At 55.3% G+C, this 50,697-nt stretch carries 47 protein-coding genes (1 of these 47 running past the window's edge); 24 read left to right on the top strand and 23 right to left on the bottom strand.

Annotated features, from left to right (window positions below; translation table 11 throughout):
* Positions 1-210 precede the first annotated feature (210 nt).
* The 5 genes from amtB to ABOC97_RS13490 form a co-directional block, all read right to left on the bottom strand.
* Entirely contained in the window at positions 211-1,497 is a 1,287-nt protein-coding gene (gene amtB / locus ABOC97_RS13510) for an ammonium transporter AmtB (RefSeq protein ID WP_234506982.1), read from the bottom strand.
* Positions 1,498-1,530: 33 nt separating this feature from the next.
* Complete coding sequence (glnK, locus tag ABOC97_RS13505) at positions 1,531-1,869, bottom strand: P-II family nitrogen regulator (protein WP_004858743.1); 339 nt, start codon at positions 1,867-1,869, stop codon at positions 1,531-1,533.
* A gap of 208 nt (positions 1,870-2,077) precedes the next feature.
* Entirely contained in the window at positions 2,078-3,856 is a 1,779-nt protein-coding gene (locus ABOC97_RS13500; RefSeq protein WP_349598430.1) for a SmdB family multidrug efflux ABC transporter permease/ATP-binding protein, read from the bottom strand.
* The gene (locus tag ABOC97_RS13495) at positions 3,849-5,624 is read right to left on the bottom strand and encodes a SmdA family multidrug ABC transporter permease/ATP-binding protein (RefSeq protein WP_349598427.1); all 1,776 of its coding nucleotides are present in this window, start codon (positions 5,622-5,624) and stop codon (positions 3,849-3,851) included. The genes ABOC97_RS13500 and ABOC97_RS13495 overlap by 8 nt, the downstream gene beginning before the upstream one ends.
* 25 nt (positions 5,625-5,649) lie before the next feature.
* Positions 5,650-6,108 carry an Lrp/AsnC family transcriptional regulator gene (locus ABOC97_RS13490; RefSeq protein WP_052283849.1) on the bottom strand — a complete coding sequence of 153 codons (459 nt, stop codon included), beginning with the start codon at positions 6,106-6,108 and terminating at the stop codon, positions 5,650-5,652.
* A gap of 115 nt (positions 6,109-6,223) precedes the next feature.
* On the opposite strand from ABOC97_RS13490, the gene ABOC97_RS13485 reads away from it, so the two are divergent.
* Complete coding sequence (locus ABOC97_RS13485) at positions 6,224-7,273, top strand: PLP-dependent cysteine synthase family protein (RefSeq protein ID WP_349598423.1); 1,050 nt, start codon at positions 6,224-6,226, stop codon at positions 7,271-7,273.
* Positions 7,274-7,317: 44 nt separating this feature from the next.
* On the opposite strand, the gene cof is transcribed toward ABOC97_RS13485, so the two are convergent.
* Positions 7,318-8,136 carry an HMP-PP phosphatase gene (gene cof, locus ABOC97_RS13480; protein ID WP_349598420.1) on the bottom strand — a complete coding sequence of 273 codons (819 nt, stop codon included), beginning with the start codon at positions 8,134-8,136 and terminating at the stop codon, positions 7,318-7,320.
* Between the two features lie 99 nt (positions 8,137-8,235).
* Here cof and ABOC97_RS13475 point away from each other — a divergent pair, with 99 nt between their 5' ends.
* Both ABOC97_RS13475 and queC read left to right on the top strand, forming a co-directional pair.
* Positions 8,236-9,936 carry an SgrR family transcriptional regulator gene (locus tag ABOC97_RS13475; RefSeq protein ID WP_349598417.1) on the top strand — a complete coding sequence of 567 codons (1,701 nt, stop codon included), beginning with the start codon at positions 8,236-8,238 and terminating at the stop codon, positions 9,934-9,936.
* Positions 9,937-10,003: 67 nt separating this feature from the next.
* Positions 10,004-10,699, top strand: a complete 696-nt coding sequence (queC, locus tag ABOC97_RS13470; RefSeq protein WP_349598414.1) for a 7-cyano-7-deazaguanine synthase QueC — start codon at positions 10,004-10,006, stop codon at positions 10,697-10,699.
* Between the two features lie 104 nt (positions 10,700-10,803).
* Here the strand turns inward: queC and ABOC97_RS13465 are convergent, their stop codons facing one another.
* The 9 genes from ABOC97_RS13465 to bolA form a co-directional block, all read right to left on the bottom strand.
* The gene (locus tag ABOC97_RS13465) at positions 10,804-11,202 is read right to left on the bottom strand and encodes a YbgC/FadM family acyl-CoA thioesterase (RefSeq protein ID WP_061282103.1); all 399 of its coding nucleotides are present in this window, start codon (positions 11,200-11,202) and stop codon (positions 10,804-10,806) included.
* Between the two features lie 235 nt (positions 11,203-11,437).
* Entirely contained in the window at positions 11,438-11,815 is a 378-nt protein-coding gene (locus tag ABOC97_RS13460; RefSeq protein ID WP_349598411.1) for a helix-hairpin-helix domain-containing protein, read from the bottom strand.
* A gap of 148 nt (positions 11,816-11,963) precedes the next feature.
* Positions 11,964-13,838 (bottom strand): peptidylprolyl isomerase, encoded by a 1,875-nt coding sequence (gene ppiD / locus ABOC97_RS13455; protein ID WP_349598408.1) that lies wholly within the window; start codon positions 13,836-13,838, stop codon positions 11,964-11,966.
* Between the two features lie 212 nt (positions 13,839-14,050).
* Complete coding sequence (gene hupB, locus ABOC97_RS13450) at positions 14,051-14,323, bottom strand: nucleoid-associated protein HU-beta (RefSeq protein ID WP_234506910.1); 273 nt, start codon at positions 14,321-14,323, stop codon at positions 14,051-14,053.
* 209 nt (positions 14,324-14,532) lie between these two features.
* The gene (lon, locus tag ABOC97_RS13445) at positions 14,533-16,887 is read right to left on the bottom strand and encodes an endopeptidase La (protein ID WP_234506912.1); all 2,355 of its coding nucleotides are present in this window, start codon (positions 16,885-16,887) and stop codon (positions 14,533-14,535) included.
* Between the two features lie 183 nt (positions 16,888-17,070).
* Positions 17,071-18,345 carry an ATP-dependent protease ATP-binding subunit ClpX gene (gene clpX / locus ABOC97_RS13440; RefSeq protein WP_234506914.1) on the bottom strand — a complete coding sequence of 425 codons (1,275 nt, stop codon included), beginning with the start codon at positions 18,343-18,345 and terminating at the stop codon, positions 17,071-17,073.
* Between the two features lie 134 nt (positions 18,346-18,479).
* Complete coding sequence (gene clpP / locus ABOC97_RS13435; RefSeq protein ID WP_234506916.1) at positions 18,480-19,103, bottom strand: ATP-dependent Clp endopeptidase proteolytic subunit ClpP; 624 nt, start codon at positions 19,101-19,103, stop codon at positions 18,480-18,482.
* Positions 19,104-19,345: 242 nt separating this feature from the next.
* Complete coding sequence (tig, locus tag ABOC97_RS13430; protein ID WP_052283860.1) at positions 19,346-20,644, bottom strand: trigger factor; 1,299 nt, start codon at positions 20,642-20,644, stop codon at positions 19,346-19,348.
* A 335-nt stretch (positions 20,645-20,979) separates the two neighbouring features.
* The gene (bolA, locus tag ABOC97_RS13425; protein WP_349598401.1) at positions 20,980-21,297 is read right to left on the bottom strand and encodes a transcriptional regulator BolA; all 318 of its coding nucleotides are present in this window, start codon (positions 21,295-21,297) and stop codon (positions 20,980-20,982) included.
* Between the two features lie 297 nt (positions 21,298-21,594).
* Here bolA and ABOC97_RS13420 point away from each other — a divergent pair, with 297 nt between their 5' ends.
* The 7 genes from ABOC97_RS13420 (at position 21,595) to cyoE (ending at position 28,953) form a co-directional block, all read left to right on the top strand.
* A complete protein-coding gene (locus tag ABOC97_RS13420) occupies positions 21,595-22,173 on the top strand; it encodes a lipoprotein (protein WP_234506920.1) in 579 nt (192 codons plus the stop codon).
* A gap of 45 nt (positions 22,174-22,218) precedes the next feature.
* A complete protein-coding gene (gene ampG / locus ABOC97_RS13415; RefSeq protein WP_349598397.1) occupies positions 22,219-23,694 on the top strand; it encodes a muropeptide MFS transporter AmpG in 1,476 nt (491 codons plus the stop codon).
* 471 nt (positions 23,695-24,165) lie between these two features.
* On the top strand, positions 24,166-25,113 hold the full coding sequence (gene cyoA, locus ABOC97_RS13410; protein ID WP_349598394.1) for a cytochrome o ubiquinol oxidase subunit II: 948 nt from the start codon (positions 24,166-24,168) through the stop codon (positions 25,111-25,113).
* 19 nt (positions 25,114-25,132) lie between these two features.
* Positions 25,133-27,124: a cytochrome o ubiquinol oxidase subunit I gene (cyoB, locus tag ABOC97_RS13405; protein WP_234506927.1), complete on the top strand. Its 1,992-nt coding sequence runs from the start codon at positions 25,133-25,135 to the stop codon at positions 27,122-27,124.
* The gene (locus tag ABOC97_RS13400) at positions 27,114-27,725 is read left to right on the top strand and encodes a cytochrome o ubiquinol oxidase subunit III (protein ID WP_052283865.1); all 612 of its coding nucleotides are present in this window, start codon (positions 27,114-27,116) and stop codon (positions 27,723-27,725) included. The genes cyoB and ABOC97_RS13400 overlap by 11 nt, the downstream gene beginning before the upstream one ends.
* Positions 27,725-28,054, top strand: coding sequence for a cytochrome o ubiquinol oxidase subunit IV (locus ABOC97_RS13395; RefSeq protein WP_052283866.1), 330 nt, complete (start codon positions 27,725-27,727; stop codon positions 28,052-28,054). Before ABOC97_RS13400 ends, ABOC97_RS13395 begins: the two co-directional genes overlap by 1 nt.
* Before the next feature lie 11 nt (positions 28,055-28,065).
* Entirely contained in the window at positions 28,066-28,953 is an 888-nt protein-coding gene (cyoE, locus tag ABOC97_RS13390; protein ID WP_349598390.1) for a heme o synthase, read from the top strand.
* Positions 28,954-29,005: 52 nt separating this feature from the next.
* Here cyoE and ABOC97_RS13385 read toward each other — a convergent pair whose 3' ends face one another.
* Positions 29,006-29,764, bottom strand: coding sequence for an IclR family transcriptional regulator domain-containing protein (locus tag ABOC97_RS13385; RefSeq protein WP_349598387.1), 759 nt, complete (start codon positions 29,762-29,764; stop codon positions 29,006-29,008).
* A gap of 152 nt (positions 29,765-29,916) precedes the next feature.
* Here ABOC97_RS13385 and ABOC97_RS13380 point away from each other — a divergent pair, with 152 nt between their 5' ends.
* The 8 genes from ABOC97_RS13380 to ABOC97_RS13345 all read left to right on the top strand — a co-directional run bounded on the left by ABOC97_RS13380 (position 29,917) and on the right by ABOC97_RS13345 (position 39,253).
* The gene (locus tag ABOC97_RS13380) at positions 29,917-30,738 is read left to right on the top strand and encodes a shikimate dehydrogenase family protein (protein WP_349598384.1); all 822 of its coding nucleotides are present in this window, start codon (positions 29,917-29,919) and stop codon (positions 30,736-30,738) included.
* Positions 30,735-32,429 (top strand): FAD-dependent oxidoreductase, encoded by a 1,695-nt coding sequence (locus ABOC97_RS13375; RefSeq protein WP_349598382.1) that lies wholly within the window; start codon positions 30,735-30,737, stop codon positions 32,427-32,429. The genes ABOC97_RS13380 and ABOC97_RS13375 overlap by 4 nt, the downstream gene beginning before the upstream one ends.
* Positions 32,426-32,746 (top strand): NIPSNAP family protein, encoded by a 321-nt coding sequence (locus ABOC97_RS13370; RefSeq protein WP_015965584.1) that lies wholly within the window; start codon positions 32,426-32,428, stop codon positions 32,744-32,746. Before ABOC97_RS13375 ends, ABOC97_RS13370 begins: the two co-directional genes overlap by 4 nt.
* Before the next feature lie 11 nt (positions 32,747-32,757).
* Complete coding sequence (locus tag ABOC97_RS13365; RefSeq protein ID WP_349598379.1) at positions 32,758-34,452, top strand: FAD-dependent oxidoreductase; 1,695 nt, start codon at positions 32,758-32,760, stop codon at positions 34,450-34,452.
* A gap of 79 nt (positions 34,453-34,531) precedes the next feature.
* Complete coding sequence (locus tag ABOC97_RS13360) at positions 34,532-35,335, top strand: sugar phosphate isomerase/epimerase family protein (RefSeq protein WP_349598377.1); 804 nt, start codon at positions 34,532-34,534, stop codon at positions 35,333-35,335.
* 13 nt (positions 35,336-35,348) lie between these two features.
* Positions 35,349-36,713 (top strand): MFS transporter, encoded by a 1,365-nt coding sequence (locus tag ABOC97_RS13355; RefSeq protein ID WP_349598374.1) that lies wholly within the window; start codon positions 35,349-35,351, stop codon positions 36,711-36,713.
* Positions 36,710-37,729 carry a Gfo/Idh/MocA family protein gene (locus ABOC97_RS13350; protein WP_349598372.1) on the top strand — a complete coding sequence of 340 codons (1,020 nt, stop codon included), beginning with the start codon at positions 36,710-36,712 and terminating at the stop codon, positions 37,727-37,729. Before ABOC97_RS13355 ends, ABOC97_RS13350 begins: the two co-directional genes overlap by 4 nt.
* A gap of 159 nt (positions 37,730-37,888) precedes the next feature.
* Entirely contained in the window at positions 37,889-39,253 is a 1,365-nt protein-coding gene (locus ABOC97_RS13345) for an MFS transporter (RefSeq protein ID WP_349598370.1), read from the top strand.
* Positions 39,254-39,294: 41 nt separating this feature from the next.
* Here ABOC97_RS13345 and ABOC97_RS13340 read toward each other — a convergent pair whose 3' ends face one another.
* Positions 39,295-39,786, bottom strand: coding sequence for a YajQ family cyclic di-GMP-binding protein (locus ABOC97_RS13340; protein WP_052283876.1), 492 nt, complete (start codon positions 39,784-39,786; stop codon positions 39,295-39,297).
* Between the two features lie 178 nt (positions 39,787-39,964).
* Here ABOC97_RS13340 and panE point away from each other — a divergent pair, with 178 nt between their 5' ends.
* Both panE and yajL read left to right on the top strand, forming a co-directional pair.
* Entirely contained in the window at positions 39,965-40,876 is a 912-nt protein-coding gene (panE, locus tag ABOC97_RS13335) for a 2-dehydropantoate 2-reductase (protein ID WP_349598367.1), read from the top strand.
* A complete protein-coding gene (gene yajL, locus ABOC97_RS13330) occupies positions 40,839-41,432 on the top strand; it encodes a protein deglycase YajL (RefSeq protein WP_349598364.1) in 594 nt (197 codons plus the stop codon). Before panE ends, yajL begins: the two co-directional genes overlap by 38 nt.
* Positions 41,433-41,495: 63 nt before the next feature.
* On the opposite strand, the gene thiI is transcribed toward yajL, so the two are convergent.
* Positions 41,496-42,944: a tRNA uracil 4-sulfurtransferase ThiI gene (thiI, locus tag ABOC97_RS13325; RefSeq protein WP_234506950.1), complete on the bottom strand. Its 1,449-nt coding sequence runs from the start codon at positions 42,942-42,944 to the stop codon at positions 41,496-41,498.
* Positions 42,945-43,143: 199 nt separating this feature from the next.
* On the opposite strand from thiI, the gene xseB reads away from it, so the two are divergent.
* The 4 genes from xseB (at position 43,144) to ABOC97_RS13305 (ending at position 47,206) form a co-directional block, all read left to right on the top strand.
* Entirely contained in the window at positions 43,144-43,386 is a 243-nt protein-coding gene (gene xseB, locus ABOC97_RS13320; protein ID WP_052283880.1) for an exodeoxyribonuclease VII small subunit, read from the top strand.
* Position 43,387: 1 nt separating this feature from the next.
* Positions 43,388-44,287: a (2E,6E)-farnesyl diphosphate synthase gene (gene ispA / locus ABOC97_RS13315; RefSeq protein ID WP_349598360.1), complete on the top strand. Its 900-nt coding sequence runs from the start codon at positions 43,388-43,390 to the stop codon at positions 44,285-44,287.
* Between the two features lie 18 nt (positions 44,288-44,305).
* Entirely contained in the window at positions 44,306-46,168 is a 1,863-nt protein-coding gene (gene dxs / locus ABOC97_RS13310; protein ID WP_349598357.1) for a 1-deoxy-D-xylulose-5-phosphate synthase, read from the top strand.
* 63 nt (positions 46,169-46,231) lie between these two features.
* Positions 46,232-47,206: an aldo/keto reductase gene (locus ABOC97_RS13305; protein WP_349598354.1), complete on the top strand. Its 975-nt coding sequence runs from the start codon at positions 46,232-46,234 to the stop codon at positions 47,204-47,206.
* A gap of 174 nt (positions 47,207-47,380) precedes the next feature.
* Here ABOC97_RS13305 and pgpA read toward each other — a convergent pair whose 3' ends face one another.
* The 5 genes from pgpA to ribD form a co-directional block, all read right to left on the bottom strand.
* The gene (gene pgpA, locus ABOC97_RS13300; RefSeq protein WP_459253822.1) at positions 47,381-47,914 is read right to left on the bottom strand and encodes a phosphatidylglycerophosphatase A; all 534 of its coding nucleotides are present in this window, start codon (positions 47,912-47,914) and stop codon (positions 47,381-47,383) included.
* Positions 47,865-48,836 (bottom strand): thiamine-phosphate kinase, encoded by a 972-nt coding sequence (thiL, locus tag ABOC97_RS13295; RefSeq protein WP_349598349.1) that lies wholly within the window; start codon positions 48,834-48,836, stop codon positions 47,865-47,867. The genes pgpA and thiL overlap by 50 nt, the downstream gene beginning before the upstream one ends.
* Positions 48,837-48,910: 74 nt before the next feature.
* Positions 48,911-49,330, bottom strand: coding sequence for a transcription antitermination factor NusB (gene nusB, locus ABOC97_RS13290; RefSeq protein ID WP_062773912.1), 420 nt, complete (start codon positions 49,328-49,330; stop codon positions 48,911-48,913).
* 19 nt (positions 49,331-49,349) lie between these two features.
* Positions 49,350-49,820 (bottom strand): 6,7-dimethyl-8-ribityllumazine synthase, encoded by a 471-nt coding sequence (ribH, locus tag ABOC97_RS13285; RefSeq protein WP_001021161.1) that lies wholly within the window; start codon positions 49,818-49,820, stop codon positions 49,350-49,352.
* A gap of 85 nt (positions 49,821-49,905) precedes the next feature.
* Positions 49,906-50,697, bottom strand: the 3' portion of a protein-coding gene (gene ribD, locus ABOC97_RS13280) for a bifunctional diaminohydroxyphosphoribosylaminopyrimidine deaminase/5-amino-6-(5-phosphoribosylamino)uracil reductase RibD (protein WP_349598346.1). It continues 312 nt past the right edge of the window; the window shows 792 of its 1,104 coding nt (coding positions 313-1,104); the start codon falls outside the window, past its right edge; its stop codon occupies positions 49,906-49,908.

Genomic DNA, 50,697 nt, shown 5'->3' with positions numbered 1-50,697 from the left:
AGAAGTGGCATAAGAAAACGGCTCCCTGTTATGGAAGCCGTTATAGTGCCGCAGATTAAGGATCGGTCAACCGATCCTTAACTGATCGACATTGCTCCCAATGGGAGGCTTTTTTGGCTTTGGAGATAACTTCCGGTCTTTCAGGCGAGGCGCAAACTTCGCGGTTGAAAAACCCAGGGTCGGCGTCACCGCCTTCCCCGGTTACGGATATCAAGCGTTGTAGGCGTTTTCGCCGTGGCTGTTGACGTCCAGACCTTCACGTTCCTGATCTTCTGGAACACGCAGACCGACGGTCAAATCTGCCACTTTGTAGCCGATGAAGGCCACGACGCCAGACCAGACAATGGTGATGCCGATGCTTTCCAGCTGTACCAGAACCTGATGGCCCATGGTCACGCCTTCTGCGTAGCCCACGCCGCCAAGCGCCGTTGAAGCGAAGATGCCGGTCAGGATACAGCCGATGATGCCGCACACGCCGTGTACACCGAACACATCGCAAGGGTCATCGACGCGCAGCAGACGTTTCAGTGAAGTCACGCCCCACAGCCCCGCCAAACCGACAACAACACCCAGAATCAGCGCACCGCCCACTCCGATATAACCACAGGCTGGGGTGATCCCCACCAGACCAGCAATCGCACCTGAACACGCACCCAGCAGAGATGGTTTGCCGCGCAGCGCCCACTCGCCGAACACCCAGCCGAGAATTGCGGCTGCGGTAGCAACCACGGTATTGACGAAGGCCAGACCGGCGATTTCGTTCGCGGCGCTAGCGGAACCGGCGTTGAAGCCGAACCAACCGAAATAGAGGATCGCGGTACCGATAAACACCATCGGCAGGTTATGCGGTTTGAATGCTTCTTTGCCAAAGCCCACGCGTTTACCAATCAGGTACGCACCGACCAGGCCAGCAACCGCGGCGTTGATGTGTACAACCGTACCACCAGCGAAGTCGAGCGCGCCGTGGCTGGCCAGCAGACCACCGCCCCATACCATGTGTGCAATTGGCACGTAGGAGAGCGTCAGCCAAATGACCACGAAGATCAACACCGCAGAGAAGCGGATACGCTCCGCCAGCGCACCGACAATCAGCCCCACGGTAATACAGGCGAAGGAACCCTGGAACGCCACGTGGATGTACTGATAGAAGGAGCCCATCAGGTCAGTAATCTTAATATTTTTCAGCATGATCCAGTCGAAGCTGCCGAAGAAGCTGCCGCCTGTACCAAACGCCAGCGAGTAGCCATAAACCACCCACAGTACGCACACCAGTGCGAAAGTCACCGCGACCTGCGTCAGCATGGAGAGCACGTTTTTGCCACGAATCAGGCCGCCGTAGAACAATGCAATGCCCGGAATGGTCATAAACAGCACCAGCGCGGTACACAGCATCATAAAGGCGTTATCGGCCTTATCCACGACCGCAGGAGCGGCCATCGCCAGACCCGGCAACAGCGCCAGTGCGCTCAACCCCGTTTTTACCATTGTTTTTTTCATCATCTCGATCCCTATCACTGTGCTGGCTGGGAATTACAGCGCCGCTTCGTCGGCTTCGCCGGTACGAATACGGATAACGCGCTGCAGTTCGGCGACAAAAATCTTACCGTCGCCAATTTTTCCGGTGTAAGCGGCTTTGCTGATCACATCGACGACTTCATCGAGCTGATCGTCGGCGATAGCCACATCAATTTTTACTTTCGGTAGGAAGTTGACGCTGTATTCCGCGCCGCGGTACAGCTCAGCATGACCCTTCTGACGACCGAAGCCTTTCACTTCTGTCACCGTTAAGCCCTGAATGCCAATTGAAGACAGCGCTTCGCGAACGTCTTCAAGTTTGAATGGTTTGATTACCACGGTAACCAGCTTCATAGATCCCCTCCAGTCAGAATTCGGTAATGGCTGCGAACACGAATTAGGTAAAGCAAGGGGCGTGCCAAAAATCAAAATCACCATGCGAGGCGGTAAAATCAGGGATAAAGGCGGCGTTGTGGCGGGATAAAAAAGAAAAACGCACCATGCGGGTGCATGATGCGTGTCACAAATGCATTCTGTTAGAAAAATGCCTGTCGCTGGTGCATCAGGCGGTCAATGCATCGTCCTGAGCGCTGGCGGCTAATTCCTCACCGGCCAGCTGTAGCTGATACATTTGCCAGTATCGCCCTTTTGCTTCAAGCAGTTGCTGATGAGACCCCTGCTCGACCGCCTGACCGCGATGAAGCACCATAATGGTATCCGCATCAACAATCGTCGACAGACGGTGGGCAATCACCACCAGCGTAATGTGCTGGCGAACGGCAGCCAGCGCCTGCTGAATGGCGCGTTCGGTGCCGGAGTCGATATTGGCGGTTGCCTCGTCCAGGATCAGCACCTGCGGGGTATCCACCAACACGCGAGCCAGCGCCAACAGCTGCTTTTGCCCGACGGAGAGGTTATTCCCCTGCTCGCCCAGATGGGTGTAAAGGCTGTCGCTCATGCCGCGTACCATTTCCGCCAGCTGCACCGTTTCCAGTACCTGCCAAACCTGCTCCTCACTAATCTCACGCCCCAGCGTCACGTTGGCGAAAAAGGAGTCAGCCAGCACCACCGGATCCTGTTGCACCACCGCGATGCCCTCACGTAGCACCTGGTGGCTAAGGCTTGGCAACGGACGACCGCCGAGGCGAATCTCGCCCGAGTTTGGCGGGTAGTAGCCCATCAGAAGGCTGGCAAGGGTACTTTTCCCGCTGCCGGTATGGCCGACCAGCGCCACAAAACTGCGCGCCGGGATCGACAGCGAGATGTTTTGCAGCACCATTTTGTCATCGCGGTAGGCAAACGACACATTGTCGATATCAATATCGCCGCTCGCCAGCGGGGCAATATCCTGCCCGTACTGCTGGCGTGGACGGTCCATCAGCTCAAACACGCGCTCCCCAGCGACCACCGCCTGTTGCAGCATCGACTGCTGAGTGGTCAGTTCGATCAGTGGCTCATTAAGGCGGCCAAGATAGCTAATAAATGCGTACAACACGCCGACCTCAATTGAGCCGCTCGCGCTAAAGCCAAACAGCATCAACAGACCACACAGCACCAGCGAGGAGAACAGACTGAGCAGCGGACGCAGCAAAAAGCCATCCAGCCGCAGCGTCTGCATACGCGCAAGATAGTGCGAACGGCTCACTTCACCAATCCGCTCGCCGAAGCGCACCTGCTGACGGAATTGCTGGATAACGCTCATACCGTTGATGACTTCGTTAAAACCGTCGTTGATATCCGCCAGATAAGCGCGAACGCGGCGCACAATCGGCGTGCTGTAACGCTGATAGATAATCATCACCGTCATCACCGCCGGGAAGATAGCCAGCGCCACCAGCGCCATCCGCCAATCGAGGCTGAACATCGCCACCAGCATCGCGCCGATAAGCGCGGCACTACGCAGCACCGTCGCCACTACCGTGACGTACAGGTCGCGAATCACTTCGGTATCGTTGGTCACGCGGGATATCAGCTGCCCCACCGGTTGGGTATCGAATTCGCTCAGCGGCTGACGCAGCGCGGCATCCATCACATCGATGCGCAGCTGCTGTACCACGCCGACCGCCGCCCGGTTAAACAGCAGAGACTGGCTGTAGTGCAGCCCTGCCGCCAGAAGCTGTAAGCCGACATAGGCGGCCGCAAGGCCGATGACTTTGCCCCACGGCAGCAGGTCTTTTGCCACCATATTGTCGATAAAATAGCTTATCAGCAGCGGACCGCTGACTTCTGCCGCCGCAGCAATCCACAGCATCAAAACCGCAATCGACAGCGGTTTTCGCCACGGCGAGCCGTAGGCCAGCAGGCGTTTTAAGGTTGGCCACAGTTGCCCAAAACTACGCATTGGCCACCTCCGTTTTATCTTCTTCCGGCGCGTCGTTCAGCGCCGCTTCTAGCTGTTGGTAGCGATACATATCGCTATACCAACCCGACTGCGCCGCTAGCTGTTCGTGCTGACCGCGCTGGGCGATGTGCCCGTGCTGCATCACAATAATTTCACTGGCGTCAAGCAGCGCCGACAGGCGGTGGGCGCTGATGATAAGCGTCCGCCCTTCACCCCACTGCCGCAGGTTGTGCAGAATTTGGTGTTCGGTACGGCCATCAACCGCCGATAACGCATCGTCGAGAATCAAGATTTCCGCATCCAGCAACAGCGCGCGCGCAATCGAAATACGCTGCTTTTGCCCGCCGGAGAGCATCACGCCGCGCTCGCCGACTTCAGTCTCGTAACCCTGCGGCAGGCGCAGGATATCGTCATGAACGCAGGCCAGCCGCGCCGCTTGTTCAATTTCGTCCTGGGTGGCGCTCGGGCAGCCCAACGCTATATTACTGGCGACCGTGTCAGAAAACAGGAATGGCGTCTGGCTCACTACCGCCAGACGGCTACGCCAGGCGTCTAGCTGTAGCTGGCGCAGCGGGATGTTGTGGAAGCGAATATCACCTTCATCGACGTCAAAATGACGCTGAATCAGCGACAGAATGGTCGATTTTCCCGAACCGGTTGGCCCACAGATACCAAGCATATTGCCCGGTTTTAGGGTGACGTCGACGTCGGTCAACATCGGTTTTTCCGTTTTTGGGTAGCTAAAGTGACGAATAGCCAACTCAAGCGTGCCACGCCCTTCAGGTACTGTCTGGGTGCCATCATTAACCACCGGCGCTTCCGCCAGCAGCGTGCGGATACGGCTATAGGCAGCGCTGCCGCGCTCAACGATGTTAAACATCCACGCCAGCGCCAGCATTGGCCAAATCATCAGCCCCAAATACATCATAAAGCTGGTTAACTGGCCGAGGGTTAACTCATCCTGCATCACCATCCAGCTTCCGCCGGCAATTGCCAGCAGGTTCGCCATCGCAACCGCGATGTAGATAGTCGGGTCGAAGCGGGCGTCAATGCGCGCCACACGCATGTTTTTAATCCCGGTATCCGCCGCATCGGCGGCAAACTGCGCGGACTGGCGGTCTTCAAGGCCAAACGCCTTGATCATGCGAATACTGGTCAGGCTCTCCTGAGTACGGTCGTTGAGGCTGGAGAATGCCGCCTGCGCCAGCTTGAAGCGTTCGTGCAGCAGATTGCCGTAACGATGAATGACCAGCGCCATAATTGGCATCGGCACCAGCGCCAGCAACGTAAGCTGCCAGCTGATCTGAGTGGACATCACAATCAGCACCGCGCAGCCCATCACCAGCGAGTCCACCAGCGTCAGCACCCCTTCACCGGCGGCAAACACCACGCGATCGACATCGTTTGTCGCGCGTGCCATCAGGTCGCCGGTACGGTGGCGCAGATAGAATTCGGGATGCTGGCGGCTGAGCTGGCGGTAGAAATCCTCACGCAGTTCAACGGCGAGCTGATAGGAGGCACCAAACAGCAACACGCGCCAGACATAGCGCAGCAGGTAAACCACGATGGCAATCAGAACCATGGTGCCAAGCCACATCAGCAGCGTTGCGGCCGAGAAGTGGTGCTGCGTGACGCCATCGACCACAATGCCGACCACCTTCGGTGGGATAAGCTGCAGGATGGCAATGATAATGAGCAGGGAAACTGCGCCGAGATAGCGACGCCATTCCCGACGGAAGTACCAGCTTAATTGAGCAAATAATCGCACGCGGTAAAATTCCAGAGATAAAGTGTTATCCGATGGGGAGAGCGGTGGTGGATTTAATCTGTTCCATCGCAAAGCTCGAAGTGACGTCCGACAGTCCAGGGACGCGGTTCACCAGGCTTTTATAAAAATCATCGTAGCGTTTCATGTCAGCCACCTGAACGCGCATCAGGTAGTCATATTCCCCAGCCATGCGCCAGAAACCGAGGACCTCAGGCATTTTCGTCACTTCGCTGACAAACAGGCTGTACCACTCGCTGCTGTGGTGCTGGGTCTTAATCAGCACGAAGGCCGTGAGCCCGAGCCCCAGCTTTTCCGCATCCAGCAGCGCGACGCGCCCAATCAAAACGCCATCGTCTTCCAGCCGCTTGAGCCGTTTCCAGCACGGTGTGGTGGTCAGATTAACGGCATCGGCGAGTGCCTGCAAAGAGAGCGTGCAGTCATTCTGCAGAAGCGAGAGCAGCTTTCGGTCAATTTTATCTAACATAAGGGTCACCGGGAGAAAATATTTCTCTCTTCATTCTATTTTAAAGGCCAGATGGCAACAATTTTTTCTGTGCTTTTCGCTATGCTGGGCACAAAATGACAAACGGATAAACACGATGAATAGCACCTGGGTCAAAAACGCCATTAGCGAAATTAACGCCGATTATCAACGCAGCGCCGATACGCATTTGATTCGTCTGGCGCTACCGGCTTTTCCCGGCATTCAGCTGTATCTCAAAGATGAAAGCACCCACCCGACCGGCAGCCTGAAGCACCGTCTGGCGCGTTCGCTGTTCCTGTACGGCCTGTGCAACGGCTGGATTAAAGAAGGCACCACCATTATTGAATCCTCATCCGGTTCAACGGCGGTTTCCGAAGCCTATTTCGCCCGCCTGCTGGGGCTGCCATTCATCGCCGTTATGCCTTCATGCACAGCGAAACGCAAAATCGAACAGATTGAGTTTTACGGCGGCCGCTGCCATTTCGTGGAGAGCGCCTGTGAAATTTATGCTGCGTCGGAAAAACTGGCCCGTGAGCTGGACGGCCACTATATGGATCAGTTCACCTACGCCGAGCGCGCCACCGACTGGCGCGGTAACAACAACATCGCCGACAGTATCTTCCGCCAGATGTCCCATGAGCCAAATCCGGTTCCGGCCTGGGTGGTGATGAGCGCAGGTACCGGCGGCACCTCAGCCACCATTGGCCGCTATATCCGCTGCCAGGGCTACGAGACGCAATTGATGGTAGTCGATCCGGAAAACTCGGTGTTCATGGATTACTGGCAGCACCGCGACGCCAGCCTGCGCGGCACCGTCGGCAGTAAAATTGAAGGTATCGGTCGCCCACGCGTCGAACCGTCGTTCATTCCTGACGTGGTGGATAGCATGATGCGCGTGCCGGATGCGGCAAGCGTTGCTACCGCTCAGTGGCTGGAGACCCAGTTAGGCCGTAAGGTCGGCGCATCCACCGGCACCAACATGTGGGGCGCACTGCAGCTCGCCGCGCAAATGCGCGAGGAAGGTAAAACCGGAGCGATTGTGACGCTGCTGTGCGACAGCGGCGAGCGCTATCTCGATACCTATTACAATCCGCAGTGGGTAGCGACAAACATTGGCGACGTAATGCCGTGGCACCAGCAGATTCAGCAGCTTATCGGGCAATAAAAAAAGCCAGGCATCATCTGAGCCTGGCTTGCTGGAAATTTTCTCTATTCGGGGGAATAAGGAAGATTCGGTGTATCCAGCCAATGCATTAAATAGTGGGAAACCGCCTGATTGTTGCAGTTTCCGATAACCGGTAGATGGGGCAATGCCGCTTTAAGTTGCCCCATCGCGTTACCCATAATCACGCCGCGACCCACCAGCCCCAGCATTTCACGGTCGTTCATCGCATCACCAAAGGCCATGCATTCATCCATTCCAACGCCGATATGGCTGCTCAGCACCGTCAGCGCTGCGCCTTTGTTGCTTTCCGGCGGCAGTACTTCAAGACAGTCAACTGCCGAAAAACAGATGTTGGCACGCTTATCCAATGCCTCCACCAGCTGAATTCGCAGGCGGCAGAGATCATCGTGATCGCCGCAGAAACAGACCTTGGTCACCTGATGCGCCGGGATCCGTCGCAGATCGCGCAGCTGGTAGCGAAAACCGCTGTAGACATGCGCCTGCAACATTTCGGGGATCTCACGCCCGGTAAACCAACCGTTATCATTGAATACGTGAACGCTGGCCTGGGTATCCCAGTGGCTGTGCAGCACCTGTTCGGCAACATCGGGGGAAAGATCGCTGCGGTGCATGACTTCGCCCTGCTGCGAATGCAGACGCGTGCCGTTGCCGGTAATGAGATAGGCATTCAGCGACAGCGATTCAATCAGCGGACGCATCTCCAGGACGTGACGCCCGGTGGCAAAAGTCAGCGTGATATCGCGTTCGCGCAGCCGTTTAAGCGCCGCGATGGTTCTCTCACCCAAACGATGGTTAGGCATCAAAAGGGTGCCATCCATATCAAACGCTGCCAGTCTTGCCATTATTTATCCCGCCTGTGATCGCTCTCTCTTGCCACTCAGTATCCGCTGGGATATACGGAAGTAATACTGAATACTTCACATTTATTGTTCCGGGTTTCTATGCGTCTGTTAAATCGTTTAAATCAGTTTCAGCGTCTGTGGCAGCCGTCGCAGGGGGAAACGCAGCAGGTCACCATCGCCGAGCTGGCTGCCCTCTGTTTTTGTAGCGAACGGCATGTTCGTACGCTGCTGCGCCAGGCACAGGAAGCGGGTTGGCTCAGTTGGCAGGCACAGTCCGGGCGCGGTAAGCGCGGAAGCCTGGCGTTTCATACCACGCCGGAAGCGCTGCGCAACGAAATGATGGAAACCGCGCTGGAACGCGGACAGCAGCATAACGCGCTGGAGCTGGCGCAGATTGCGCCGGTAGAGCTGCGGGCGCTACTGCATCCGTTTCTCGGCGGTCAGTGGCAAAACAATACGCCAACGCTGCGTATTCCCTACTATCGCCCTCTCGAACCGTTGCAGCCGGGTTTTCTCGCCGGGCGCGCCGAACAGCACCTGGCCGGGCAAATTTACTCCGGCCTGACCCGTTTTAATCATGATGCCTCACAGCCACGCGGCGACCTGGCGCACCATTGGTCGGTCTCACCGGACGGCCTGTGCTGGCAATTTTATATTCGCTCCACGCTGCACTGGCACAACGGAGACGCGGTGGAGACCGATCAACTGCGTCGCCGCCTGCTGATGCTGCTGACGCTCCCTGAGCTGGCAAGGCTATTCTCCAGCGTCAAAGACATCAGCCAGACCCATCCCCAGTGTCTGACCTTTACCTTGCACCGCCCGGACTACTGGCTTGCGCACCGATTGGCGAGCTATTGCAGCGTGCTGGCGCATCCGGATGAGCCAGATCAGGGTACCGGCCCGTTCATGTACAAAATCTTCGAGCCGGAACTGGTACGCATTGAAAGCCATCATCGCTACCATCTTGCCCACCCGCTGCTGCAGGCAATTGAGTACTGGATCACGCCCCAGCTATTTGAGCAGGGTTTAGGCACCAGCTGCCAGCATCCGGTGCAAATCGCGATTGGTAAACCAGAAGAACTGGGGAAATTGCGTTTGGTGAGCCACAGTATCAGCCTGGGCTTTTGTTATCTGGCGCTTCGCCAGAGTCCACGGCTTAGCATGGCGCAGGCGCAGCGAGTGATGGCGCTTATCCACCGATCCGGGCTGCTGCAAAGCCTGCCGCTGGGCGAAAACCTGATTACCCCCAGCGAGGAGATGCTGCCGGGCTGGGCGATTCCACTGGCACAAGATGCCCCTGATGTTGCGTTGCCGTCCCGGCTTACGCTCATCTACCACCTTCCCGTCGAACTGCACACCATGGCCGAGCAGTTAAAAACCGCCTTAGCCGGGCTTGGCTGCGAACTGACGGTCATTTTTTACGATGCTAAAAGCTGGAACGGCTGCACGGACCTGCCGCAGGCCGATCTGTTTATGGGCGACCGACTGATTGGTGAGATGCCCGAGTACGCGCTCGAGCAGTGGTTACGCTGCGATGCCCTGTGGCCCGCGCTGTTTACCGATGAACAGTCGCGCCTGGTCCAGGAATCGCTGGATGAAGCCCAGGCACAGCCGGACGATTCGCTGCGTATTGCCGCGCTCAAACGCATTTTTACCCGTCTGATGCGCGAGGCCATTCTGACGCCGCTGTTTAACTATCAATATCAGGTCAGCGCACCGCCGGGGGTTAACGGCATTCGCCTGAATGCCCGCGGCTGGTTTGACTTCTCCGAAGCCTGGTTGCCGCCGGATACCCGGTGAAGAAGCTGGTCGCCGCGACGCGCAGGCGTTACCATAACGGCTTTGAGAACCACAGACAGGAAATGCCATGAAACGTGCCGTTGTCGTCTTTAGCGGTGGACAAGACTCCACTACATGCCTGGTGCAGGCGCTGCATCAATACGATGAAGTTCACTGCGTCACGTTTGATTATGGCCAGCGCCATCGCGCCGAAATTGATGTCGCCCGAGAACTGGCGATCTCTCTTGGCGCTCGTGCACACAAGGTGCTGGACGTTACCCTGCTAAACGAACTGGCGGTCAGCAGCCTGACCCGCGACAGCATCCCAGTGCCCGATTACGAACCCGATGCCGATGGCATTCCTAATACCTTCGTGCCAGGACGTAATATTCTGTTCCTGACGCTCGCGGCCATCTACGCCTATCAGGTGAAAGCCGAAGCGGTGATAACCGGCGTATGTGAAACCGACTTCTCCGGCTACCCGGACTGCCGCGATGAGTTCGTCAAAGCGCTAAACCATGCAGTAAGCTTGGGTATGGCAAAAGATATTCGCTTTGAAACTCCGCTGATGTGGCTGGATAAAGCGCAGACCTGGGCGCTGGCGGACTACTGGGATAAGCTGGAACTGGTGCGTGGCGAAACGCTGACCTGCTATAACGGCATCAAAGGTGACGGCTGTGGCCATTGTGCGGCCTGTAGCCTGCGAGCCAACGGTCTCAACCATTATCTGGCGGATAAACCCGGCGTGATGGCTGCCATGAAGCAGAAAACCGGGCTGAAATAAGTCTGAAGATGTTCCGGGCCGGCGTCAGCGCCGCGCCCGCAAGATATACCGCAAAGTTGTGCAACTGAAAGCCCGGGCGAATGTGGGTAGCCCGGGCCGACAAATCACTCTACCATCGCCTCCAGATGCTCACGTAACTCTCCTTCCAGCGCCAGCGCTTTCTGCGTCTTCAGGTCGATACAGACAAAGGTAATCAGCGCGTCAGCCACCACCTGCCCTTCAGGCTCCAGCGTCACCACCTGGCTTAATACGCCGCTTTTCCCGTTGAGTTGTTCCACCTTGCTGGTTACTGTCAGTAAATCGCCCAACACCGCGGGACGGCGATAGTTAATATTGATGTTCACCACCACGAAGGCGATATGGTTCGCACTCATCCACTGGAAACCCGCACTGCTCTCCAGCCCATCCCAGCGGGCCTCTTCGAGAAACTCCAGATAGCGAGCGTTGTTGACGTGTTGATAAACATCCAGGTGATAACCGCGAACTTTGATTTGTGTCTGCATAGCGCCATAGCCTTATTATTTTATACACGTTTTCCTTCAAGCTGCCTCTGCGTTGGCTTCGTTCGTTCACCCGAATCACTGACTTGAGTAAGCTCATCGGGATTCACTCTCTTGCCGCCTTGATGCAACTTGAATGATTTTGTGTAGATATTTTAAATAGAGTCAGAGGTCACACCACTGGTATGACCTCTTTAGTCTGGCAAATTTTCAGACGAGTGCAAACACCCTGGATAAATTAAAGCGTGATGTGGGTAAGGTTTCGCTCAACCAGTGAATTACCCATTCCAGGCACCTGCTTGAGATCGTCCAGCGTTTTGAACGGGCCATACTCTTCCCGATAGCTAACAATCGCCTGCGCTTTTTTAAGCCCAACCCCGTTCATTGCCTGCGCTAACGACTCTGCCGGTGCCGTGTTGATACTCACTCGGGTGCCTTCGTCATCGCTGGCTTTGCTGCTGGCCGATACCTTAGCCTGCTCACCCGATGCGTCGCCGGACTGAGTTTGCGTTATCTGAGTTTTGGCCGCAGCAGGTTGAGCCGCCAGAGTGCTAAAACTCATCCCTGCACAGGCCACGACAGCGGCCATAACACACACTTTGATTCCATATTTCATTTTGATTGCTCCTTGTTGGTTGATAGCAAGGGAACCATAACGGCAGATGAGGTAACGTTCAAAAGGCAGATTTTAAATGTGGAAAAGGCCGCGAAAGCGGCCTTTGAGATGTACATCGCATTACAAAATTATGCGAAGCGGATTCCGATTACTGCTGCTGGTCGATGATATCGCCGAGCTTAATCTTCGCCGATTTACGCAGGTTGTTCATCATCGCTTCGAAAGAAATCTGGGCGTTGTTCTGGGTAATCCCCTGCACCATCGCTTTCTTCTGCGCTTCCGGCATTTCGCCCGCTTTCACTTCGTCCAGCGCCAGCAGAACTACGTTGCCCTGCATATCGTTGCCGATACCGAAGCTCGGTTTGTCTTTCTGCGGCAGCGGCAGTGAAAACGCTGCCTGGCTCAGCGGATCCTGACCAGTACGGCTCAGAGTTTTGCTTGCGCTAAAGCTCAGACCTGCGGCTTTCATCGCCTCATCGCCTTTACCATCTTTCAACGCAACCAGCAGTTTTTCCGCATCCAGTTTAGCCTGCTGCTCTGCTTTACTGTGCTTCACGATATCGGTCACTTGCGCTTTGACTTCAGCCAGCGGTTTCACCGCTTCGGCTTTGTGCTCGCTCACGCGCAGGATGAAGGCACGATCGCCATCCACGGTAATGATGTCGGAGTTGCTGCCCGGCATACCGTTTTCGCCTACCAGACCGCCGTTAAAGATAGCGTCGGATACTGGTTTGAAGTTCAGTTCAGCAGGCAGATTGCTGTGATCGAACCAGCCGGTCTCTACAGCTTTCACGCCAGCCGCCTGCTCAGCGCCCGCCAGTGAGTCGTTGTCGTTGCTCGCCGCATCGCTAACTTTCTGCTGCAGCGCGTAATACGCGTCGAGAGATTTTTCCTGCTTCACTTTGTTGGCGATATCGTTACGCACTTCTGCCAGTGGTTTCACTTTTGCAGCCTGAACGTCATCCAGACGCGCAACCAGGAAACCGACAGAAGATTTAATCACGCCAGACAGCTGACCTTTTTCTTTCAGGCCCGCATTTTTCAGTTCATCAGGGGTTGTGGCATCTTCCAGCCAGCCCATGTCGCCGCCGTTACGCGCGGAGATAATGTCAGCCGATTTCTCTTTCGCCAGGGCAGCAAAGTCACCACCTTTGTTCAGCTCATCGAGAACCGCTTTGGCATCGGCTTCGGTTTTAGTCTGGATAACGCTGTAGCGATTACGCTGCGGCTGGGTGTACTGGTCCTGATGCTGATCGTAATAGGCTTGAATCTCTTCATCAGAGACGCTCTGCTCCATAGACGCAGCATCCAGCTTGATGTAGCTCACGCGGAACTGTTCCGGCGCGACGAACTGGCTTTTGTTCTGCTCGTAGTAGCTGCTGATTTCAGCGTCGCTAACCTGCTGTTTTGCCGCCAGCGCATTAACGTCGATAGTCGCTTCGCGCACCAGACGCTGCTGGGAGACCAATTCTGCCAGTTGATCGGTTTCACCCGGCAACATGAAGTCAGTACCAGCAACGGCGTTAATCAGCTGTTGAGTGGTAAGCTGGTTACGCAGGGCCGCCGCGTACTGGTCAGCGGTCATACCCATTTGATTCACCAGCGCGTTGTAGCGGGTGTTATTGAATTTTCCCTCAACCTGGAACGCAGGGGTGGCGAAAATGGCTTTACGCACCTGCTCATCGCTGATGCCAAGACCCAGGTCTTTCGCATACTGATCAAGCAGCGCTTCGTCGATAAGACGATTAAGCACCTGCTGACGCATGGTTTTGATGTAGTTTTCGTTGGCAGCCAGTTCAGAGAACTGATCGCCAAGCTGCTGCTGCATGCGGTTACGTTCGCTTGCAACGGCATTCTCAAACTGGCCGCGGCCGATTTCCTGGCCATTCACTTTCGCGGCAAAATTATTGTTACCGCCAATCAGGTAGCCACTCACGCCGGTCAAAATGAACGACACGATAATGATACCGAAAATTACTTTGAGCACGACGCTGTTAGCTGCCGTACGTAAATTGTCCATCATGGTGTAACAACACTCCGCTGTAGGTGACAAATACCTCGAGCAGCATAGCACGTGATGACTGCTGCGCGTGAGGCCGTATTTTGACAAGAAACCAGGGCGGTTGTCAGCAAACACCGCATATAAACTCTTAAAACGTCACATTAAGGCATAAAAAAAGGCACATCAGTCGATGCGCCCTTGTACTTTGCCACATTCCCGTAACGGGAAAGGGATCAGTTTACCGCGTCTTTCAGTGCTTTACCTGCACGGAATGCCGGTACTTTAGCCGCAGCGATAGTGATCTCTTTACCTGTCTGAGGGTTGCGGCCAGTACGGGCAGCACGATCTTTGACAGCAAAGGTACCGAAACCTACCAGTGCAACGTCATCCCCAGCTTGCAGAGATTCAGTAACAGAAGCAATTAAAGCATCTAACGCACGTCCAGCTGCAGCTTTGGAGATATCCGCACCAGCAGCAATTTTGTCAATCAGTTGAGATTTGTTCACTGTTCTCTTCCTCTCTTTATTATTTATATCGCACCGGAATCCTTCACGATGCAATCGCGGAGCAGTTATATCAGGACTACCATGCCCTTACAACACCCGTTGTCGACGACACACCTGCCAGCCGTCTAAATTAGCGATACAAAAAAAGGCTGGCAAGTCAGTTTATGCTTGCCAACCTTGTTTTTATTAACGCTCTTTGCGCGAGGTCACTATTTTGCGCTTACAATCTGCATTCCAGACGGTTCATTTTGCAGCGCCAGAGCCAGAACTTCCTCAATACGCTTCACCGGATGGATATCAAGATCGGCCAGAACGTTGTCCGGAATCTCTTCCAGATCGCGTTTGTTCTCGTCAGGAATCAGAACTGTCTTAATGCCGCCACGGTGTGCCGCCAACAGTTTTTCCTTCAGACCACCGATAGGCAGAACCAAGCCACGCAGGGTGATTTCACCGGTCATTGCCACGTCGGCGCGAACCGGGTTGCCGGTCAGACAGGAGACCAGAGCGGTACACATCGCAATACCGGCGCTTGGACCGTCTTTCGGCGTAGCCCCTTCCGGTACGTGAACGTGGATGTCGCGTTTTTCGTAAAAGTCCGGATTAATACCCAATTTTTCCGCACGCGCACGCACCACGGTCAGTGCAGCCTGAATGGATTCCTGCATGACTTCACCCAGAGAACCGGTATAAGTCAGTTTACCTTTACCCGGTACGCAGGCGGTTTCGATGGTCAGCAGATCGCCGCCCACTTCCGTCCACGCAAGGCCGGTCACTTGACCCACGCGGTTTTCTTCATCAGCGCGACCGTAGTCAAAGCGCTGAATACCGAGGTAATCGTGCAGGTTGTCGCCGTTAATATCGATGTGCTTGAGCTCTTTATCGAGCAGCAGCTGTTTCACCGCCTTACGACACAGTTTCGAGATTTCACGCTCCAGGCTACGTACGCCTGCTTCACGAGTGTAGTAGCGGATAATGCCGACAATCGCACTGTCATCTACCGTCAACTCGCCTTTTTTCAGGGCGTTACGCTCAATCTGCTTCGGCAGCAGGTGACGCTTGGCGATGTTCAGTTTTTCATCTTCGGTATAACCCGACAGACGAATCACTTCCATACGGTCCAATAACGGCGCTGGAATGTTCATGGAGTTCGAGGTCGCAACAAACATCACGTCGCTGAGATCGTAATCCACTTCCAGATAGTGATCGCTGAACGCCACGTTCTGTTCTGGATCAAGAACTTCCAGCAGAGCCGATGCCGGATCGCCGCGCATGTCCGAGGACATTTTGTCGATTTCATCCAACAGGAACAGCGGGTTTTTAACGCCCACTTTCGCCATTTTTTGAATCAGTTTACCCGGCATTGAGCCGATGTAAGTACGACGGTGACCGCGAATTTCTGCTTCGTCACGCACGCCGCCCAGCGCCATTCGGACATATTTACGTCCGGTCGCCTGAGCAATGGACTGCCCCAGAGAGGTTTTACCCACACCTGGAGGCCCTACCAGGCACAGAATCGGGCCTTTAAGCTTGTTCACACGGCTTTGGACCGCGAGATACTCAAGAATACGGTCTTTGACGCGCTCGAGGCCGTAATGGTCGGTATCAAGGATTTCCTGCGCCTGACGAAGGTCTTTTTTAACCTTGCTGCGCGTGTTCCATGGCACCTGAACCATCCAGTCGATATAACCGCGAACTACGGTAGCTTCTGCTGACATCGGCGACATCATTTTCAGCTTCTGCAGTTCGGCTTCGGTTTTCTCTTTTGCCTCTTTCGGCATTTTCGCCGCGTCGATCTTACGCTTCAGCGCTTCGTTCTCGTCGGGAACTTCGTCCATCTCGCCGAGTTCTTTCTGAATCGCCTTCATCTGCTCGTTCAGATAGTACTCACGCTGGGATTTCTCCATCTGCTTTTTCACGCGGTTGCGAATACGCTTCTCAACCTGCAGCAGATCGATTTCCGACTCCATCATCGCCATCAGATATTCCAGGCGCTCGTTGATGTCGGACATCTCAAGCACGGACTGTTTATCAGCCAGCTTCAGCGGCATATGCGCTGCGATGGTATCCGCCAGGCGTGCTGGATCGTCGATGCTGTTGAGCGACGTCAGCACTTCTGGTGGGATTTTCTTGTTCAGTTTGATATAGCCTTCAAACTGACCGATTGCCGTGCGCACCAGAACTTCCTGCTCGCGCTCTTCAATCGCCGGCGACTCCAGATACTCCGCTTTCGCCGAGAAGTGCTCACCGTTATCGGAAAGCGTGGAGATGCGCGCACGCTGCAACCCTTCAACCAGTACTTTTACCGTACCGTCGGGGAGTTTCAGCATTTGTAAAATAGAGGCCACGGTCCCGACGGTGAAAAGATCGTTTACACCCGGCTCATCCGTTGAAGCATCTTTCTGCGCGACCAGCATGATTTTTTTATCATGATCCATGGCCGCTTCCAGACAACGGATAGATTTTTCCCGCCCTACAAATAAGGGAATGACCATGTGCGGATAAACCACCACATCGCGCAGCGGCAATACGGGGATTTCAATGCGTTCAGAACGCTCAGGATTCATAGAGCTCTCTCTTAGTTTAGTGTCCGCCAGGTAAGCTGGTCATGCGACTGTGCTTCACACAACCATTAACATGTAACCAGTATATGGGGATGTATTCCACACATTCAACGCTATGAATCAGGAAAAATAAAAGGGGAGATAAAATCCCCCCTTTTTGATTAACTGATTGTATGAACTGGTGAATTATTCGCCAGATGCCTGCTGCGCTTCCGGTTTGCCATAAATCAGCAGCGGTTCGCTTTGGCCAGCAATGACCGACTCGTCGATAACCACTTTTTCAACGTCTTCCATCGAAGGCAGATCGTACATGGTTTCGAGCAGTGCGGCTTCCACGATAGAACGCAGACCACGAGCACCGGTTTTACGGCTCATCGCTTTCTTCGCGATAGCGTCCAGCGCTTCATCACGGAATTCCAGATCCACACCTTCGAGATTAAACAGCGCCTGATACTGCTTAGTCAGGGCGTTTTTCGGCTCTTTGAGGATCTGAATCAGCGCTTCTTCGCTCAGCTCAGTCAGCGTTGCAACCACCGGCAGACGACCGATGAATTCAGGGATCAGACCAAATTTGATCAGATCTTCTGGTTCAACCTGGCTCAGCAGCTCGCCTTCGCTGGCTTTATCCGTTTTCGATTTCACCGTTGCGCCAAAGCCAATACCTGAACCGGTTTCAACGCGGTTGCCGATAACTTTATCCAGACCCGCAAATGCGCCGCCACAGATAAAGAGGATCTTAGAGGTATCAACCTGCAGGAACTCCTGCTGCGGATGCTTACGTCCACCCTGCGGTGGAACGGCAGCCACGGTGCCTTCGATAAGTTTCAGCAGAGCCTGCTGTACACCTTCGCCGGACACATCGCGCGTAATCGACGGGTTGTCTGATTTACGGGAAATTTTGTCGATTTCATCGATGTAAACAATACCGCGCTGTGCTTTCTGTACGTCGTAGTCGCACTTCTGCAGCAGTTTCTGAATAATGTTTTCAACGTCTTCACCCACATAACCCGCTTCGGTCAGCGTGGTGGCGTCCGCCATGGTGAACGGAACGTCCAGCAGGCGTGCCAGCGTTTCGGCCAGCAGCGTTTTACCGGAACCGGTTGGGCCAATCAGCAGAATGTTACTTTTGCCGAGCTCAATGCCGTTGCTGGTATCGCCGTTACGCAGACGTTTGTAGTGGTTATAAACTGCAACAGCCAGCACCTTTTTCGCCTGTTCCTGACCGATGACGTAGTCATCAAGATGGTGGCGAATTTCGTGTGGCGTTGGCAGCGCGCTGCGTTCACGATGCGGTGCTACTTCTTTAATCTCTTCGCGAATGATGTCGTTACATAAGTCGACACATTCGTCGCAGATATACACGGATGGGCCGGCGATGAGCTTACGCACTTCGTGCTGGCTTTTGCCGCAAAAAGAGCAGTACAACAGTTTGCCCGATCCATCTTTGCGTTTATCTGTCATGAGTCAAAACCTCTTTTTAAGTTCTTTGTGCCGCATATGACGACGCAAATGCCATTCTTAAGCGCAAGCTGCTACGCAAGCGTTGTGCCGCCTCTAGTAGTATATACCCTGCGGCGGCACGTGCCGTCATGACATTAGTTACGCTGACTCAGGATAGAGTCAACCAAACCATACTCCACAGCTTCAGCGGCAGACAGGAAGCGGTCACGTTCAGTGTCACTTTCAATCTGCTCTAAAGATTTGCCGGTATGGTGCGCCATAAGCTCATTCATGCGTCCTTTCACTTTCAGGATCTCACGGGCATGGATTTCAATATCCGTAGCCTGACCCTGATAACCACCCAAAGGCTGGTGAATCATTACGCGGGAGTTCGGCAAGCAGAAACGCTTACCTTTTGCGCCTGCCGTCAGCAGGAACGCGCCCATGGACGCCGCTTGCCCCATACAAATGGTGCTGACGTCCGGTTTAATGAACTGCATGGTGTCATAAATAGACATCCCAGCGGTAATCACGCCACCTGGGGAGTTGATGTACAGGTAAATATCTTTTTCCGGGTTTTCCGCTTCCAGAAACAGCATTTGCGCCACAATCAGGTTCGCCATGTGGTCTTCCACCTGGCCGGTCAGAAAGATAACGCGCTCTTTAAGCAGACGGGAGTAGATATCAAAAGAACGTTCGCCACGGGAGGTCTGTTCAATGACCATCGGCACCAGGGCCATGTGGGGTGCTAAGTTATCTCGTTCGCCACTGTATGACATGTCCGTCTCCTGGATAAAAAATAATATAGCCACAACATTCTGATTATAGAGATGCGGCGAGTGATTCGTTCCCCCAGTAATGGGTACGATCTTACCCTATTTCAAGCATAACAATATTTTGTTGATACGCTAATACCGAAAAGCCCTTTTATCACGCTCGCAGTGGCTATCGCTGCAATAAAAAAAAACCCGTCACCAAAAGGCAACGGGCTTTTCTCAAAACCGTAAACCGGAAAGCGAAATTACGCCTGCTGGTTCATCAGTTCATTGAAGGAAGTTGCTTTTTCAGTCACTTTCGCTTTTTCCAGAACCGCTTCAACAGCCTGTTCTTCCAGAGCGACACTGCGCATGTTTTCCATCAGCTCTTTGTTTTTGCTGTAGAATTCAATAACTTCTTTCGGATCTTCGTAGGCAGAAGCCATTTCTTCGATCAAGGTAGCAACGCGTGCTTCGTCAGCTTTCAGCTCGTGGGTACGAATCACTTCGCCCAGCAGCAGGCCAACTACAACGCGGCGTTTAGCCTGCTCTTCGAACAGCTCGCGTGGCAGTTCCATCGCTTGCTGCTGGTTGCCACCGAAGCGCTGTGCAGCCTGACGGCGCAGAACGTCGATTTCACTGTCGATCAGGGCAGCAGGCACGTCGATTTCGTTCGCCTGCACCAGGCCTTCGATTGCCTGAGTTTTAACACGGTTACGTACCGCGCCTTTCAGCTCGCGATCCATGTTTTTACGCACTTCAGCGCGCAGACCTTCTACGGAACCATCTTCAACGCCGAAACGTTTGATGAATTCAGCAGTCAGTTCTGGCAGTTCACGTTCTTCAACTTTTTTCAGGTTGATAACGAATTTAGCCGCTTTACCTTTCAGGTTTTCAGCGTGGTATTCTTCCGGGAAGGTCACGTCGATAGTGAATTCTTCGCCAGCTTTGTGGCCTTTGATACCGTCTTCAAAGCCTGGGATCATACGCCCCTGGCCCATTGCCAGTACGAAATCAGTGGCTTTGCCGCCTTCGAACTCTTCGCCGTCTACAGAGCCGGAGAAGTCAACGGTCACACGGTCTTCAGCGTCAACTGCACCGTCTTTATCTTTCCAGGTTGCCTGCTGCTTACGCAGGGTGTCCAGCATGCCGTCAACGTCGGCTTCGGTCACTTCAACAACTGGTTTTTCAACTTCGATAGCATCCAGACCTTTCAGTTCAACTTCTGGATAAACTTCGAACTCTACTGCGTAAGTGAAGTCTTCACCCAGTTTGTATTCGCCCGGAACGTAGTTCGGTGCGCCAGCTGGATTGATCTTCTCTTTGATGATCGCATCAACAAAGTTGCGGCTCATCAGGTCACCCAGCACGTCCTGACGCACGGAAGCGCCATAACGCTGAGCAACAACATTCATCGGTACTTTACCTTTACGGAAACCGTCAATGCGTACTTTTTTCGCTACGTTGACCAGCTCGCTTTTTACAGCGTTTTCGATGCTGTCAGCAGCGATAGTAATCGTTACACGGCGGCCAAGGCCCTGAGTGGTTTCAACTGAAACTTGCATCTTGTTACCTCAAAAAAATCACAGTGCTCGGTCAACTCTGAATCATGCCTTGCAGTACTGGGACGTTATCTTTAAATCAGAAACACATTCCCTGTAGCCAGAATCATCCCGAAGACATTCCGAAAAATAAGACGCAGCATTATAGCGGCATCACTTTTATGAGTCGAGAACGGTTATCACGCGTTGCTGCGGCATTTTTCACAATTCCCGGCTAATTTTTGTCTGAATACTGTCTTTGGCGCTCAAAATTCAGACAAAACAAAACGGCCCGCAGGCCGTTTTCTCATAATCTGTACGCAACATACTGGAAAAGTTCCGCGTTGAAAATGCCTTTTCTACGCGATAGTACCCGCTCCACGACATGGTGGCGAAGCAATAACGGTATCTTGTAAACCTTCCCACTCTTTGCGCGTGTAAGTGTGCAGTGCCAGAGCATGTAAGGTAGAAGCAAACTCCTCTGTGAGGGTGCCATAGATCATCCGGTGGCGATTGAGGAAACGCTCCCCGGTAAATCGATCGCTGACCATCACAACTTTAAAGTGGCTCTCAGAGCCCGCCGGTACGTTGTGGCGGTAGCTTTCATCTACGACTTCCAGGAACACAGGATCAAACGCTGCCCTTAATTTTTCTTCGATTTGTTCACGCATCATCATGATATTACTCCTCCGACAACGTTAAGATGCCGCCTATCCCTTTAAATGTTAGCCGCTTTTACTGACTACATTACACAAAGGCAACAAAAAATTAGCGTTCGCGTCATTTTATTTGTCAAGTAGATGAAGTTAACGCCTTTTACAATCCGTTTTCATCTGAAATACCCCTTCTTTTTGTATGTGCGAGCAGAAAAACATCAACACGATGAATTTACATGCATTGCCTACTTCCCCTCGCCGTTGGCGATGTTATGATGACGGGATTATCAGTAAACAATGCGTTTTGAGACCCCTAACATGTTAAAAAAAATCCTCTTCCCTTTGGTTGCACTGTTTATGTTGTCAGGATGCGTAACGCCCCCGACTACCGTTGACGTGTCGCCTAAAATTGCTCTGCCACAGCAGGATCCAAGCCTGATGGGCGTCACCGTCAGCATCAATGGCGCTGACCAGCGTCAAGATCAGGCGCTGGCAAAAGTGACCCGCAACAACCAGCTGGTGACTCTCACCGCCTCTCGCGATCTGCGCTTCCTGATGCAAGAAGTGCTCGAAAAACAGATGGCTGCACGTGGCTATATGATTGGTCCCAACGGTGCGGCTAATCTGCAGATTATCGTAAACCAGCTGTATGCGGACGTTTCCCAGGGCAACGTGCGTTACAACATTAATACCAAAGCGGATATCGCTATCATCGCGACCGCGGCAAACGGTAATAAGATGACCAAAAATTACCGTTCGAACTATTCCGTTGAGGGCGCATTCCAGGCCTCTAACAAGAATATCTCCGATACGGTTGATAGCGTACTCAGTGATACCATCGCGGATATGTCCCAGGACACCACGATCCACGACTTTATCAAGCAGAACGCGCGCTAATCTCGTCACAGGCCCGGCTTATGCCGGGTCTGAACGTTAAAGCCCATGTCTAATCACTATCTGCGAATTTTTCAGCAACCAAAATCAGCCATTCTGCTGATTCTTGGCTTTGCCTCCGGTTTACCGCTTGCCCTGACCTCCGGGACGCTGCAAGCGTGGATGACGGTCGAGAATATCGATCTGAAAACCATCGGTTTCTTTTCGCTGGTCGGACAGGCCTACGTTTTTAAGTTTCTTTGGTCACCGGTGATGGACCGCTATACGCCGCCGTTCTTAGGGCGTCGTCGCGGCTGGCTGTTGGCCACTCAATGTTTATTGCTGATTGCCATAGCGGCGATGGGCTTTCTTGAACCTTCGTCACAGCTGCGCTGGATGGCCGCCCTGGCGGTGGTTATCGCATTTTGCTCCGCGTCCCAGGACATCGTCTTTGACGCCTGGAAAACCGATGTATTGCCAACGGAAGAACGCGGTGCCGGTGCCGCCATCAGCGTGCTGGGCTACCGCCTGGGGATGCTGGTCTCCGGTGGATTAGCTCTCTGGCTGGCGGATAAATGGCTCGGCTGGCAGGGCATGTACTGGCTGATGGCCGCCCTGCTGATCCCTTGTATTATCGCCACCCTACTCGCTCCTGAACCGAGCGATGTTATTCCGGTTCCCAAAAGCCTCGAGCAGGCAGTCGTCGCGCCGCTAAAAGATTTCTTCGGCCGCAACAACGCCTGGCTTATCCTGCTGCTGATCGTGATGTACAAGCTCGGCGATGCTTTCGCCATGAGCCTGACCACCACCTTTTTGATTCGCGGCGTCGGTTTTGATGCCGGCCAGGTCGGCATGGTTAACAAAACGCTGGGCCTGTTCGCCACTATTCTTGGTGCGCTGTACGGCGGCGTGCTAATGCAGCGTCTGACACTATTTCGCGCCCTGCTGATCTTCGGCATTTTACAGGGCGTCTCAAACGCCGGTTACTGGATGCTGTCAATCACCGACAAGCATATCTATTCAATGGCGGCGGCAGTTTTCTTTGAAAACCTGTGCGGCGGTATGGGAACGGCAGCGTTTGTCGCGCTGTTGATGACCTTATGTAACAAATCCTTCTCCGCCACCCAGTTCGCCCTGCTGTCAGCGCTTTCAGCGGTGGGCCGGGTTTACGTCGGGCCAATTGCCGGCTGGTTCGTTGAAGCCCACGGCTGGCCGACGTTCTATCTGTTCTCCGTCTTTGCTGCCATACCGGGTATTTTACTGCTGCTGGTTTGCCGCCGAACGCTGGAATACACCCAACAAACCGAGCAGTTTATGCCGCGCAACAGTTATAGCAGCGGTTATCGCTCAGCCCTGCGTTTATTGTTGATTGGCGTGCTCTTACTGGGAGTCTGGCTGCTGATGCTGATTAGCGATGCGCTGAATTTCACCGCACTTAGCTGGTCAGGATTTGTGCTTGAGGCTGGAATTCTGGTCGCCTTCGCCGGGATTGTGTTTGGCTGTCTGCTGGATTATCTGGCGCTACGTAAAACGCAGTTTCGCTGAATACGTAAAAAATACGACCAATACGCTGTAATCACGACACGTAATAATAACCACCGCAGCGTAAATAAAAAAAATATTTGTGCTTTTGTGCGCTTTAGAATTCTGGAAATTATTGGAACGTATAAACTGTGCCTTATTTCGTTAACCGATTCAGCACCACAGCAATTAATTTCTCGTTTTTGAATTGTCTATTATTTGATGAATAATTGTTAATTATTTGTATATTTTTGACAATGGTTATACCAATTGCCCTCTCCAGCCCCTCCTCATACCCTCTTTCGTTATAACACCCGCCATATGGGCTTTCCGCCTGGAAAATAGACATATTTGGCAACATCTGTGACAGGCGCGGCAGAACCCGGTAACACATAACTGACAGAGCACCAATGATGTTTACAGTAATGTAACCTTCCCGTAAAATGACCCCACACTTTAAACGCCACCAACACCCCGTGGAATTGAGGTCGTTACATGAGACTCAGGAAATACAATAAAAACTTGGGATGGTTGTCATTAATCGCCAGCACTGTATTACTCAGTGGTTGTGATTCTGCGCTACTTGACCCCAAAGGACAGATTGGACTGGAGCAGCGTTCGCTGATACTGACGGCTTTTGGCCTGATGATGATCGTCGTGATTCCGGCCGTCTTAATGGCCGTTGGTTTCGCCTGGAAGTACCGTGCGAGCAATAAAGATGCGAAGTATAGCCCTAACTGGTCACACTCCAACAAAGTTGAAGCTGTGGTCTGGACAGTGCCAATTCTTATCATCGTCTTCCTCGCCGTACTGACCTGGAAAACCACACACTCTTTAGAACCGAGCAAACCGCTGGTTCATGACGAGAAACCTATCACTATCGAAGTAGTTTCCATGGACTGGAAATGGTTCTTCATCTACCCGGAGCAGGGCATTGCTACCGTTAACGAAATCGCTTTCCCGGCGAACGTTCCGGTGCAGTTCAAAGTGACCTCCAACTCCGTGATGAACTCCTTCTTTATCCCGCGTCTGGGCAGCCAGATTTACGCCATGGCCGGTATGCAGACCAACCTGCATCTTATCGCTAACGAAGCGGGTACCTACGACGGTATCTCTGCAAGTTATAGCGGCCCGGGCTTCTCTGGTATGAAGTTCAAAGCCATTGCTACGCCGGATCGTGCCACATTCGATCAGTGGGTCGCTAAAGCGAAACAATCTTCGAACACCATGGATGACATGGCGGCATTCGAGAAAGTGGCTGCACCGAGCGAATACAACAAGGTGGAGTACTTCTCCAGCGTGAAACCAGATTTGTTTAAAGCAGTAACAAGCAAATTTATGGATCACGGCAAGGGCATGGACATGTCCAAACCAGAAGGCGAACACGCATCGCACGAAGGAATGGAAGGCATGGACATGAGCCACGCGGAATCCGCTCACTAAGGGGCCGAGGAAGAAAACGATGTTCGGAAAACTTACACTGGATGCAGTGCCGTTCCATGAACCTATTGTCATGGTTACGGTGGCTGCCATTATCATCGGTGGCCTGGCGTTACTCGCCTTGATCACTTACTTCGGTAAGTGGTCCTACCTATGGAATGAGTGGCTGACTTCGGTTGACCACAAAAGACTCGGCATTATGTATGTCATCGTTGCTATCGTCATGCTGCTGCGTGGCTTTGCTGATGCCGTCATGATGCGTAGCCAGCAGGTGCTGGCCTCCGCCGGGGAAGCAGGATTCCTGCCGCCTCATCACTACGACCAGATCTTTACCGCCCACGGCGTTATCATGATCTTCTTCGTAGCGATGCCGTTCGTTATCGGTCTGATGAACCTTGTGGTTCCTCTGCAGATCGGTGCGCGCGACGTGGCATTCCCGTTCCTGAACAACCTGAGCTTCTGGTTCACCGTTGTCGGCGTGATTCTGGTTAACCTGTCTCTGGGCGTTGGTGAGTTCGCGCAGACCGGTTGGCTGGCGTATCCACCGCTCTCGGGAATTGAGTACAGTCCGGGCGTCGGCGTCGATTACTGGATTTGGGCGCTTCAGCTCTCCGGTATTGGTACGACCCTGACCGGTATTAACTTCTTTGTGACCATCATCAAGATGCGTGCACCAGGTATGACGATGTTCAAGATGCCGGTATTTACCTGGGCATCTCTGTGCGCCAACATCCTGATTATCGCTTCATTCCCAATTCTGACTGTTACCGTCGCGCTGCTGACCCTGGATCGCTATCTGGGTACCCATTTCTTTACCAACGATATGGGCGGCAACATGATGATGTACATCAACCTGATTTGGGCCTGGGGTCACCCGGAAGTGTACATTCTGGTACTGCCTGTCTTCGGCGTGTTCTCCGAAGTCGCAGCAACCTTCTCGCGTAAACGCCTGTTTGGCTACACCTCACTGGTGTGGGCAACCGTGTGTATTACCATCCTGTCGTTCATCGTTTGGCTGCACCACTTCTTCACTATGGGTGCCGGTGCGAACGTAAACGCCTTCTTCGGTATTACCACGATGATTATCGCCATCCCGACCGGGGTGAAGATCTTCAACTGGCTGTTCACCATGTATCAGGGCCGCATCGTCTTTAACTCTGCGATGCTGTGGACCATCGGCTTTATCGTGACCTTCTCGGTCGGCGGTATGACCGGCGTTCTGCTGGCAGTTCCTGGTGCGGACTTCGTGCTGCACAACAGTCTGTTCCTGATTGCCCACTTCCATAACGTCATCATCGGCGGCGTGGTCTTCGGTTGCTTCGCAGGTCTGACCTACTGGTGGCCAAAAGCCTTCGGCTTTACCCTGAACGAAACCTGGGGTAAACGCGCGTTCTGGCTGTGGATCATCGGCTTCTTCGTGGCATTTATGCCGCTGTACGTGCTGGGCTTCATGGGGATGACCCGTCGTCTGAGCCAGCAGATTGATCCGCAGTTCCACCCAATGCTGGTTGTTGCAGCATGCGGTGCAGCGCTGATTGCCTGCGGTATCCTCTGCCAGCTGATTCAGTTCTACGTGTCTATCCGTGACCGCGAGCAAAACCGCGATCTGACCGGTGACCCGTGGGGTGGCCGTACGCTGGAGTGGGCAACCTCTTCCCCGCCTCCGTTCTATAACTTTGCCATTGTGCCGCAGATCCACGAACGCGATGCATTCTGGGAAATGAAAGAAAAAGGCGAAGCGTACAAACAGCCGACTCAGTATGAAGAAATTCATATGCCGAAAAACAGCGGTGCGGGCATCGTGATTGCCGCCTTCGCAACGGTATTTGGTTTCGCCATGATCTGGCACATCTGGTGGCTGGCGATTGCAAGCTTTGCTGGCATCGTTATCACCTGGATTATCAAGAGCTTTGACGAGGACGTGGATTACTACGTGCCGGTTGCAGAAGTCGAAAAACTGGAAAATCAGCATTTCGATGAGATTCATAAGGCAGGGCTGAAAAATGGCAACTGATACTCTGGCGCATAACGCCCACGCGCACGAACATGGGCATCACGATACAGGGCCGATGAAGATCTTCGGTTTCTGGATCTACCTGATGAGCGACTGCATTATCTTCGCCAGTCTGTTCGCAACCTATGCCGTTCTGGTGAACGGCACAGCGGGCGGCCCGACCGGTAAAGATATCTTCGAACTGCCGTTCGTTCTGGTTGAAACCGCACTGCTGCTGTTCAGCTCCATCACCTACGGCATGGCGGCTATCGCCATGTACAAAAACAACAAGAGCCAGGTTGTTTCCTGGCTGGCGCTGACCTTCCTCTTCGGGGCAGGGTTCATCGCGATGGAAATCTATGAATTCCATCACCTGATTGTTGAAGGTATGGGTCCAGATCGCAGCGGCTTCCTGTCAGCATTCTTCGCGCTGGTAGGTACCCACGGTCTGCACGTCACCTCCGGTCTTATCTGGATGGCGGTGCTGATGGTGCAGGTATCCCGTCGCGGCCTGACCAGCACTAACCGTACGCGTATCCTGTGCCTGAGCCTGTTCTGGCACTTCCTGGACGTAGTATGGATCTGTGTGTTCTCCGTTGTTTACCTGATGGGGGCAATGTAATGAGTCATTCTAACGATCACAGCGGCGCTTCCCACGGCAGCGTGAAGTCCTACATGACAGGATTTATCCTGTCTATCATCCTGACGGTCATTCCGTTCTGGATGGTGATGACGGGCAGCGCGTCGCATGCGGTAATTCTGGGGACCATTCTGGTCACCGCTGTGGTGCAGATTCTGGTACACCTGGTGTACTTCCTGCACATGAACAGCAAGTCCGACGAAGGCTGGAACCTGACCGCGTTTGTCTTTACCGTGATAATCATTGCCATCGTAGTAGTCGGTTCAATCTGGATTATGTGGAACCTGAACTACAACATGATGGTTCACTAAGAGCGGCGAGTATGTTTAAGCGATACCTGCAAGTAACGAAGCCTGGCATCATTTTTGGCAACCTGATCTCCGTGATCGGCGGTTTCCTGCTGGCCTCCAAAGGCCACATCGATTACCCGCTGTTCGTCTGGACGCTCCTTGGTGTGTCTCTGGTGGTCGCCTCGGGTTGTGTTTTCAACAACTACATCGATCGTGACATCGACCGTAAGATGGAACGTACGAAGAACCGAGTGCTGGTTAAGGGACTGATTGCGCCAAAAACGTCGCTGGTCTACGCCACCTTGCTGGGTCTCGCTGGCTTCATGCTGCTGTGGTTCGGCGCCAATCCCCTCGCCTGCTGGCTTGGGGTGATGGGGTTTGTGGTTTATGTCGGCGTTTACAGCCTGTACATGAAGCGCCACTCCGTTTACGGCACGCTGATTGGCTCACTCTCCGGCGCTGCGCCGCCGGTGATTGGCTACTGCGCCGTAACGGGCGATTTCGACAGCGGTGCATTGATTCTGCTGGCGATTTTCAGCCTGTGGCAGATGCCTCACTCCTACGCTATCGCGATTTTCCGCTTCAAGGATTATCAGGCAGCGAACATCCCGGTACTGCCGGTGGTGAAAGGCATCTCCGTGGCGAAAAACCACATCACGTTGTACATCGTGGCCTTTGCTGTCGCCACGCTGATGCTGACTCTGGGCGGCTATGCAGGTTATAAATACCTGATTGTTGCGGCGGCGGTCAGCGTCTGGTGGTTGGGCATGGCGCTGCGCGGTTACAAAGTGGAAGATGATAAGGTCTGGGCGCGTAAGCTGTTCGGTTTCTCTATCGTCGCCATTACCGCACTCAGCGTAATGATGTCCATCGACTTTATGGTGCCGAACTCGCAGAACCTGCTGACTTACGTCTGGTAAGGTCTGTCCGATGTGAATAAAACCCGCTCCGGCGGGTTTTTTATTGCCTGCGTTAACTCACCAGCATCGCCTGGGCACTGTAGAGCAGGTCCAGATGATTGCGGCACATTGCCTCCAGCGAAGTCCGCGACTGATGGCTGGTCAGGCTCAGCGCCCCCCAGTACAGCCCTTCCCTGTCTGCCAGCGGCACCGCCACCACCAGCATGCCAATTTCAAACTCCTGTTCGATGGTGGCATATCCCTGTCGGCGAACCTGGGCAATCCGTTCCATCAAGGTGGCAATATCGGTCACCGTGTACGGCGTTCTCTGCTCGCGTGTGACTTGCTGCAGCACCGCTTCGCACTCCGACTCCGGCAGTGATGCCAGCCACAGCCGCCCTCCGGCAGTACAGTGTATCGGTACCCGCTCACCCAGACGCACCGAGGTCGAGTTGAACGGCGTGTGCTTGCTGCGGGCGATATAGACCAGTTCGTTATCATCAATCACCCCAACGGACGCATGCTCTTCGGCCCGGCTGGCGACGTACTCGACTATCGGGCGCACCATTCGTGGGAACTGCGCGGAATCAACGTAGGCCTGCCCCAGACGCAAATTTTTTGCCGTCAGCCAGTAGTAGCGCCCATCGGTATCCAGATACCCGTCGTGTACCAACGTGAGGAAAAAACGGCGGGCGGCGCTCTGCGTCAACCCGCTCATTTTGGCCGCCTGCGGCACCGTTAAGCGGGGATTCGCCTTCGAGAAAAGCTGGATCAGCGCCAGCCCCTTTTGCAGCCCGACGATCAGATCGCGCTGATGAATCTCGTTTTGCATAGTTGTTCACACTTTTGCAACATGAAAGGTCGATTACTGCGATTATCGCACTGCCGGTGCGATTAACAACCAACCTGTCCGAATTCTGCGTTGTCGCTCACCGCTTCCATTGAAATACTCAAGCAACAGTTAGTTAACAATTGAGGTGAGAAATGGTCAGCGGATTTACTCAGGTCGTCGCCGTTATCGGGCACCCTATTACTCAGGTGAAATCACCGGAAAACTTTAACCACTACTTCGCCGATCAGAGCATGGACAAGGTGATGATCCCGGTGGATATCGCCCCAGAGTCGGTCGCCGACTACCTGAACACCCTGCGCGGCTGGCACAACATGAGCGGTATTTTAGTTACCGTTCCGCATAAACAGCGGGTTGCTGGGCTACTCGACGCCCTGACGCCGCGCGCTCGCCACCTGAACGCGGTGAACTGCGTGCGCAAACTGCCTGACGGGCGCTTAGAGGGCGACATGCTGGATGGCGTCGGGTTCCAGCGCGCGGCGCAGGCGCACGGTTTCGAAGCTGCTGGCAAACGCGCCCTACTCTCCGGCTGCGGCGGCGTCGGGAGCGCCATCGCCTGGGGTCTATGCGAAGCCGGTATTCACACCCTGGCGCTGTACGACCGCGACGACGCCAGCCGCCAGCGCCTGGAAAACCGTCTGGCGACCCACTTTCCCAACGTGCATTTGACGACGTTGCCCACCTCACTGGCTGAGTTCGATCTGCTGGTCAATGGCTCCCCGGCGGGTATGGCTGGCTTTGACTCACTACCGTTGACGCCGGATCTGCTGGCAACGCTTACAACAAAAACCCACGTCGCCGACGTCGTCACCGCACCGGTGATCACGCCGCTGCTGGCTTTTGCCCGCGAACGCGGATGCCGTACCCAGACCGGCCCCGAAATGGCGCTGGCACAAATGCATCTGATGGGTGAATTCATTGGCGCTCTCCCACAACCGCAAGAGGCTACCGCATGAAAAGCTGGGATGTCATCGTCATCGGCAGCGGGGCCGCAGGTTTTGCCGCCGCCGTCACCGCCTGCTGCAAAGGGTTATCGGTATTGATGCTGGAAAAAGCCCCGCACTTTGGTGGCACTTCGGCGATTTCTGGCGGCGCGGTGTGGATAAACGATACCGACCAGGCGCGTCAGTTGGGTAAAAGCGGCTCACCAGAAGCGGTGAAAACCTACCTGCGCACCATCATTGGCGACACCAACTATCGTCCGGAGATGGTCGATGCGTTTGTTAACGCCGGGCGCGAAGCGCTAGCGTTTCTGGAGCAAGAAGGTGCGGTGAAGTACAGCCTGCGCCCGCTGTCGCCGGACTATTACCCGGATGAACCCGGCGCGGTGGATGTTGGCCGCGCGCTGGAGGTTGTCGAGTACGACGGCCGCGAGCTGGGCGAGCATTTCCAGACTCTGCGCTCCCCGCCGCCGGGCATGCTGCTGTTTGGCGGCATGATGGTTAACCGCGTCGATATTCAACATTTCCTCGACATGCGTCGCTCATGGGCCTCTTTCCGCCACTGCGGCAAACTGCTGCTACGCTACGGTCGTGACCGCCTTCGCCATCATCGTGGTACCCGGCTGGCGATGGGCAATGCACTAATTGCCCGCATGGCTACGCTGGCGCTGCGCAAAGGACTGGATTTACGGCTCAACGCCACGGTGAAATCGCTCATCGAACAAAACGGCCGAGTGACCGGCGTTGAAATTGAGCAAAACGGCGAGTCTGCCACACTGCACGCTCGCCACGGCGTAGTGCTGGCGGCGGGCGGTTTCGCCGCTGGGCGCATCGCCCCGCAGTTCCGCCCGGCAACCCAGCAGCATTACACCATGTCACCCGCAACCAACGACGGCGCGGCGTTCCAGCTCGGTCTAAGCGTGGATGCCAAACAGGGCGCTAACCTGCCCTCCAACTTTTTCTGGGCGCCCGTTTCCGTGCTGCGCCACCCGGACGGCAGCGAAGAGCGTTTCCCGCATCTGGTCACCGACCGCGCCAAACCGGGCGTCATCGCAGTCAATCAGCGCGGCGTACGCTTCGTCAACGAGTCAAACTCTTATCACCACTTTGTCAGCGCTATGCAGCAGCAGGCAGAAAATGCCCCCTGTTTTTTACTCTGCGATGCGCAGGCGATGAAAAGCTATGGCCTGGGTCTGGCACGTCCGGCGCCGGTCAACAACGATGCGCTGGTGAGCGCGGGCTATTTGTATAAGGCACAGAGCCTGGGCGAACTCGCCCGGCAGCTAGGCGTTGATCCGCAGTCGCTCGAGCAGACCGTCGCACGCTACAACCGGGACGCACAAAACGGCCACGATACGCAATTCAATAAAGGCGGCAACAGCTACAACCGCGCGATGGGTGATGCCGCCCACCAGCCTAATGCCTGCAACGCCCCGCTGGTCAATGCCCCGTTTTACGCTATCAAAATTTTCACCGGCGATTTAGGCACTTCCCGCGGGCTGGTCACCACCGCCGACGCTCAGGTGGTGAATCAGCAGGGCGTACCGATCGGCGGGCTGTACGCCGTCGGCAACGATATGGACTCGATGATGGCGGGCACCTATCCCGGCCCCGGTATCACCCTCGGCCCGGCGCTGACCTTTGGCTACCTGGCCGCCGTTCACATGGCTCAACAATCCCCACTCACTTTCGGAGAAACAGCATGATTTACGAAAAACGTACCTACACCATCAATCCACTGAAAATGGCCGACTGGCTGGCGCTGTACAAGAGCGATGCTTACGCGGTGCAAACCGAGCACCTGGGCAAGCTGATTGGCTTCTTCTTTACCGAGATTGGCGTGGTCAATCAGGTGGTGCACATCTGGGCGTATGAAAGCCTTGATGACCGTCTGGTTCGCCGTGGTCGTATGGCGCAGGACGAGCGCTGGCTGACCTTCTCGCGCAAAAACCGCGAGCTGGCAGCGGTTGAACGTCTGGAATCGGTGCTGATGCGTCCGACCGACTTCTCGCCGCTGCAATAAGGAGTTTGACGATGAGCAGGCATGTTGAGGTGGATCTGCTGGTGGTTGGCTCCGGCGCTGCGGGGCTGGCGACCGCCGTCACTGCCGCACTGCACGGTGCACGCGTGCTGGTGGCGGAGAAAGAGTCGGTTATCGGCGGTACCAGCGCCTGGTCCGGCGGCTGGCTGTGGATCCCGCAAACCCCCCTTGCCCGCGAGGAAGGGATTATTGAAGACGACGCCGCACCGCTGGCCTATTTGCAGGCGGAAATGGGCGGTCTGGCCGCCGACGCACGCCTGCGCACCTTTTTACGTTACGGCCCGGAGATGGTGGAGTTCTTCCGCCAGAACACGGCGGTACAGTTCCTCTCCGGCAGTAAAATGCCGGATTTCCACAACAGCCACGGTTTTGCCACCGGCGGGCGCTCCGTCACGGCTCAACCCTATGACGCCAGTGGGTTGGGCGATTGGCTGCACCGCCTGCGGCCGCCGCTGGAAACCATTAGTCTGGCGGGAATGGGAATTGCGGGGGGCGCAGATATGGCCCACTTCTTTAACGCCACCCGCTCACCGCGTTCAGCGCTGTATGCTGCCCGCCGCCTGATGCGCCACGGCTGGCAGCGCCTGCGCTATGGGCGCGGCCGTCATCTGGTTAACGGCAATGCGCTGATGGCACGCCTGCTGCGTTCTGCGCTAGACGCCGATGTCCGTTTTCAGCTCAACGCCCCGGTCTCTCGGCTACTTGAAGACGAAAATGGCGTGACCGGCGCGATCCTCGCTGGCGATGAGGGCGATATTCAGGTCAACGCCCGCGCGGTTGTGCTGGCCTGCGGCGGTTTCCCGCACGACAAACAGCGTCTGGCGGAGAACGTGGCTCACGCGCGTCAGGGCTATGGCCACTTTTCTGCTGCTCCGCCGGGTAATCAGGGTGATGGCATTCGGCTGGGTGAAACCGTCGGCGGGCAGTTCGATACATCGTTGAAAAACGCCATGGCCTGGGCGCCCGTGTCGCGCGTGCTGTCCGCCAGCGGGCTACAGCTGGCGTTTCCTCATCTGGTGGAGCGCGCCAAGCCGGGCTTTCTCGCCGTACGCCCAAACGGCAGGCGCTTCGTCAACGAAGCCGACTCCTACCACGACTTTATCGCGGCGCTGATTGACGCCACGCCTGATGGTGAACAGCCGCAGGCCTGGCTTATCGCCGACAGCCGCGCGCTGCATCGCTACGGCCTGGGGCACGCGCGCCCGACGCCGTTCCCGGTGGAAGCCTGGCTGCGTACCGGCTATCTGCAAAGTGCGCCGACGCTCGATGCGCTGGCGGAAAAGTGTGGCATTGACCGCACTGCACTTGGCGCAACCGTGGCGCGCTTTAACGGCTTCGCCCATCAGGGACGCGATGATGATTTCCAGCGCGGGGCCTCAGCCTACAACTGCGCACAGGGCGACGCCCGCCACCAGCCCAACCCAACGCTGGGCGTGCTGGAACATGCGCCGTACTACGCCGTGCGCATTCTTCCCGGTTCGCTCGGCTCCTTTAGCGGCCTGAAAACCGATGAACAGGCGCGGGTGCTGAATGCCGAACAACGGCCCATTCCCGGCCTCTTTGCCGTGGGTAACGATATGTCGAGCGTGATGCAGGGGTACTACCCCAGCGGCGGCATCACGTTGGGCCCTGCCATGACCTTTGGTTATCTGGTGGGGAAAAACCTGTCCGCAACGCTAAAAAACTAAACAAACACCTACGCATTTTTGCCAACGGAAGGCACCACACATAACAAAAAACCTTACCTGCAACTGTACTGGAGTCTTTATGAATATGCGTTCTCTGTCCCTTGCCGCACTCACGATGCTCGACGTGCCACCGCCCGAGCAGGTGCGCATCGCTGCCCTCACCGGCTACAGCCACGTCGGCCTTCGACTGCTACCCGCCACCCCGGACGATCCGAATTATGACATGCTCGGCGATACGCCGACGGTGCGCGAAACGCTCGCCGCCCTGCGCGATACCGGCATTCGCGTCTCCGACGTTGAGATCGTGCGCCTGACGCCGGATTTCAGCCTTGATGCGCTACAGCCATTCCTTGAAACCGCCGCCCGGCTGGAAGCCCAGCAGGTGCTGGTGGCCGGAAATGATGGCGAGATACGACGTAGCGCGGACAACCTTGCCCGTCTGGCGCAGGCGGGAGAAGCCTACGGCCTGACCATGAATCTTGAGCCGATGCCCTGGACCCAAATGCGCACTCTTGCGGATGCCCAGGCACTGATTGCCGCCAGCGGGCAGAACAACGTCGGCATTCTGGTGGATGCTATCCACTTCTGGCGCGCGGGCGAATCGCTCGACACTCTGGCCACACTTGCGCCGCAGCAGCTCAACTATATGCAGCTGTGCGACGCTCCGGCGCTCATCCCTACAGATACGCAGGAGCTTATCTATCAAGCCCGCAGCGCACGTAAAGTGCCGGGGGAAGGTGGGCTGGATCTGCACGGTCTGATGGCGGCGCTGCCGCCAACGCTGCCGGTCTCTCTGGAAGTGCCGCTGGCCGGTGCTCAAGGAGCGCTGCCTGCTCAACAACGCGCCCAGCTGCTGTTCAACGCTGCACAATCTTTCCTGTAAACAGGAGCTCGCTATGTCACAGACTCAACGCCTGGATGTCAGAGAACTCATTAACACCAACCCACTCAGCCGTTACCAGAAACTGGTGATTTTCCTGGGTTTCTGCGTGATTGCACTGGACGGCTTCGATATCGCCATCATGGGTTTTATCGCCCCCACGCTGAAGCAGGAATGGGGCGTCAGCAACCATGAACTTGGCTTTGTGATCAGCACGGCGCTGATTGGCCTCGCCCTCGGCGCGCTCTTTTCCGGGCCGCTCGCCGACTGGCTGGGGCGCAAAAAAATCATCATTAACAGCGTCTTTTTCTTTGGCTTCTGGACCATTGCGACCGCCTTTTCGCAAAACATTGAGCAGATGATTTTCTTCCGCTTTATGACCGGGCTGGGGCTGGGCGCCGCGATGCCGAACATGAGCACGCTAGTGTCGGAGTACGCGCCGGAACGCCAGCGCTCGTTTATTATCACCGTGATCTTCTGCGGCTTTACCTTCGGTGCCGCCATTGGCGGGTTCGCTGCCTCATGGCTGATTCCTCAGTTCGGCTGGCATTCGCTGATGGCGCTGGGCGGGATCCTGCCGCTGCTGTTTGCACCTCTCCTTATCTGGAAACTGCCGGAGTCGGCGCGTTTTCTGGTGATCAAACAGGCTCCAGCTGCGCGTATTCATGCCATTTTGCAGCGTTTTTACCCCGATCAGGTGAGCGAAAACGTCAGCTTTATCCTGCCGCAGCAGCCAATTAACAGCAGCGCGATGCGCATCGTGTTGTCGCGTGATTATCTGTTCGGCTCGCTGATGCTGTGGCTGATCTATTTTATGGGGCTGTTTCTGGTTTATATCCTCGGCAGCTGGTTGCCGACGCTGGTGAAAGAGATTGGCCTAACGGTAAGCCAGGCCGCCGTCATGACCGCGCTATATCAAGCAGGCGGCACCGTCGGCTCGCTGTTTGCCGGCTGGCTGATGGATAAAATCAACCCCCACCGGGCGCTGGGGATTATTTATACCGTCGGAGGACTATTCACCATGGCAATTGGCTACGCGGGGGTTAATTTCCCGCTACTGTGCTCGCTGGCCTTTATCAGCGGGGCCTGTCTGAACGGGGCCAATACCGGAATGAACGCCCTTTCCGCGCGTTTCTATCCAACCCAAGCGCGCGCAACCGGCTCAAGCTGGATGCACGGCGTTGGCCGTATCGGGGCGATTCTTAGCGCCTTTGCTGGTGCCGAAATGCTGGCGATGGGGCTCGACTTTAGATCGGTATTCCTGATTCTGGGGATCCCGGCGGCGTTAACCGTCCTCGGTCTGGCCGCCAAAAGCTACTGGGCCGCCGGTCGGGTCGAGAATACACCTGCGATATCCCCATCGCTTCGGAGCCCATCATGAGCCGGATTCGTCTTGCAGTTATCGGCGCAGGCGCCATTGGGCGGAAACATATCGACGTTATTACCCAAGTCCCGCAGGTGGAGCTTGCGGCTATTGCCGATCCATCGCCGCAGGCCGAAGCGCTGGCAAAATCGCTTGGCGTCGCGTGGTATGCCGATGTGGACACCATGCTGGAGCGCGAACAACCGCAGGGGGTGATTAACGCCACGCCTAACACCCTACACGTTCCCTGCGCCATCGCCTGTATCGAACGCGGGATTCCAGTGCTGGTAGAAAAACCGGTCGCCGAATCACCGGAACGCGCGCAGGAACTGGTTTTGGCGGCGAAAAAACACGGCGTGCCGGTACTGGTCGGCCATCACCGACGGCATAACGCGCTAACCGCGGCGGCCAAGGCGCTGATTGATAGCGGTGAGCTGGGCAAGATTGTGGCGGTATCGGCGCACTGGATTTTGCAAAAACCCGATGACTACTTTGATATTGCCTGGCGACGCGAGCCGGGTGCTGGGCCGCTGCTGGTCAATCTGGTCCACGACATCGACCTGTTGCGCTACCTGATCGGCGAGATTGAAGAAGTGCAGGCGATGACTTCCAGCGCCACGCGCGGTTTTGCCAACGAAGACAGCGCGGTAGTAAATCTGCGCTTTGCCTGCGGCGCATTAGGCAGCGCGGTCCTGAGCGATTGCGGCGTCAGCCCATGGAGTTGGGAGATGAACTCGGCGGAGAACGCCATTTACGCCCATACGCCGGAGAATTGCTACCTGATTTCCGGCAGCAAAGGGGCGCTGGCGATCCCGCAGATGCGCTGGTGGCGTTACGGCGAACGAAGCGGCTGGCACGCACCGCTGTTGCAGGAAACGCTCGAAGTTGAGCCTATCGATCCGTTTATTCTACAATTGCACCATTTTGTGCAGGTGATTAACGGCGACGCCGCGCCAATTATTGACGCGGCAGATGCATTACGCTCGCTGGAAATCATTGACGCTATCCGCCAGATTGCGCCAACTGCGGCATAAGTGTTCCAATAACCCGGTAGCACCATCGCCACCGGGTTATTGGATTATGTCTCTATTCCGCACAAATGATTCAGTAATGTAATATTTGTTAATTAACCGTCTGTTTACCCTGCCCTCTCCCCGCACTACACTACCCCCAGCTTTTATCTTGAGGTGGGAATGAACGATTACAAAATGACGCCCGGTGAGTTGCGCGCCACCTGGGGTTTAGGAACCGTATTTTCTTTGCGTATGCTCGGCATGTTTATGGTTCTGCCGGTTCTGACCACATACGGTATGGCATTACAGGGTGCCAGCGAAGCGCTGATTGGCCTGGCCATCGGTATTTACGGCCTGGCGCAGGCGGTATTCCAGATTCCTTTCGGGCTGGTCTCTGACCGCATTGGCCGCAAACCCTTAATTATCGGCGGGCTGGCGATATTCGTTTTAGGTAGCGTGATTGCCGCGATGTCCGAATCTATCTGGGGCATTATTCTTGGCCGCGCGTTACAGGGTTCTGGGGCGATTGCCGCCGCGGTCATGGCACTGCTGTCCGATTTAACCCGTGAGCAAAACCGTACCAAGGCGATGGCGTTTATCGGGGTGAGCTTCGGCGTCACCTTTGCTATTGCCATGGTGCTGGGCCCAATTATCACCCATAAGCTGGGGCTGCATGCGCTGTTCTGGATGATTGCTGGGCTGGCGACGCTGGGCATTTTGCTAACCATTCTGGTGGTGCCGGACAGCAAAAACCACGTCCTCAACCGCGAATCCGGGATGGTGAAGGGCTGCTTTAGCAAAGTGCTGATGGAGCCACGGCTGCTGAAACTCAACTTCGGCATTATGTGTCTGCATATTCTGCTGATGTCGACCTTCGTCGCGCTGCCGGGCCAGCTCGAAGCCGCCGGTTTCCCGGCCGCCGAGCACTGGAAAATCTACCTGGTGACGATGCTGATATCGTTCATCTCGGTGGTGCCGTTTATCATTTACGCCGAAGTGAAACGCCGCATGAAGCGCGTCTTCGTGCTGTGCATTTCCCTGCTGCTGATTGCTGAAATTGTGCTGTGGGGCTCCGGTAATTCCTTCTGGGAACTGGTCATCGGCGTGCAGATTTTCTTCCTCGCCTTCAACCTGATGGAGGCGCTGCTGCCTTCGCTTATCAGCAAAGAGTCCCCGGCAGGTTATAAAGGGACGGCGATGGGGATCTACTCCACCAGCCAGTTCCTCGGCGTAGCCATCGGTGGCTCACTGGGCGGTTGGGTTGATGGTCTGTTTGATTCGCAAACGGTGTTTCTCGCCGGAGCATTGTTAGCTACCGTGTGGCTGCTGGTGTCGATGACCATGCAGGAACCGCAGTACGTCAGTAGCCTGCGCGTTGAGATCCCAAAAGATATCCACGCCGACGATGCACTGCGTGAACGCCTGCTGGCAACCGAGGGTGTCAAAGAGGTGTTGGTGGTGGCAGAAGAGCACTCGGCTTACGTCAAAATCGACAGTAAAGTGACCAATAGATTTGAGGTTGAGCAGGCGATTGCCGCTCAATAAAGCGAACTGCCCGCATTGAGTTGCGGGCAGTGCTTAGGCGATTAGTCGCGGAAGTTTTTAAACTGGAACGGCTGACCGAGATCGCCACCGCGTACCAGCGCCATCGCGGCCTGCAGATCGTCGCGCGCCTTACCGGTTACGCGAAGTTCTTCACCCTGAATCTGCGTCTGGACTTTCAGCTTGCTGTCTTTAATCAGCTTAACGATTTTCTTCTGAACCGCGCTCTCAATCCCCTGCTTCAACTTGGCTTCAACAAACCAGGTTTTACCGCTGTGGACGAAATCTTCCGGCACGTCCAGAGACGTCCCTTCAATGCCGCGTTTGAGCAGCTTGGCGCGCAGGATATCCAGCAGCTGATTGACCTGGAAGTCAGATTCGCTCAGCACCTTAATCGTCTTATTCGCTTCGTTTAATTCAAAAGTGGCTTCAACACCACGAAAGTCAAAGCGTGATTCTACTTCACGGCTCGCGTTATCAACCGCGTTGCGTGCTTCCTGAAGATCGACTTCAGAGACAATATCGAAAGATGGCATCTTTTCCCCTCCCATAGTTTCGTTTGCGTTGCATAATACCTGCAACGCGGCATAACTCAACTTGTTATCCCCGACAGCAGAGTTGATAGCGCTATACTCACACTATGGAATGATAGCCAGCGTGAAGTATGACATACCCGCTACATCTGGTGTGGTAAGAAGACGGTCAGGAGGATGTTTGAAAATTACGGTATTGGGATGTGGCGCGCTAGGCCAGCTATGGATGACGGCGCTCCACAAAAAAGGATTTGAAGTACAAGGCTGGTTACGCGTACCTCAGCCCTACTGTAGCGTGAACTTGTTAGAGCTGGACGGCACCATTTTTAATCAGTCTCTTATCGCCAACGATCCCGATTTTCTGGCGCAAAGCGATCTCCTGCTAGTGACGCTGAAAGCCTGGCAGGTTTCCGACGCGGTCAGAAGCCTGGCGGCCCGTCTCCCGGCGACTACGCCGATCCTGCTGATTCATAACGGCATGGGTACGCTGAATGAACTAAATGACCTTCAGCAACCGATTCTGCTCGGGGCAACCACTCAGGCCGCACGTCGCGACGGTAACGTGATTGTTCATGTTGCCAACGGCACAACCCACATCGGCCCTGGAAAACGCTATGACCGCGACTACAGCCAGCTTGCGGAAACCCTGCAAGAGGTGCTGCCGGACGTCGCCTGGCACGACAGCATTCATTCCGCCATGTGGCGCAAGCTTGCCGTTAATTGCGTTATCAACCCGCTCACCGCGCTGATGGACTGTAAGAACGGCGATTTACGCGATCATCAGGAACAAATTTCGCGCATCTGCGAAGAGGTCGCCATGACCATGACGCGGGAAGGATTTCATACCTCGCCGGAAAGTCTGTTATTTTATGTTAACCAGGTGATTGACCTGACAGCGGAAAATATCTCTTCCATGCTGCAGGACATCCGCGCACTTCGGCATACGGAAATCGACTATATCACCGGTTTCCTGCTCAAACGCGCGCGGGCGCACGGCATTCCGGTGCCGGAAAATACCCACCTGTATGAACTGGTTAAACGTAAGGAGAGTGAATATGAGCGCGTCGGCACTGATTTGCCTCGCTCCTGGTAGTGAAGAGATGGAAGCGGTCACCACTATCGATTTGTTAGTGCGTGGCGGAATTCAGGTCACTACCGCCAGCGTCGCAAGCGATGGTAATTTGACGATTACCTGTTCGCGCGGCGTTAAGCTGCTGGCCGATGCCCCGCTGGTTGAAGTTGCGGACGGTGATTTTGATATCATCATCCTGCCGGGCGGTATTAAGGGCGCGGAATGCTTCCGCGACAGCCCGCTGCTGGTCGAGACGGTGAGGCAGTTTCACCTCTCCGGACGCATTGTCGCCACTATTTGCGCAGCCGCGGCTACCGTACTGGTCCCGCACGACCTCTTCCCTATCGGGAATATGACCGGCTTCCCGGCGCTGAAAGATCAGATTCCAGAAGGCCAGTGGCAGGATAAGCGCGTGGTCTGGGATCCGCGCGTTAACCTGCTCACCAGCCAGGGGCCGGGAACGGCTATCGATTTCGGGCTGAAGATTGTCGACCTGCTGGTCGGGCGTGAAAAAGCCTATGAAATTTCGACGCAGCTGGTGATGGCGGCGGGCATTTATAACCACTACGAAGCGTAGTTTTGCGCTCGCAGGCAATAAAAAACCCGGCAATGCCGGGTTTTTTATTATGCAGATTCACGCCTACGGGCGGTAAACCTTGACGTTGGCAAAGCCCTGCTCACGCAGATACAGCGCCTGCAGACGGCTCATCACGCCGCGCTCACACCACAGCAGATAGGTTTTGCTCTGGTCGAGATCGCCAAACTTGGTGCTCAGCTTGTAGAACGGCAGTGACGCCACTTCCACGCCTTCCACTTTCAGCGGCTTGTCGTCCTGCTCGTCTATCGAGCGGATGTCCAGAATCACGTCGTTTTCAGCGAAACCGCTCACGGTTTCCACTTCTACCACTTCCTGCTGGGTCTGCTGGGCGATATCGCGAATGTCGACGTTGTTCGCTTCGGCAACCACTTTATCCAGAATGCTGAAATCAAAGTTAGCTTCTTCGGCTTCGATCTTCGCCTTCACCGCTTTGATGGTTGGGCTTTTCGAGATAACACCGCAGTATTCCGGCATGGTACGGGCAAAATCTTCGGTGCCGATTTCACGCGCCAGATCGATGATGTGCTCTTTGTCGTGCGAAATCAGCGGACGCAGAATCAGGGTGTCTGAGACGTTGTCGATAAGACGCAGGTTGGTCAGCGTCTGGCTGGACACCTGGCCCAGCGCTTCGCCAGTCACCAGTGCCTGTACGCCGTAGCGCTCAGCCACCTGGGATGCCGCGCGGACCATCATGCGCTTAAGCACCACGCCCATCTGACCGTCTTCCACTTTCTCGAGGATTTCGCCAACCACAGGTTCGAAGTTGATCGCCACGAAGCGTACGCGGTGAGAACTGCCAAAGCGGTTCCACAGATAGTGAGCGACCTGACGCACGCCGATTTCATGCGCTGCGCCGCCAAGGTTGAAGAAACAGTAGTGCACGCGGCAGCCACGACGCATCAGCATATAGCTGGAGACGCCGGAGTCGAACCCGCCGGAGATCAGCGACAGTACATCTTCCTGAGTCCCGATAGGGAAACCGCCGATGCCTTCATAACGCCCTTTCACCAGCAGCAGACGATCGTTTTCGATTTCGAGGTTAACCGTTACATCCGGGTTGGTCAGCTTCACGCGCGCCGTTTCGATGTGCTGGTTCAGACCGCCGCCAACGTAACGTTCTACTTCGATAGAAGTGAACTCATGCTTACCGCGACGTTTAACGCGCACGCAGAAGGATTTGCCTTCCAGCGCTTCGCGCCACAGCGGCAGCGTCTGCTCAAAGATATTGTGCAGAGAGGTAAACGGAACGTCTTCCACTTCCAGAATATGGTGAATGCCGGGGATACGCGTCAGAGCATCGCGGAGGATCTCTCGTTTGTCTTCATCTTTGGAACGCACTTCGATGTGGTCCCAGTGGCGAACGACGGCGAGCGTTTCATCGTGATTTTTAAGAACGTTACGAATATTCCCGGTTAAAATTTTAATAAAGCGCAAACGCACAGTTTGGCTTTTGATGGTGATTTCCGGGAACAATTTAATGATAAACTTCATGGCGGCAATGGTTCGTTGGCAAGCCCGACGGGGCTTTAGGCAAAAAGATGTATCGCAGTGCACCATTCTTACCGAGGGAGCCTGCGTCCAGGTCGCGAAGTATACCATCATCCCGCTTACCATTGCGTGTTATTTGCTTCACGCCCAGACTCCGTTACCATAGACGCAGTCGCGACATAACAAGAGCCAAATATTCACTATGCCAAAGAAAAATGAAGCCCCGGCCAGTTTTGAAACCGCATTAACCGAGCTGGAGCAGATTGTTAACCGCCTTGAGAGCGGCTCCCTGCCGCTGGAAGAAGCGCTCAACGAATTTGAACGTGGCGTGCAGCTGGCGCGTCAGGGGCAGACAAAGCTGCAGCAAGCAGAACAGCGCGTGCAGATCCTGCTGGCCGATAACGAAGATGCACCTTTAACGCCTTTCACCCCGGACGCCGAATAAAATGGATTTCTCGCAACAGCTCAATGCCTGCGTAGAACAGGCAAACGACGCGCTGCGCCGTTTTATCGCTCCGCTGCCGTTTCAGAACACTCCACTGGTTAACGCCATGCAGTATGGCGCACTATTAGGCGGTAAACGCCTGCGTCCATTCCTGGTGTACGCCACCGGGAAAATGTTCGGCGTCAGTACCGCGACGCTGGATGCCCCAGCCGCCGCCGTTGAGTGTATTCACGCCTATTCGCTGATGCATGACGATCTGCCGGCAATGGACGATGACGATCTGCGCCGCGGTCAGCCGACCTGCCACATCAAATTTGGCGAGGCGAGCGCAATTTTGGCCGGTGACGCGCTGCAAACGCTGGCGTTTTCTATACTCAGTGATGCACCGATGACCGAAGTCTCCGACCGCGATCGCCTGGCGATGCTGTCAGAGCTGGCCACCGCCAGTGGCGTTGCGGGAATGTGCGGCGGTCAAGCGCTGGATCTGGAAGCCGAAGGGCAACAGGTTAATCTGGAAATGCTGGAGCGCATTCACCGCCATAAAACCGGCGCGCTGATCCGTGCCGCCGTTCGTCTGGGCGCGCTGAGCGCCGGTGAACAGGGCCGTAATGCGCTGCCATTGCTGGATAAGTATGCCGAAAGCATCGGCCTGGCCTTCCAGGTTCAGGATGACATTCTGGATGTGGTAGGCGATACTGCGACCCTCGGAAAGCGCCAGGGTGCCGACCAGCAACTCGGCAAAAGCACCTACCCTGCATTACTGGGCCTTGAGCAAGCCCGGACAAAAGCCAGTGACCTGATTGCAGATGCCCGCCAGTCGTTAACCGAACTGGCCGCGCAGTCACTGGATACCACAGCACTGGAAGCGCTAGCGAACTACATCATCCTGCGCGATAAATAAACAATAAATGAGTCTCCGATGAGTTTTGATATTGCCAAATACCCGACCCTGGCACTGGTCGATTCCACCCAGGAATTACGCCTGTTGCCAAAAGAGAGCCTGCCGAAGCTGTGTGACGAGCTACGCCGTTACCTGCTCGACAGCGTGAGCCGTTCCAGCGGACACTTTGCCTCCGGGCTTGGCACGGTGGAACTCACCGTGGCGCTGCATTATGTCTATAACACGCCGTTCGACCAGCTTATCTGGGACGTTGGTCACCAGGCCTATCCGCATAAAATTCTGACCGGTCGTCGCGACAAAATTGGCACTATCCGTCAGAAAGGCGGCCTGCACCCGTTCCCGTGGCGCGGTGAAAGCGAGTACGACGTGCTGAGCGTCGGCCACTCTTCCACTTCAATTTCTGCCGGTATTGGTATTGCCGTAGCGGCTGAAAAAGAGAACAAACAGCGTCGTACCGTCTGCGTAATTGGTGACGGCGCGATTACCGCCGGTATGGCGTTCGAAGCCATGAACCACGCGGGCGATATCAAGCCCGATATGCTGGTGGTGCTGAACGACAACGAAATGTCTATCTCGGAAAACGTCGGCGCGCTCAATAACCATCTGGCGCAGTTGCTTTCCGGCAAGCTCTACTCCTCTCTGCGTGAAGGCGGCAAGAAAGTCTTCTCCGGCGTTCCGCCAATTAAAGAGCTGCTCAAACGCACGGAAGAACACATCAAAGGCATGGTGGTGCCGGGTACGCTGTTTGAAGAATTAGGCTTCAATTACATCGGGCCGGTTGACGGTCATGACGTGGTTGGGCTGGTCAATACGCTCAAGAACATGCGCGACCTGAAAGGCCCGCAGTTCCTGCACATTATGACCAAAAAAGGCCGTGGCTATGAGCCCGCCGAGAAAGACCCTATCACCTTCCATGCGGTGCCTAAATTCGACCACACCAGCGGTAAACTGCCAAAAAGCAGCGGTGGCCTGCCGTCATATTCGAAAATCTTCGGCGACTGGCTGTGCGAAACCGCGGCCAAAGATGCCAAGCTGATGGCGGTGACGCCGGCCATGCGTGAAGGCTCCGGCATGGTGGAGTTCTCCAAAAAATATCCCGACCAGTATTTCGATGTCGCCATTGCCGAACAGCACGCGGTAACCTTTGCCGCCGGTCTGGCGATTGGCGGCTATAAACCGATTGTGGCGATTTACTCGACCTTCCTGCAGCGCGCCTACGATCAGGTGATCCACGACGTCGCCATCCAGAAGCTGCCGGTGCTGTTTGCCATCGACCGCGCGGGTATCGTCGGCGCCGACGGGCAGACGCACCAGGGGGCATTCGATATCTCCTACCTGCGCTGCATCCCGGAAATGGTCATCATGACCCCAAGCGATGAGAACGAATGTCGCCAGATGCTGTACACCGGCTACCATTACGGCGACGGCCCAAGCGCAGTACGCTATCCACGCGGTAGCGGTACGGGTGCAACGCTTGAACCATTAGCTAAACTTCCGCTGGGCAAAGGCGTGGTGAAACGTGAAGGCGAGAAACTGGCGATTCTCAACTTCGGTACCCTGCTGGCGGAAGCCGAAACAGTCGCTGAAAAACTTAACGCTACGCTGGTTGATATGCGCTTTGTGAAGCCGCTCGATGAGACGTTGATCCTTGAGATGGCTGCGCGCCATGAGTCGCTGGTGACGCTGGAAGAAAACGCCATTATAGGCGGCGCGGGCAGCGGCGTGAACGACGTGCTGATGGCGCATCGTAAACCGGTGCCGGTGCTGAATCTTGGCCTGCCTGATTTCTTCGTCCCACAGGGAACGCAGGAAGAGGCTCGCGCCGACCTCGGTCTCGACGCGGCAGGCATTGAGGCGAAGATCGCGGCCTGGTTGGCATAATCCCTCCTATCGCTCCTGCTATGCTTAAAGGTAAACCCCTTACCCGCTAGCAGGAGCTGAATCATGCAATACCATCTCTTAGGACAAACTGACCTTCGGGTTTCCCGCCTTTGCCTGGGCTGTATGACCTTCGGCGAACCGGACCGGGGTAAGCACGCCTGGACGCTGCCGGAAGACAGCAGCCGTCCCATCATTCAGCGCGCCCTCGAAGGCGGCATCAATTTTTTCGACACCGCCAACAGCTATTCCGACGGCAGCAGCGAGGAGATCGTTGGCCGGGCGCTACGCGACTTCGCTCGTCGCGATGAAGTGGTGGTCGCTACCAAGGTGTATCACCAGGTGGGCGATTTAGAAGAAGGACTCTCACGCGCGCAGATCCTCCGCTCCATTGACGACAGCCTGCGCCGACTCGGCATGGACTATGTCGACCTGCTGCAAATTCATCGCTGGGACTACCGCACGCCGATTGAAGAGACGCTGGAAGCGCTGGATGAGGTAGTAAAGTCGGGTAAAGCCCGCTTTATCGGCGCCTCTTCAATGCATGCCCGCCAGTTCGCCCACGCGCTGGCGCTGCAAAAAACCAACGGACTGGCGCAGTTTGTCACCATGCAGGATCACTACAATTTGATTTATCGCGAAGAAGAGCGCGATATGCTGCCGCTGTGCGTCCAGGAAGGCGTGGCGGTGATCCCGTGGAGCCCGCTGGCTCGTGGTCGTCTGACCCGCCCTTGGGGGGAAACCACCGCACGACTGGTATCCGATGAATTCGGCCAGACGCTCTACAGCACCACGGAAGAGAACGACGAGAAAATTGCCGGGGAGCTGGAGCGGGTTGCCGAAGAGGTTGAAGCCAGCCGCGCGCAAACGGCGCTGGCATGGTTGTTGAGTAAACCAGGGGTAGCGGCACCGATTATCGGCGCATCGCGTGAGGAACAGTTAGAGGAGCTGTTAAACGCGGTTGATCTGACGCTGACGCCAGAGCAGATCTCGGCGATGGAAGCGCCATATCAGGTTCATCCGGTGGTGGGGTTTAAGTAACAGAATACCCCCCTCACCCTAGCCCTCTCCCCGATGGGGAGAGGGAACCGTTCGGCATCATCTGTTAGTGATGTGCATCATTCAAGCCGGCGTTTATGATTACATTCGACACCGCACACCATCGATTTTCCCCTTCTCAAAATTCAAGGGAGAGGACCGGTGACGGTCAACGCATCACAGAACGTGGTGCCCCGCGACGTACAAAATCCCCGCCGAAATAACCCCGGCGACGATGTCATCGACCATAATGCCCATGCCGCCGTGAATATTGCGGTCAAACCAGCGGATCGGCCACGGTTTCCACATATCCAGAATGCGGAATACCACAAACCCGGCCAGCACCCACTGCCAGCTGATGACCGGGATCGCCATTAAGGTTATCCACATGCCGATAAACTCATCCCACACGATGCTGCCGTGGTCATGAGTCTGCATATCGCGCGCCGTGCGGCGACAGATATAAACGCCGATGCAAATGCCGAACATCACCACCAGCGAATAGATCTGCAGCGGTAAAAAGGTCAGCAAATACCAGAACGGAATAGAGGCCAGCGACCCCATGGTACCAGGAACTATTGGGCTTAAGCCGCTACCAAACCCCGTGGCCAGCAGGTGCCAGGGATTGCGTAAGTTCAGACGGCTTTTTGCGATATCGTGCTTAGCCAAAGTGATCGTACCCCTTCCAGTCCAGCGTGACCGCCTTTCCATCTTGTGTAAAATTCAGCCCTTCTACGTCGGCGCTAATTTGGCCAATGCAGGTAAACGGCGTCCCCAACTGACCCAGAGCCACTTCCAGCGCACCGCGATTCAGTTCCGGAACGGTAAAGCACAGTTCATAATCTTCGCCGCCAGAGAGCGCATAGCGGCAGGCCTGCTCTGGGGTAACGTGGCGCAGCATAGCCCCCGAGTACGGCAGCATATCCAGTTCAACCCGCGCACCTACGCCGCTGGCCTTCAGAATATGGCCCAGATCGGAAATCAGCCCGTCGGACAAATCAATGGCCGAGCTGGCAAGATCGCGCAGCGCCTGCCCTTGCAGTACACGCGGCGTCGGGCGTAAATGGCGTTGACGCAGATAGGCCGCATCTTCCGGCACATCAATTTTCAATTGATTCAGCAGCAGAGCCAGCCCGGCAGCGCTATCGCCCGGCGTCCCGGTGACGTAAATCCAATCGCCCGGTTTCGCCCCTGAACGTTTCAACGCGCGTCCCACCGGCACGTAGCCGTGGATGCTGAGCGTCATCGCCAGCGGGCCCTTAGTGGTATCGCCGCCTATCAGCTGCATATCGTAGTAGTTTAGCTGCTCAAACAGGCTGTCGCTGAACGCCGCCAGCCACTCTTCATCGACCGAAGGCAGGGTCAAAGCCAGCGTTAACCATGCAGGATCGGCACCCATCGCAGCCAGATCGCTGACGTTAACCGCCAGTGCTTTGTAGGCCAGGTCAGCCGGGTCGATATCGGGGAGAAAATGATTACCCGCCACCAGCGTGTCGGTGCTGATTGCCAGGGTTTGTTTTTCGGGGATGTTGAGTAACGCACAGTCGTCACCGATACCAGTTTCGACATCAAGACGGGCGTTTCGTACTCGGTCAAAATAACGGGCAATCAGGGAAAATTCGCCGCATGCCATACGTTATGCCTCAGCAGAAGGATAAAACAAGGCCGGGGAAAGCGATAATTATCGCTCTCTCACCGGCCTACGGGTTACTTTTTGCGGGGACGAATTGCAGGAGCGGCTTTATCCAGCACGCCGTTGACGAACTTGTGGCTGTCTTCAGCGCCAAAGGTTTTTGCCAGCTCGATTGCTTCGTTGATAGCCACTTTGTATGGCACATCATCACGCTTAGACAGCTCGAACAGCGCGATGCGCAGCACGGCTTTCTCTACCTGACCCAGCTCTTCGAGCAGACGGGACAGGTACGGCTTCATCAATCCATCGAGGTACGCGCTGTTAGTCGCCACCCCGGACAGCAGTTCACGGAAGTACGCGACGTCAACATCTTTAACGTCTTGTTCCGCCAGGAACTGGTATTCAACATCAGAGATGTCGTTCTGGGACAACTGCCAGGAGTAGAGCGCCTGGACGGCACACTCACGGGCGCGGCGACGAGCAGCAGGTTTCACGGATTTCCCCTTACAAAAATCAGGCCTTGATGGCTTTCAATACATTAATCATTTCAAGCGCGGTCAGTGCAGCTTCTGCACCTTTGTTACCGGCTTTTGTGCCAGCGCGTTCGATGGCTTGTTCAATACTTTCGGTGGTCAGAACACCGAAGGCTACCGGGATTTCGCTGTCCTGAGCGACGTGCGCCAGGCCATTGCTTGCCCCGCCAGCAACATATTCGAAGTGGGCAGTACCGCCACGGATAACTGTACCCAGTGCAATCACCGCATCGTATTTACCGGTTTTTGCCAGTGCGCCAGCTGCCAGCGGCAGTTCATAAGCGCCAGGAACCCAAACAACGGTGATGTTTTCATCTTTAACCTGACCAATGCGTTTCAGGGCGTCGATAGCACCTTCCAGCAGGCTGTCATTGATAAAGTTGTTGAAACGCGCGATGGTGATGGCGACGCGAGCGTCCGGGGTAGCAACGTTAGCTTCAATAATGTTCATACTCTTCCTTTGGGTTCATTTGCCCCGCAGGGGGGCGGATTTTATCATAATATTCTGGGCGCTGCTTCCTCTAATTAGGAATGCATCACGCAGCGGTTAAATGCAGGCAGACATCCGGGCCAACCTGGCGTATCTCATTGAATTTGAAATGGGGGGCCTGACTCAGTTTCTCAAGGCCCGGCAGCACACATAATCCGCGCGCATCGCTGCCTAACAGTTTAGGCGCGATATAGACGATAAGCTCATCCACCAGTCCTGCTTCAATCAGCGCTCCGGCAAGCGTCGGCCCCGCCTCAACCCAGATGCTGTTAACCTGCTGTTTTCCAAGCTGCATCATCAGTAACACCAGATCGAGATGACCGTTATGCTCCGGCACCATCAGCGTTTGCACGCCCTGCGGCCAGCTACGGGTATCTTCTTTAGTACGAGCAAACAGCGTTTCACCCGGCTGCTGCACAATGCGGTGTTGCGGCGTCACGCGGTTGTCGCTATCGATGACAATACGCAGAGGCTGGCGCAGATTTTCCTGCGGATAGAGGCTTTGCGTATCGGCGCTCAGTTCATCCCAACGTACGGTTAATGCTGGATCGTCGGCTAATACGGTTGCGCTGCTGGTTAAAATGGCATGGCTTTCTGCACGTAAACGCTGCACATCGCGACGGGCCTGCGGCGAAGTGATCCACTGGCTTTCACCGCTGGCCATCGCCGTGCGTCCGTCGAGCGACGCGCCAAGCTTAAGCTGAATGTACGGAAAACCGGTGCGCATCCGCTTGAGGAAACCTTTATTCAGCGCTTCGGCTTCGCTCATCATCAGCCCATGACTGACTTCAATTCCCGCCTGCTGTAGACGGTACAAACCGCGCCCGGCGACCTGCGG

The organism is Kluyvera huaxiensis (genome assembly GCF_040149365.1).
Classification (GTDB): Bacteria; Pseudomonadota; Gammaproteobacteria; order Enterobacterales; family Enterobacteriaceae; genus Kluyvera; species Kluyvera intermedia_A.
Note: the sequence above shows the minus strand (reverse complement) of the source record. Positions and strands in the feature narration are given on the sequence as shown.

Excerpts from the sequence above, each read along its gene's own strand:
- thiL (WP_349598349.1), bottom strand. The coding sequence starts at position 48,836 with ATGGCATGCGGCGAATTTTCCCTGATTGCCCGTTATTTTGACCGAGTA.
- tig (WP_052283860.1), bottom strand. The coding sequence starts at position 20,644 with ATGCAAGTTTCAGTTGAAACCACTCAGGGCCTTGGCCGCCGTGTAACG.
- ABOC97_RS13420 (WP_234506920.1), top strand. The coding sequence starts at position 21,595 with ATGTTAAAAAAAATCCTCTTCCCTTTGGTTGCACTGTTTATGTTGTCA.
- ABOC97_RS13355 (WP_349598374.1), top strand. The coding sequence starts at position 35,349 with ATGTCACAGACTCAACGCCTGGATGTCAGAGAACTCATTAACACCAAC.
- cyoB (WP_234506927.1), top strand. The coding sequence starts at position 25,133 with ATGTTCGGAAAACTTACACTGGATGCAGTGCCGTTCCATGAACCTATT.
- ABOC97_RS13365 (WP_349598379.1), top strand. The coding sequence starts at position 32,758 with ATGAGCAGGCATGTTGAGGTGGATCTGCTGGTGGTTGGCTCCGGCGCT.
- clpP (WP_234506916.1), bottom strand. The coding sequence starts at position 19,103 with ATGTCATACAGTGGCGAACGAGATAACTTAGCACCCCACATGGCCCTG.
- queC (WP_349598414.1), top strand. The coding sequence starts at position 10,004 with ATGAAACGTGCCGTTGTCGTCTTTAGCGGTGGACAAGACTCCACTACA.
- ABOC97_RS13465 (WP_061282103.1), bottom strand. The coding sequence starts at position 11,202 with ATGCAGACACAAATCAAAGTTCGCGGTTATCACCTGGATGTTTATCAA.
- ABOC97_RS13500 (WP_349598430.1), bottom strand. The coding sequence starts at position 3,856 with ATGCGTAGTTTTGGGCAACTGTGGCCAACCTTAAAACGCCTGCTGGCC.
- cyoA (WP_349598394.1), top strand. The coding sequence starts at position 24,166 with ATGAGACTCAGGAAATACAATAAAAACTTGGGATGGTTGTCATTAATC.
- ABOC97_RS13380 (WP_349598384.1), top strand. The coding sequence starts at position 29,917 with ATGGTCAGCGGATTTACTCAGGTCGTCGCCGTTATCGGGCACCCTATT.
- ampG (WP_349598397.1), top strand. The coding sequence starts at position 22,219 with ATGTCTAATCACTATCTGCGAATTTTTCAGCAACCAAAATCAGCCATT.
- ABOC97_RS13460 (WP_349598411.1), bottom strand. The coding sequence starts at position 11,815 with ATGAAATATGGAATCAAAGTGTGTGTTATGGCCGCTGTCGTGGCCTGT.
- ABOC97_RS13345 (WP_349598370.1), top strand. The coding sequence starts at position 37,889 with ATGAACGATTACAAAATGACGCCCGGTGAGTTGCGCGCCACCTGGGGT.
- glnK (WP_004858743.1), bottom strand. The coding sequence starts at position 1,869 with ATGAAGCTGGTTACCGTGGTAATCAAACCATTCAAACTTGAAGACGTT.
- lon (WP_234506912.1), bottom strand. The coding sequence starts at position 16,887 with ATGAATCCTGAGCGTTCTGAACGCATTGAAATCCCCGTATTGCCGCTG.
- yajL (WP_349598364.1), top strand. The coding sequence starts at position 40,839 with ATGAGCGCGTCGGCACTGATTTGCCTCGCTCCTGGTAGTGAAGAGATG.
- ABOC97_RS13490 (WP_052283849.1), bottom strand. The coding sequence starts at position 6,108 with ATGTTAGATAAAATTGACCGAAAGCTGCTCTCGCTTCTGCAGAATGAC.
- clpX (WP_234506914.1), bottom strand. The coding sequence starts at position 18,345 with ATGACAGATAAACGCAAAGATGGATCGGGCAAACTGTTGTACTGCTCT.
- ABOC97_RS13360 (WP_349598377.1), top strand. The coding sequence starts at position 34,532 with ATGAATATGCGTTCTCTGTCCCTTGCCGCACTCACGATGCTCGACGTG.
- ABOC97_RS13350 (WP_349598372.1), top strand. The coding sequence starts at position 36,710 with ATGAGCCGGATTCGTCTTGCAGTTATCGGCGCAGGCGCCATTGGGCGG.
- cyoE (WP_349598390.1), top strand. The coding sequence starts at position 28,066 with ATGTTTAAGCGATACCTGCAAGTAACGAAGCCTGGCATCATTTTTGGC.
- cof (WP_349598420.1), bottom strand. The coding sequence starts at position 8,136 with ATGGCAAGACTGGCAGCGTTTGATATGGATGGCACCCTTTTGATGCCT.
- ABOC97_RS13400 (WP_052283865.1), top strand. The coding sequence starts at position 27,114 with ATGGCAACTGATACTCTGGCGCATAACGCCCACGCGCACGAACATGGG.
- ABOC97_RS13370 (WP_015965584.1), top strand. The coding sequence starts at position 32,426 with ATGATTTACGAAAAACGTACCTACACCATCAATCCACTGAAAATGGCC.
- ABOC97_RS13485 (WP_349598423.1), top strand. The coding sequence starts at position 6,224 with ATGAATAGCACCTGGGTCAAAAACGCCATTAGCGAAATTAACGCCGAT.
- bolA (WP_349598401.1), bottom strand. The coding sequence starts at position 21,297 with ATGATGATGCGTGAACAAATCGAAGAAAAATTAAGGGCAGCGTTTGAT.
- dxs (WP_349598357.1), top strand. The coding sequence starts at position 44,306 with ATGAGTTTTGATATTGCCAAATACCCGACCCTGGCACTGGTCGATTCC.
- pgpA (WP_459253822.1), bottom strand. The coding sequence starts at position 47,914 with ATGGAAAGGCGGTCACGCTGGACTGGAAGGGGTACGATCACTTTGGCT.
- ABOC97_RS13305 (WP_349598354.1), top strand. The coding sequence starts at position 46,232 with ATGCAATACCATCTCTTAGGACAAACTGACCTTCGGGTTTCCCGCCTT.
- ABOC97_RS13375 (WP_349598382.1), top strand. The coding sequence starts at position 30,735 with ATGAAAAGCTGGGATGTCATCGTCATCGGCAGCGGGGCCGCAGGTTTT.
- thiI (WP_234506950.1), bottom strand. The coding sequence starts at position 42,944 with ATGAAGTTTATCATTAAATTGTTCCCGGAAATCACCATCAAAAGCCAA.
- ABOC97_RS13475 (WP_349598417.1), top strand. The coding sequence starts at position 8,236 with ATGCGTCTGTTAAATCGTTTAAATCAGTTTCAGCGTCTGTGGCAGCCG.
- amtB (WP_234506982.1), bottom strand. The coding sequence starts at position 1,497 with ATGAAAAAAACAATGGTAAAAACGGGGTTGAGCGCACTGGCGCTGTTG.
- xseB (WP_052283880.1), top strand. The coding sequence starts at position 43,144 with ATGCCAAAGAAAAATGAAGCCCCGGCCAGTTTTGAAACCGCATTAACC.
- ispA (WP_349598360.1), top strand. The coding sequence starts at position 43,388 with ATGGATTTCTCGCAACAGCTCAATGCCTGCGTAGAACAGGCAAACGAC.
- ribH (WP_001021161.1), bottom strand. The coding sequence starts at position 49,820 with ATGAACATTATTGAAGCTAACGTTGCTACCCCGGACGCTCGCGTCGCC.
- ABOC97_RS13395 (WP_052283866.1), top strand. The coding sequence starts at position 27,725 with ATGAGTCATTCTAACGATCACAGCGGCGCTTCCCACGGCAGCGTGAAG.
- ppiD (WP_349598408.1), bottom strand. The coding sequence starts at position 13,838 with ATGATGGACAATTTACGTACGGCAGCTAACAGCGTCGTGCTCAAAGTA.
- ABOC97_RS13340 (WP_052283876.1), bottom strand. The coding sequence starts at position 39,786 with ATGCCATCTTTCGATATTGTCTCTGAAGTCGATCTTCAGGAAGCACGC.
- ABOC97_RS13385 (WP_349598387.1), bottom strand. The coding sequence starts at position 29,764 with ATGCAAAACGAGATTCATCAGCGCGATCTGATCGTCGGGCTGCAAAAG.